Below are 56,306 nucleotides of genomic sequence, written 5' to 3'. Positions count from 1 at the left end.
CAGGCCGAGGCGCCGGATGGGCAGCGCGTTGAACATCGGCGACAACGCCAGGTCCACGTTCTCGGCCCCCTGATAGTCGCCGCGTACCGTGCCCGCGCCGGGGGTCTGCACCAGCCAGTTGTGTTCGCCGTCACGCGTGATGGTGATCTGCGATTCGCCGCTGGCCCGCACCAGATGCACCGACAATCTGCGCGTCACACCCGCATCGTTGGTGACGAGTTCGTACGACGCGGAGAAGGCCTCGTGGTCGTCGGTGGCCGCCGCGATGATCCGGCCGTACGCCTTGATCCGGGCGCCCGACACGTGCAATCGGACCTGTTCGAGGCGGTCGGCGTCGACCCCGCGCCACGTCAGCATCGTCTTGACGTCGCCCGACGGCGCGTCGGCGGACGGGTTCTCCGGGGCTGTCTGAGAAGAACTCACAGGTCTACGGTAGCGACCTGGGCTGGGCTCCACACACCCGATCGACCACTCATCCGCGGCAGGACAGCATCCGGCGCGGCGAGGCGGCGGTGATCTCGTCGCTCACCACCTGCCGACCACCGACCGAGATCCGGCACGACGCCGTGCCCTCACCCGCCAGGACCAGCACGCGCAACGGCATCCCCGAACCGGTGAAACGAGCCGACCAGGTCGTCGGTGCACCGATCACCGTCCGCAGGCCGGTGTCGTCGGCATAGATGATCGTCGCCGGGGTGCTGGTGATGACCTCGTACTCGACCGGCTTGCCGCTCGACGGCACCTGATCGGGTGCCGGGGCGCCACCACGGGGCACGTCCGGATCGTCGGTGGGGAAACCCGGCTGCTCCGGCGGTCCCTCCGGCAGCGGGACGATCGTCGGGACCTGCTGGGCGTCGGGGATCTGTTCCTCGGTCTGCATGGCCCTGCCGACGGTCACCGCCACCAGCACCAGCGCCAGCAGCGCCGCCACGCCCAGGATGCCGACGAGGCGGCGCTCCGACCGTGCGGTGCGTCGGCGGTCCGGCTCCGGCTCATCGCCGGGAGCGGGTGCACCGGGCGACAAGTGGGGCGGCGACTGCGGAACACCTTGCTGTCCCGGCTGGAATCGGGGCGTGCCGTCCGGCGCGAATCCGAGAGGCGGGTAGATCTGGCCGGGCAAGAACGGCTCCCGATACGGATCGGGTTGCGTCATCAAGCACCTCCTCGCCCAGCGGCCCCTCATTCGACAGTACGGGCACCCACCCCACCCGAGCGCATGTGTTGCGACACATCCCCGATGAATCCCATGGCGTACCGCCGCGAGACGAAGTGCCAGACCCCGTCGAATTTCGCGAAGCGATCGTCGTACCGCCCCGAACAGATGACCTGCAGCGGCAGATCGTCGGTCTGCTGCAGCACCGTGAACCGGGACCGGCAGCGAGCACCCGCTCCGTCGTCGTCGATCTCGATCGCCAGGTTGGTGGTCTGGTGCACCGTCCGTGGTGTGCCGTCGGGGTGGATGATCACCAGGCCCTCCCACATCGCGCGGAGGGCCTGATGATCGAGATCCCCACCGGGCATGGGGACGACCGCCCGGGTGAACAGTTCGGACGCGCCCGCGAAATCGCCGTCGTCCATCAGATCCGCATAGCGGAAGACCAGATTCGCAATCAGTTGTTCGTCGCTCACCATGGCCGTGACGTTATGCGGTCCGAGCCGTTCAGCCGGGTGTCAGTCCCGAAAACGGGATATCGATCAATTGGCGGTGCGGGCGCCGAAGGCGAGCTTCCCGTTCTCGAAGAGCAGCGGATAGATGAGTCCGCCGATGAGACCGCCGATCAACGGGGCAAGCCAGAACACCCAGAGCTGTCCGGGCGCGCCGTTGCCGTTGAAGAATGCGACGGCGGTCGACCGGGCCGGATTGACCGACGTGTTGCTGATCGGGATGGAGATGAGGTGGATCAAGGTGAGCGACAAGCCGATCGCGAGCGGACCGAAGCCGGCGGGCGCACGCCCGTCGGTGGCACCGAGCACGACGATCAGGAAGAACGCCGTCAGCAGGATCTCCGCGACGATGACGGCGGTCAGGGAGTAGCCGGAGGGCGAATGCTCACCGTAGCCGTTGGCCGCCATGTTGCCCTCGGCCTTGAATCCTGCCTTGCCCTTCGCGATCAACAGCAGCAGCAGACCGGCGAGCAGGCCTCCGACGACCTGCGCGATCCAATAGCCGATGACGTCCTTCCACGGCAGTCTGCCGCTCACGGCCGCGCCGAGGGTGATCGCCGGGTTGAAATGTCCTCCGGAGATGTGCCCGACGGCGTACGCCATCGTGACCACCGTGAGGCCGAAAGCCAATGCGACACCGAGGAATCCGATGCCCATCTGGAAGGACATACCGGTGTCGTCGGCTTGTCTGATCTGTTTGGCGGCGAAGATCGCGGATCCGCACCCGCCGAAGACCAGCCAGAATGTGCCGAATAATTCGGCCCCCAGTTTCGCCACCGAGGATGGCGAACTCACCTCCGTTGCACGCACCGTTACTCCGTCGTCCATGAAACATCCCTTCATGTGTGCGGTCCCGACCCCGGTGACACGCTATGCGAAGTACGGGCATTTATTTTGGCCAACTCACGATATGACGTTCTTTTGTGCGCGCACAAGTACCACTGGTGAGTGGAAACAGGGTTTGTGAATCCAAGGCGGACATTAACGACATCAAGTACTAGGTCACGACTTCCGCCGACAAACGGGCGATCTCCAATTCCTCCTTGGTCGGCACCACCAGCACCTTGATCTTCGACTCGTCGGCCGAGATAATCCGGGGTTCCTTGGTGCGCACGGCATTTCGTTCCGGGTCGATGATGATGCCGTAGTCCTCGAGCCCCTCGAGCGAGTCGGCGCGCACGGCCACCGCGTTCTCACCGACCCCGGCGGTGAAGGTGATGGTGTCCACCCGTTTGAGTTCGATCATGTAAGCACCGATATAGCGGCGGAGCCCGTGCAGATAGACCGCATAGGCCTGGCGCGCATTACGGTCACCCGCCTCGATCATCTCCATGATCGTGCGGAAGTCGTTCTCCCCGCACAATCCCTTGAGTCCGGACTGCTTGTTGAGCAACGTATCGATCTGATCCGCGCTGAGTTTCACCACGCGGTGGAGTTGCAGCAGGATCCCGGGATCGATGTCGCCGCAGCGGGTACCCATCACCAGTCCTTCCATCGGCGTCATGCCCATGGAGGTGTCGATGGGGTGCCCGCCGACGATCGCCGAGGCCGACGCGCCGTTGCCCAGGTGCAGCACGATCTGATTCAGGTCTTCGAGTGGGACGTCGAGGAATTCGGCGACCTTGCCGGAGACATATCGGTGGCTGATCCCGTGAAAACCGTAGCGACGGATCGCATGCAGGGTCGCGATGCCCCGGTCGATCGCGTACAGCGCGGACGAGTCGGGCAGGTTGTGGAAGAACGCCGTGTCGAAGACGGCGACCGCGGGCACGTCGGGCAGCAGTTCCCGGGCGGCCTCGATACCCATCAGATTCGCCGGGTTGTGCAACGGGGCGAGGTCGGAGATACGGCGGATCTCGGAGATCACCTCGCGGGTGATGATCGTCGGCCGGTAGAAGGTCCGGCCGCCGTGCACCACCCGGTTACCGACCGCCAGGAGTCCGGCGGTGGCAAGGTCGATTCCGTTGGCGGCGAAGAGCTTCTGCGCCTCCTCGAAGGCCACCAGGTGATCGGGCAGCGGAATCTCGACGATGGTCTCGACACCGCCCTGCTCATGGGTGATCGAGGATCCGTGATCGCCGATGCGTTCGGCGATGCCGTCGGCGACCACCACGCCGCTTTCCGGATGCACCAGTTGATATTTCAGCGACGACGATCCGGCGTTGAGGACGAGAACCGCCCCGGCCGCGGCATCACTCATATGCCCGCACCATCCTCGGTCTGCGCCTGGATGGCGGTGATGGCGACGGTGTTCACGATGTCGGAGACCAGCGCACCGCGGGACAGGTCGTTGATCGGCTTGTTCAATCCCTGGAGCACCGGGCCGATCGCGATCGCGCCTGCGCTGCGCTGCACGGCCTTGTAGGTGTTGTTGCCGGTGTTGAGGTCCGGGAAGATCAGCACCGTCGCCTGTCCCGCAACCGGGGAATCCGGCATCTTCGTCGCAGCGACCGTCGGCTCCACCGCGGCGTCGTACTGGATCGGCCCCTCCACCAGGATCTCCGGCGCCCGCTCCCGCACCAGGTCGGTGGCGATCCGCACCTTGTCCACGTCGGCGCCGGTGCCCGACTGCCCGGTGGAGTACGAGAGCATCGCGACCCGGGGATCGATGTCGAATTGATCGGCGGTGTGCGCCGACGAGATCGCGATGTCCGCGAGCTGTTCGGCCGTCGGGTCGGGCACGATCGCGCAATCCCCATATGTCAGTACACGATCGGCGAGACACATGAAGAACACACTCGACACCGTGGACACGCCCGGCTTGGTCTTGATGATCTCGAAGGCCGGCCGGATCGTGTGTGCGGTGGTGTGCACCGATCCCGACACCATGCCGTCGGCGAGGCCCCGCTGCACCATCATGGTGCCGAAGTACGAGACGTCGCGCATGACCTCGACGGCGCGGTCCATGTCCATGCCCTTGTGCTTGCGGAGTTCGGTATACAGCGCCGCGAACTCCTCCCGGTACGCGGAGGTGTTCGGGTCGATGATGTCGACACCTTCCAGGTCCGTACCGAGTTCCTTTGCGCGCGTACGGATCACGTCTTCGTTGCCGAGCAGCGTGAGTTGCGCGACGCTGCGTCGGAGCAGCCGTTGGGTCGCACGGAGGATGCGGTCCTCCTCGCCCTCGGGCAGAACGATCCGTCTGGGGACCGACCGCGCGCGGGTGATCAGGCCGTATTCGAACATCTGCGGGGTGACCACCGACGGGTGGTGGACGTCGAGAATCTTCAGGACCGTCGCGGCGTCGAGTTGTTCCTCGACGAGCGCGATGGCGGCATCGATCTTGCGCGCCGACTCGACGCCGACCCGCCCGCGGGTGTGCGCGGCGATACGCGCGGTCTCGTAGGTGCCGTAGTCACAGGAGATGATCGGCAGGGTCGGCTTGAGGCCGTCGACGAGCGCCTCGATCATCGGATGCGGATGCAGTCCACCGTTCAGGATGATGCCGGTCAGACGCGGAAAGCCCTGTGCGGTATTGGCGTTCACCAGCGCCAGCAGGACGTCGGAGCGGTCGGCGGGCGCGATCACCACCGTGCCGTCGGTGAGACGTTCCAGGATGTGCTCGACGGTCATGCCGCCGACCATGACGGTGAGCGCCTCGCGGTCGAGCAGTTCCTCGTCGCCGCTGTACATCTCGGCACCGAGCGCTTCCTTCAGCTCCGCCATCGTCGGCGCGAACAGCACCGGGTCCTCGGGCAGACACCATGTGGGGATGCCGATACGTTCCACCGACTGCCGGATCGGGATCAGTTGCTCCGGCGCGCAACGATTCACGATGATGGCGACCGTGGTGGCGTGGGCGCTGGAGATCTCGGCGACGAGGAGTTCGGCGAGCCCCTTCAGTTCGGCCGGGGTGCGGTCGGCGCCCTTGATGGCCAGGATGATCGGGGCCGACAGGTTCGCGGCGATGCGCGCGTTGAAGCTCAGCTCGGACGGATTGCCGACGTCGGTGTAGTCGGAACCGACGATCAGCACCGTGTCGCATCGGGCCTCGACGGCATGGAAACGGTCGACGATCTCACTGATCGCGGCCTCGGGGTCGGCATGCACCTGGTCGTAGGTCACCCCGATGCAGTCCTCGTAGGGGATGTCCACCGAGTCGTGCTCGACGAGCAGGTCGAGGATGTAGTCGCGCTCCCCCGCCGCCGCACGCGAGATGGGGCGGAACACGCCGATGCGGCCACCGGTGGCCGACAGCAAGGCCAGCAACCCAAGCGCGACGGTCGATTTGCCGGTGTCACCCTCTGCGGACGCCAGGTAGATGCAGTTCGACGACGGTGTGTCTGCGGCCATGGGCCTCAGCCTACTGATGCCGGGTCGTTCGCGGGATCCGGCGGAGCGTCAGCGGATGACGGCCCGCACGATCAGGTCGGCGACATCCTCGTCGGACATGCTGCTGTCCGGTATCAGCATGAGTGAATAGACCGTCCGCACCAGGAACTCCGCGGCGCGTTGCGCATCCGGATACAACTGCGCGGCGACCTCGGGTTCGATGTCGGGTGTGGTGCGTTCGGTGATCTGCTGGATCAGTGCACCGCCGCCCTGTTCGGTGGCGACGAGGGCACGGACGATCTCCTCGGGTTCGTGCCGCAGCACATACTGAAGCGCCGCGTGTTCCCGGATGTAGGGCAACACGTTCAGGACCTGCGCCCGCACCTTGCCCGCCGCGTCGGGAGCCGAATCGGCCCACTCGCGTAGCTTCGCGCTCAGCACGGTCACCTCGCGCTCGACGATGGCCGCGACCAGCGCATCCCGTCCGCCGAACATGCGATACGCGGTGGCCCGGGCGACACCGGCCTGCCGCGCGACCGACGTCAGGCTCAGCGCCTTCGCCCCGAAGCGTGACACCAGGGCAACGCCGACATCCACCATCCGGTCACGATCCATGACTGAATACCGTAACGGAATGCCGTGGTTCGCTCAGCGCACCGGAGTCGTGGTGGTTGTCGTCGTGACGACCGGCGGGGTCGTGGTGGTCGTCGTTCCGGTGGGCGGCGACGGCCGCGTGGGGGTCGACGGACGCGACGTGGTGGTGGTGATCGTCGGCGCAGGCGTGGTCGTCGACGGTGTGGACTTCGGGGTGGTGGACTTCGGAGGTGTGGACTTCGACGTGGTGGTCCGCTTCGAACTCGGCGGCGAGTGCCGCGACGTCGTCGACCGGTCCTGTCCCGACACCGTCAGCACCGTGTGGCGCGCGACCCGCCCCACCGCCGGAATCGTACTGCGGCAATCGATCTCGAAGACCCGCGGCAGAGTGCCGGAGAGCGGCCAGGAGAGGACGCCCCGCCCGGCCGGGCCGAGATCGGTGGCCGTGGTGTTCTTCTGTGCGTCGTGTGGCCCGAGCGTGCATCGGATGGGCACCGGCGCGGTGTTGCGGAGTTCGACCCGCAGACCGCCCGTGGTTACCCGGTAGCTGCAGCCGGGCGCCGGACCCGTGCCCTCGAAGCGCCCACAGGATCCCGAGGCGACGGGCACCGGCTGAACGGCGACGGTCGCGCTCTGAGGTGACGCGGTGGACGGCGTACCCGCGACGGCGACCGTCACTCCGGCTGCGGCACCGGCGACCGACAGTGCCGCGACGGCGACGGTGATTCTGCGCATCGGTTCACTCCTCGATCTCGACGACGAGACCGGACCTCGCTGCCCGGAGGGACCCCGCCCGTGACCGAGTCTACCGAGCACGACCCGGGTTCTGATAGGTCCGAACCCGGGTGGATTCGATGCGGAAACCGCTATCCGACGGTCAGTTTCCGCAGGCGCGGCTCCAGATCCTTCTGGAAGTAGTCGAGGAAACGTCGCTGGTCGTGGCCGGGCGCGTGGAACACCAGGTGATTGAGTCCGGCATCGGTGTAGAACTTGATCTTCTCGACGGCCTCGTCCGGGTCCGACGCGACGATCCAGCGGTTGGCGACCTGCTCGATCGGGATCTCGTCGGCGAGCCGTTCCATCTCCGTCGACGAGTTCACGCTGTGCTTCTGTTCCGGCGTCAGCGACAGGGGCGCCCAGAAGCGCGTGTTCTCCAGGGCTAGTGCCGGATCGCGATCGTAGGAGATCTTGATCTCGATCATCTTGTCGATGGCGTCGTAGTCGCGATCGGCCTTCTCGGCCCCCTCCTTGACCGCCGGGATCAGCTTCTCCGTGTACAACTCGGGGCCCTTGCCGGAGGTGCAGATGAAGCCGTCGCCTGCGCGGCCTGCATAGCGTGCGACGACCGGTCCGCCCGCGGCGATGTAGATGGGGATCTGTTGCTCGGGGACGTCGTACATGTACGCGCCCTGCGTCTTGTAGTACTCACCGTCGAAGTCGACTTCCTCGCCGGACCACAATTCGCGCATCAGGCGCACGGACTCGCGCAGGCGGGCGAACCGCTCCTTGAATTCGGGCCACTCACCCTGGAAACCGGTGGCGTATTCGTTGAGCGCCTCCCCGGTGCCCACGCCGAGCATGATCCGGCCCGGGTAGAGGCAGCCCATGGTCGCGAAGGCCTGCGCGATGACGGCCGGGTTGTAGCGGAAGGTCGGGGTCAGCACCGAGGTGCCGATCTGCACGCGCTTGGTGCGCTCACCGACCGCGGCCATCCAGGCCAGCGAGAACGGTGCGTGGCCGCCGTTGTGCCGCCACGGCTGGAAGTGGTCGCTGACCGCGACCGAATCCATCCCGTGCTCCTCCGCCGCGACCGCGATCTCCACCAGCTCGCGCGGGTCGAACTGTTCTGCCGATGCCTTGAAACCGAGCTTCAGGGGTGCCACTGCTACCTCGCTTGTGCTTGTTCACGATCGATCACTGTGTTGCCTCCAACGTACTCAGACCGGGCGAACAGCGAGTGATCGCATCTCACGCGGTGGACTTCAACGTGACTTGAGGTTCTACCGTTCATGTCATGAGTATGGAATCGGTCGCCAACGAGGCCATCTACAAGACGATGATGTCGCCGACGGACCTGCGCACCCGCGCCGATCGCCGGTCGACTCTCCGGCGCATCCTCGGCTTCGCCCGCCCCCATCGGCGCCGCATCGCGGCCTTCCTCGTGCTGTCGGTCCTGACGGCCCTGCTGACCGTGGTGACCCCGCTGCTCGCCGGCCGGGTGGTCAACCTCATCACCGGCCACGGCTCCGGCGGGGCCATAGCCGGACTCGCGGTGGTGATCGCCGTCATCGCAGTCGTCGAGGCCGGCGCCGCGATCCTCACACGATGGTTCTCGTCGAATATCGGCGAAGGACTCATCTACGACCTGCGCCGTGCGGTGTTCGACCATGTGCAGCGCATGCCGGTGGCCTTCTTCACGCGTACCCGCACCGGCGCATTGGTGAGTCGCCTCAACAACGACGTCATCGGCGCGCAACGGGCGTTCAGCGACACCCTTTCCGGGGTCGTCTCCAATATCGTCACGCTCGCACTCACCCTCGGGGTGATGATCGCGATCAGTTGGCAGGTGACACTTCTCGCGCTCGTGCTGCTGCCGATCTTCGTGGTGCCCGCCCGCCGCATGGGGTCCCGCATGGCGGCCCTCTCCCGTGAGGCCGCCGAGTACAACGCCCGCATGTCCACCCAGATGACCGAACGTTTCTCTGCACCGGGCGCGACCCTCATCAAGCTCTTCGGCCGGCCCGCCACCGAATCGGCCGAGTTCGCGTCGCGCGCGGATCGCGTGCGCGACATCGGAGTTCGTCGCGCCATGCTCCAGACGTGGTTCATGACCGCACTCACCCTGGTGTCCGCTCTGGCGCTCGCCCTCGTCTACGGGCTGGGCGGCTGGCTCGCCGTCTCCGACCATCTGACCGCGGGTGCGGTCGTCTCGCTCGCCCTGTTGCTCACGCGGATGTACGCACCGCTGACCGCGCTGGCCAACGCACGCGTCGAGATCATGAGCGCGCTGGTCAGTTTCGAGCGGGTCTTCGAGGTACTCGACCTGACGCCGCTGATCGCCGACCGCGACGACGCGCAGGATCTGCCCACCGGCCCTGTCACAGTCCGGTTCGACGACGTGAGCTTCGGCTACCCGTCGGCCGACAAGGTATCCCTCGCGTCCCTGGAAGAAGTTGCGCAACTGGACAATCGAGGCGGTTCGACGGTGTTGCACGACATCGACTTCGAGGTCCCCGCGGGCAGCATGATCGCGCTCGTCGGATCCTCCGGCGCGGGCAAGTCGACCATCGCCAACCTCGCCACGCGGCTGTACGACGCGGATTCCGGGGCGGTTCGCCTCAACGGCGTCGACGTCCGGGACCTGCGTGCCGACGACATCCACCGCACCGTCGGTCTCGTCACCCAGGACGGCCACCTGTTCCACGACACCGTGCGCGCCAACCTGTTGCTCGCGGCACCGGAGGCCGACGAGCCACAGATCTGGGATGCGTTGCGGCGCGCCCGCATCGACGACCTGGTGCGGTCACTGCCGGACGGACTCGACACCGTCGTCGGCGAGCGCGGCTACCGACTCTCCGGCGGAGAACGTCAGCGGCTCACCATCGCCCGGCTGTTGCTCGCCCATCCTGCGGTGGTGATTCTCGACGAGGCCACCGCACACCTGGATTCGACGTCGGAGGCGGCCGTGCAGGAAGCACTCGCCGAAGCTCTCGAGGGCCGCACCTCGATCGTCATCGCCCACCGGCTGTCCACGATCCGCGCGGCCGATCAGATCGTCGTCCTCGAGGACGGCCGGATCGTCGAACACGGGGATCACGCATCACTGTTGGCCCGCGGCGGCCGCTACGCCGAGTTGTATCGCACCCAGTTCGGAGCCGAACCTGCAGCGTGAGTCCGGGTTTCGATACGCGGCGGACTCGCTGCGCTCGTACGCCGCTACTCAACCAGCGTCAGAACCCCACGCTGATCGGGTAGCGTCCAAGGCACCACTTCCCGCTGATCGAGTAGCACCCGAGGCGCCACTTCCGGCTGATCGAGTAACGCCCGAGGCACCACTTCCCGCTGATCGAGTAACGTCCGAGGCACCACTTCCCGCTGATCGAGTAGCGGCCGAGGCGCCAGCCGAGGAGGCGTATCGAGATCGTGTGCGGCTCAGTCCTTGTCGTCGTCGACGACCGGCGGAGCCGTGGGCTTACGACGGAACTGCAACGTCACGTACACGATGTTGACGAGGATGACGGCGATGCCGATGACGACCCACACCCAGCGGCCATCGCGCCACCAGCTCACGGTCAGCAGCGCGACGCAGACCACGAGAATCGCCGATCCGCAGATCGTGATGCCACGTGACAGCGCCTGGGCGCCTCGCTGAAAGTCGTTGTTCATCAACGGAATGCGTCCTCTCCGGTCAGCGCCTTGCCGATCATCAGCTGATGCATCTCGCTGGTGCCCTCGTAGGTGAGCACCGACTCCAGGTTGTTCGCGTGGCGGATGACCGGATACTCGAGCGTGATGCCGTTGGCGCCCAGGATGGTTCGGCATTCCCGCGCGATGGCGATGGCCTCACGCACATTGTTGAGTTTGCCGAGGCTGATCTGCTCGGGCCGGATACCGCCGGCATCCTTGCGCCGCCCGAGATGCAGGGCGAGCAGCTGGGCCTTGCCCAGTTCCAGCGCCATGTCGGCCAGCTTCACCTGGGTGATCTGATATCCGCCGAGCGGCTTGTCGAAGACCTCGCGGTCGGCGGCATAGGCGATGGCCGTCTCCAGGCAGTCGCGCGCGGCACCGACGGAGCCGAACACGATTCCGAAGCGCGCCTCGTTCAAGCAGCTCAGCGGTCCACGCAGACCTTCGACGCCGGGCATCAGCGCATCCGCGGGCAGGCGCACGTCCTCGAGGACCAGTTCGGCGGTCACGGACGCCCGCAGCGACATCTTGTGTCCGATCTCGTTGGCGCGGAAGCCCGGGGTGTCGGTCGGAACCACGAACCCCCGGATGGCGCGTGCACCCTCGTCGAGGTCGGTCCGCGCCCACACGACCGCGACGTCGGCGACGCTGCCGTTGGTGATCCACATCTTGGTGCCGTTGAGCACCCAGTCGTCGCCGTCGCGCTTGGCCACGGTCCGCATACCGGCGGGATTGGAACCGAAATCGGGTTCGGTGAGCCCGAAGCACCCGATGGCCTCGCCCGTCGCCATCCGCGGCAGCCACTCGCCGCGCTGCTCCTCGCTGCCGAATGCCCGGATCGCGTACATCGCGAGTGAGCCCTGAACCGAGACGAAGCTACGGAGTCCGCTGTCGACGGCCTCGAGTTCCAGGCAGGCCAGCCCGTAGGCGGTGGCCGAGGTGTGCGCGCAGCCGTACCCCTCGAGGTGCATGCCCAGGACTCCGAGTTCGCCGAGTTCGGTGGCGAGCTCGCGTACCGGAAGCGTGCCCGACTCGAACCACTCCGCGACCCGGGGCCGCAGCCGTTTGGCGCCGAAGTCCCGTACGGTCGACGCGATGGCCCGCTCCTCGTCGTCGAGCAGCGTGTCGATCGCGAACAGCTCCGCCACCGATTGGGTGGCGGCCTTCGGGTTGGAACCCATCGAAACCTCCGGTCAGGCCTGGATCGTGACGACCACGGCGATTGCCACGGCGATCACCACTATGGCAATGACCAAGAAGGCGACGTACCGCACCCCCGGCATCTCGCCGAGTCCCTGCAACGCTCGTTGGGTCTGACGCCAGCGTGCCCCTCCCACGAGGGCGATGGTGCAGCCCAGGCCGACCATCAGCAGCCCGAGAATCACCTCGAGTTCCGGATCGGCCACCTGGCCACGAGCGATGTAGACGATGGCGACCCCGCCCGCGATGAATCCGAGCGCGGTGCGGATCCACGCCAGCATGGTCCGCTCGGCCGCGAGAGTGAACCGTGCGTCCACCGACCCCGGTGGTGCAGCTGCCGGCGCGGGCTGGTCTTCGGCGGGCTCAGCCGGCTCGCCGGTCCTTTCGACTGTCAGCGTCCTTCGCCTCTCGGATCACGTCCGCGACGAACTCCGCCGTCGCCTCGATCGCCTCCGTGCTCTCCGGATGCGCCGCGAGGATCACCGGGAACACATGTACCTGCCAAGCGTAACTGTGGACCTGTGCCTCGACACCCACCTCGTCGAGCATTTCCACCAGTTCGATGGCATCCGGCTCCAGCATCTCGCTCTCGGCGGTCACGATGACGGTCGGCGGGAACGCCTCGTCCACCAGATCCTGCGCCCGGCGGACACCGACCAGCGGCTGCGGACCGCGTTCGAGCTTCGTCGCCAACTCGGCCATCTTGGTCTGCGGGATGTAGGCGTCCGACCGGCTCGACCGATCGGGGTTGGTGCCGACGTCGAGGTCGAGCAGCGGCGAGAAACCGACGACGGCCACCGGTGCGGGCAAGCCCTCCTGCCGAGCCGCCTCGACGATCTTCGCGGCGAGGAACCCGCCCGCCGAATCGCCCGCGACCACCACACGCCGATAACCGCGCTCGGTGATCAGCTCGCGGTACGCGGCCACGGCATCGAACACCGACGTGCCCACCCCGGCCTCGGGCAGCTGCCGATAGTCGAGGGAGAACACCGGGAGTTCGTAGAGCTGGGAGATCTTCGCCGCGACGTGCCGGTGCGAGCCGATCCCGCAGACCACGAACGCTCCACCGTGCAAGTAGAGGACGGCGGTCTCGGAGTCGCGCCGCGACGGGCCCGACGGCATGATCAACTCCACTCGACGGCCTGCGAGCCGCATCGACTCGCGGACCACACCGCGCGGTTTGGGGCCTGCGGCCATCAATTTGTCGATGATCTTGAGACCCGACATCCCCGGCTCGGTCAGCGGCCACCACGACATCACGGGCCGCAGGACGGCACGCGTACCGAACCAGAGTGGATATGACAAGAGACTTGGCTTGCGGTGGTGCACAATTGGCATGCTCACTCCTCCGTCACCGGGCGGATCACCGGCGAACCCGGTGCTCACGGCGCCGAAAACTCAACCAGCGGGACCCGACAAACATGCTGAGACTTCTGTGCGAAACCTACACCGGTGACGGTCCGCGACGACCGTTTCCGGTGGCCATTCGGGCGGTATCTCACCGGGACGTCGCGCCGAGACCCACGCCACCGAAAGTTCACCGATGACTCATCCGGCCGTTGCCCAACTCGGCTACATTCCCCCCTTCGTGTCGAAACGATGGTGGTGACGCGTGCCCATCCCCTCTCAGTTCCTGCTGTCGTCGCAGGCCAGCGCTCCGCGCACGCTCTGCGACATCCTCGACGAGACCGCCCGGCTGCATCCGGACGCGCCCGCCATCGACGATGGTGAGGTAGCTCTCACCTATGCGCAGCTGCTCGGTGTGGTCCGTCGCGGGGCCGACCGGCTGTACGCGGCGGGAGTCCGGCGCGGTGGGCGTGTCGGTGTCCGCATGCCATCGGGATCGCGCGAGCTTTACATCACCATCCTGTCCACGCTGTACGCCGGCGCGGCCTATGTTCCGGTCGACGCCGACGACCCGGACGAGCGTGCCGAACTGGTCTTCGGCGAGGCGCAGGTCGACGCGATCGTCGACGCCGACGGCATTCATGCCCACACGGCTCCCGGCTCCACCGTCGGGGACGACGGCGGACCGCAGCGCCCGACGGTGGACGACGACGCCTGGATCATCTTCACGTCGGGATCGACCGGCACGCCCAAGGGCGTCGCCGTGAGCCATCGCAATGCGGCGGCCTTCGTCGACGCCGAGGCCCGCATGTTCCTCATCGACGATCCGCTCGGACCGCGCGACCGCGTGCTGGCCGGATTGTCGGTGGCCTTCGATGCGTCCTGCGAGGAGATGTGGCTGGCCTGGCGCAGCGGAGCCTGCCTCGTCCCCGCGCCACGGTCACTGGTCCGCAGCGGCATGGACCTCGGGCCGTGGCTGGTGCAGCGCGACATCAACGTCGTCTCGACGGTGCCGACCCTCGCCTCGCTGTGGCCACCGGAGGCGCTCGAGGCGGTCCGGCTGCTGATCTTCGGCGGCGAGGCCTGCCCGCCGGAGCTCGCCGAACGGCTGGCCGTCGAGGGCCGCGAGGTGTGGAACACCTACGGCCCCACCGAGGCCACCGTGGTCGCCTGCGCCGCCCTGATGGACGGCACGGGGCCGGTCCGCATCGGATTGCCGCTGCCCGGTTGGGATCTCGCCGTCGTGGGCCCCGACGAACAGCCGGTGGCCGAGGGCGAGATCGGTGAGCTGGTGATCGGCGGCGTCGGACTTGCGCGGTATCTCGATCCCGCGAAGGACGCCGAGAAGTACGCACCGATGGACACTCTCGGCTGGGCACGCGCCTACCGCAGCGGCGATCTCGTCCGCCTCGATCCCGCCGGCCTGCTGTTCCAGGGCCGCGCCGACGATCAGGTGAAAGTCGGCGGACGACGGATCGAACTCGGCGAGATCGACAATGCGCTGCAACAACTTCCGGGCGTCGGCGGCGCCGCTGCCGCGGTCCGCAAGTCGGCGGCCGGCAACACCCTGCTCGTCGGTTATCTCGTGTCGACCGACCCGGATTTCGATGTGGCGCAGGCACATCGGCTGCTGTCCGAACAACTTCCGGCGCCGATGGTGCCGCGGCTGGCCCTCGTCGACGAGCTACCGACGCGCACCTCGGGCAAGGTCGACCGCAACGCCTTACCGTGGCCGCTGCCCGGCCGGACGACGCACGACGACGACATCCACGACCTGAGCGACACCGAGGCGTGGGTCGCCGGGAAGTGGACCGACGTCCTCGGCGTCACCATCGACGATCCGAAGGCCGACTTCTTCGCCGAGGGCGGCGGATCGCTGGCCGCCGCGCAGCTCGTCACGGCGTTGCGCACCCGCTACCCCGACATCACCGTCGCCGATCTCTACGACCATCCCCGTCTCGGGTCGCTCGCCGAGAATCTCGACGAACGCACCCAGACCGCCACCGTCACCCCCCGGACCGTGCGGCCCACCCCGCGGCGCACCGGTCTGGCCCAGATCCTGTTGTCGGTGCCCCTGACCACGTTGACCGGTCTGCAGTGGGCGACCTGGCTGGGACTGGTCAACAACATCGCCGTGGCAGTCGCCGATGCGACCGATCGGAACATTCCGTGGCTGGTGCCGGTGAACTGGTGGGTCCTGCTCGTGGCCTTCATCCTGTTCATCACGCCACCCGGGCGCATGGTGATCGCGGCGACGGGTGCGCGACTGCTGCTGGCCGGCGTCCGTCCCGGCGACTATCCACGGGGCGGCAGCGTGCACCTGCGACTCTGGGTCGCCGAACGACTGCTCGACGCGTCCGGGGCGGCCAACCTGTCCGGGGCACCGTGGATGGTGTACCTCGCCAGGGCGATGGGCTCGACCATCGGCCGCGACGTCGATCTGCACACGATTCCGCCGGTCACCGGACTGCTCACCCTCGGCGAGGGAGCATCCGTCGAGCCGGAGGTCGACCTGGCGGGCTGGTGGATCGACGGCGACGTGGTGCACATCGGCGAGATCATCATCAAACGCGGCGCCACCGTCGGCGCACGCTCCACGCTCCTGCCCGGCGCGGTGATCGGCCGCGACGCCGAGGTCGCCCCCGGTTCGGCGGTGCGTGGCCGGGTCAAGGCGCGCCAGCACTGGGCCGGCTCGCCCGCGGTCAAGGCGGGCAAGGCCGAACATCCGTGGCCCGACCATCGCCCGCCGCGGGGACGCGGCTGGGTGCCCATCTACGGATTGTCGTCGATGCTCCTGGCCGCGATCCCGTTGATCGCGCTCGGTGCCGGTCTCGCGGTCATGGGTTCGTGGGCGCTACACGCCGACCGTCTGCGGAACGTCGGATACCGCTCACTGATCCTGTTGCCCGCGGCCACCGTGGTGAGCCTGCTGGTCTTCGCCGCGATCACCGCGATCCTGGTGCGCCTCCTCTCACTCGGCCTGACCAAGGGCTACTACCCGGTGCGGTCCCGCGTGGGCTGGCAGGTGTGGATGACCGAGCGGCTCCTCGACGCCGCCCGCACCTACCTGTTCCCGCTGTACGCCAGTCTGCTGACACCGTGGTGGTTCCGGCTGCTGGGTGTGAAAGTCGGTGCGGGCACCGAGATCTCGACGGCGCTCGTCCTGCCGAAGTTCACCACCATCGGCGACGGCGCCTTCCTCGCCGACGACACCATGGTCGCCTCCTACGAACTCGGCGGCGGCTGGCTGCACATCGACGAGGCGAAGGTCGGCAAACGGTCGTTCCTCGGCAACTCGGGAATGACGGGTCCCGGTCGCAAGGTGCCGAAGAACAGTCTGGTCGCGGTGCTGTCGGCGACTCCGGACCGGGCGAAATCCGGATCGAGTTGGCTGGGCAGTCCGCCGGTGCGCCTGCGCCGTACCGCGGCATCGACCGACACCTCACGCACCTTCGATCCGCCCAGGAAACTCAAGGTCGCACGCGCGATCGTGGAGACACTGCGGCTGATTCCGGTGATGATCAGCTTCGGACTCGGCGTGTTCATGCTGCTGGGTCTGCAGTACATCGCACTGCACACGCACTACTGGATCGCGGCTCTGGTGAGCGGGCTGATGCTGCTCGTCGCCGGCATGGCCGCCTGCTGTATCGCGGCGGCCGCGAAATGGATTGTCGTGGGACGGATCCGGGTCTCGGAACATCCGCTGTGGAGTTCGTTCGTGTGGCGTAACGAGCTGTCCGATGCGTTCGTGGAAACCGTTGCGGCGCCGTGGTTCGCGAACGCCGCGACGGGTACGCCCATCCTCAACACCTGGCTGCGGATGCTCGGCGCGAAGATCGGCAAGGGCGTGTGGTGCGAGACCTATTGGCTGCCCGAGGCCGACCTCGTGACGCTCGGCGACGGCGCCACCGTGCAGCGTGGATGCGTGGTGCAGACCCACCTGTTCCACGACCGCGTGATGGCCATCGACCACGTGATCATGGAAACCGGCTCGACACTCGGCCCGCACTGTGTCGCCCTCCCCGCGGCCGGACTCGGCGAATCGGCAACGGTCGGACCGGCATCGCTCGTCATGCGCGGCGACGTGGTGCCCGCACACACCCGCTGGCAGGGCAATCCGATCGCGCCCTGGCCGCGCTAGCTCGAATCCCCACAGAATTCTTACGACACAGGCCCGCCGACCGGATTATCCAGTCGGCGGGCCTCTGCGGTGATTTTTTTGTGGGCGGACGCCTCTCAGTCGATCACTTCGCGGCGACGCCGGCGCCGGAAGATGTAGTGATCCGCGGAGGCACTACCGGCCTGGGCGATGCCCACTGCGAGCAGACCCGCGATCAGCGCCAACGGCAGCTCGTAGCCACCGTCCTGATTCCAGAATCCGGCATCCCAATGCGCGTACGCGATGGCGCCGATCATGTCGGCGATCAACAGGATCGACACCAGCGGTAGCAGCAGGCCGAGGATGAGCAGGATGCCACCGATGAACTCGACCCAGGTGGCGTACTGCGCCGCCAGCGCCGGAGCCGGGATATCCATCCCTCGGAACCCCTCCTCCACCTTGTCGATTCCGTTCGTATGCAGCTTCTGCCAGCCATGCATGATGAAGATGAAACCGAGGATCAAGCGCGCCACGAAGAACGCCACGCTTCTGATTCCGAACATGCCTTCCCTTTCGATTCGCCCGACCGTCACTATGCGGAACTACCCCACCTTGAACCGGACCGCGGTCCGGTTGCTGTTCGATACTCTCACACACCGGCCGCCCGGTGCATCTCCCCCGCGGCGGGTAACCTAAGTGTCCGCGACAACGTCCGACGTTCGTGGGACATTCACAGATGACACGGCGCCGAACCGGGAGAGCGCACCGATGTCGGGTTGCGACGGAACCGAAGCAGTGAGGAGAGCGTGTGCCGGGTAAGTCTGCGGGCAGGTCACTCAGAGGACCACGGCAGCCGCTACTCGGCGCCCCGCTCGACGCCCTGGATCCCTATCTGCCGGACAACGGCAACCTCGGTTACCGCATCTCCCGATATGACCTCGAACTCGAGTACAAGGTGGCCGCCAACCGGCTGAACGGCACCGCGACCCTCACCGCCACCTCGTATCACCAGTTGCGGCGCTTCACATTGGATCTGGCGTCGACGCTGTCGGTCTCGCGGGTCACGGTGAACGGCAAGCGTGTGCGGTACAGCCACCGCAACCGCAAACTCTCGATCACCCCGGACACCCCGATTCCCCCGGGCGGTGCGATGACGATCGTGATCCGCTATTCCGGAACACCGCGCCCGATCCGGGGCCCGTGGGGCGAGGTCGGCTGGGAAGAACTCACCGAGGGATCGCTCGTCGCGAATCAGCCGAACGGCGCCGCATCGTGGTTTCCGTGCGACGATCACCCGAGCGCGAAGGCCCCCTACCGGATCTCCATCACCACCGATTCGCCGTTCTACGCGCTGGCCAACGGGGTGCTCGAATCGAAACGCACCCATGCCGCACAGACTACCTGGGTCTACCAGCAGGTCGAACCGATGCCGACGTACCTGGCGTCCATCCAGATCGGGCTCTACAAGAAGAAGGTGTTGGCCACCAAGCCTTTCCCGGTGCACGCCATTCTCCCGCAACGTCTGATGGACACCTTCGAGGTCGACTTCGGCCGCCAGTTGGAGATGATCGAGGCCTTCGTCGAGATGTTCGGCCCCTACCCGTTCCCCACGTACTCGGTGGTGGTGACCGACGACGACCTGGACATCCCGATCGAGGCGACGAGCCTGTCGACCTTCGGCGCCAACCACTGCGACGGCACCGGGCACGCGGAACGCCTTGTCGCGCATGAACTCGCACACCAGTGGTTCGGCAATTCGGTGACGCTGGCGCGGTGGCGTGACATCTGGCTGCACGAGGGTTTCGCCTGCTACGCCGAATGGTTGTGGAGTCAGCGGTCCGGCGGCCGCAGCGCCGCCGAGTGGGCCCGCGTCTACTACGACAAACTGGCCGCCAACCCGGTACGCGTACCGCTCACCGATCCCGGTGCACGCGGCATGTTCGACGACTGGGTCTACAAACGCGGCGCCCTCACTCTGCACGCGTTGCGCCTCACCATCGGCGACGGCAACTTCTTCGCATTGCTGAAGCGCTGGACCGAGAAGTATCGGTACGGCTCGGTGACCACCGAGGATTTCATCGCGCTGGCCGCCAATTATTCGACGACGTCGCTCGGACCACTGTGGGACGCATGGCTTTTCCAGCCCGAACTGCCCGCCTTTCCGGGTCCGGCCTGACGGACCGCGGCATGACCGGTGACCGGCAATCCCTCAGCCGGGTGACTCTTGCGACGGTGGTGGCCGCCGCCTCGGGCTACCTCGTACTACTGCTTGCGGCACGGGATCTGGGTGCGGCCGGATATGCGGTCTTCGCCGTGTTCTGGGCCGCGTACGGGATGGTCACCGGCGCGCAGAACGGCCAGCTGCAGGAGACGACGCGGGCCATTCGCGCAGCGAGCGACTCTCCGAAATCCGATGCACCGGAGGCCTATCCGTGGCGGATCAACGCCGCGATCGGCGCCGGTATCGCGGTGATCGTCGCGGCCACCTCCCCACTGTGGAGCGCACAGGTCTTCACCGAACACCGGTGGTTGTCGGTGGCATTGCTGGCCGTCGGCGTGGCGTTCTTCGCGATGTACGCACATCTGAGCGGCGCCCTGTCCGGCACGCTGTCCTGGGGCGCGTTCGCAATCCTGCTGTCGGTGGACGCCACCATCCGGCTGGCCGGCGCGGTGATCGCCACCGTATTCGGCCTCGGACTCACCGCCTTCCTGGTCATCACCGTCGCGGGTTCGGTGTCCTGGATTGTGCTGCTGGCCTTGTCGCCGACCGCCCGGCACGTCATCGGACTGCCCGCCGACATCGGAACCCGGCGGTTCACCACCCAGACCGTCACCGCCATGGCCGCCGCGTTGGCGAGCGCCGTTCTGGTGATGGGCTTTCCGGTCCTGATCCGTGCCACCGGCGATCAGGATCCGGCCGACGTCCTGGGTGCGGTGATCCTCGCGGTGACCCTCACGCGAGCCCCGCTCCTGGTGCCGCTCAACAGCTTCCAGGGCGTTCTGATCGCACGGTTCGTCGACGCCGGCTCCCGGTTGACCGCATCGCTGCGCACCCCACTCGCGGCGGTCGGCGCGGTCGGGATCGTCGGTGCCGGAGCGGCCTGGGCGGTCGGCCCCTGGCTGATGCGCACGGTCTTCGGTGGCGAATTCGACTTGGCAGGTTCGGCTCTCGCGTGGTTCACACTCGGTGCCACCACGCTCGCACTGTTGACGATCACCGGCGCGGCGGCCCTGGCCGTCGGTGCGCACCGCTGGTACGCGGCCGGCTGGTGGGCGGCCACACTCTCGTCGATCGGACTACTGCTGCTGCCGCTCGGGGTGACCGATCGGGTCGCGATCGCCCTGATCGCCGGCCCCTTGATCGGGATGGCGGTTCACGGAGCCGGCTTGGCTGCCCGCACCCTGCCCAGCACGGCCGCCACCCGCGACTGAGCGCGGTTGAGTCGCGAGGTGACATGCCATCGCGCACTGCGTGCCGCTCGCGGCCACCCGCGTTCCGCACACCGACGAGCCTCACCGTCGAAGAAGGCGTTCTCCTCGGCGAAGCGCCTTCCGTCCACGGCCTGCACGGAACTCACCGACGCCTGATGCCTGCGATAGCGGAACACCACCGTCGGGTCGAAGACCAGTGATCCGCCATCCGCCGCGAGGTCGACGAGGAGCGCAAGGTCGAGCACGATCTCCAGCCCCGGCCGGAAGCCCACCGCCCGGACCGCCCCGGTGCGCCACAGCAGCGACGGGAAGTAGGTCCAGTTGCCGCGGTACAGTCCGGCGGCCAGATCTTCGCCGCGCAGTTCGACGGGTCCGGACGGTGCCAGCACCGACTTGATGCGATCGCCGAGCGGCCGGATCACCTCATCGGTGTCCCCGATGACCTCGACGCCCGGCTGGATGACGGCCGCATCGGGATGTGTCGCGGCGAGCCGTCGAACGGTGGTCAGGTAGTCGGGCAGCATCACGTCGTCGCAGCCCATCACCACGAAGTACTCGGCCTCGACCAACTCCACACATCGCCGGAAGTTGCCGTTGACGCCCAGGTTCGTCTCGTTGCGCAGGTAGTGCACCCGCGGATCAGCGAGGGATGCGACCCATTCGCCGGGCTCCGGATCGGGATAGCAATCGTCGACGACAACGAGACGGAAGTCCCCGTCGCTCTGGTCCAGCACGCTGCGGACTGCCTGCCGGAACTGTGCGACGTCGCCGTAGAAGGGCATCATCACGTCGATCGGCACGCGACAACGATAACCGCTGACCGGAGACGCCCGGCCGCCTCGGTTAGGGTTACCGCTATGGGTTCCGGTGCCACCAGCGACGACGGTGCCGTCACCGCTACCAACTCCGATGTCTGGCTCGTCATCCCCGTCTACAACGAGGCGCAGGTGATCAGCGATGTGGTGCGCGAGGCCGCGCGGACCTTCCCGAACATCGTGTGCGTCGACGACGGCAGCCGCGACGACTCCGCGGCCCGTATTCGTGCCGTCCACGACAACGGACATCCCACGGTGCGTCTCGTGTCGCATCCGGTGAACCTCGGCCAGGGTGCGGCCATCCAGACCGGCGTCGAGTACGCCCGCTCCCAGCCGGGGGCTCGGTACTTCGTGACCTTCGACGCCGACGGCCAGCACCGCGTGGAGGATGTCGAGGCGATGATCGCGCGGCTGCGGACCGAGCCGGTCGACATCATCGTCGGCACGCGCTTCGCCGAGGGCCGCAGTGAATCCGTACCCCTCGTACGCCGAATGGCATTGCGCACCATCGTCTTCCTCAGTCCTCGCACCCGCCGCCTGGGACTGACCGACGCGCACAACGGATTACGGGCCTTCACCAAGACCGTCGCCGACGACCTCGACCTGCTGATGAGCGGCATGGGCCACGCCTCGGAGATCGTCGTGCTGATCGACCATCACCGATGGCGGGTCGCCGAGCAGCCCGTGACGATCCTGTACACCGACTACTCACGCGCCAAGGGGCAGTCGCTGATCAACGGCGTGAACATCGTCGCCGACGGTCTCCTGCACACCCGAATGAGGAAGTGACACCGATGATCTGGTTCCAGATTCTGGCGATCCTCGTGCTCGTGGTTCTCGTCGGGTTCTTCATCGTCAGCCGGGGCACCGCCCGTGCATCGGCCGGCGTGAAGATCCTCTTCGTCGCCTTCGTGGTCTTCGGTGTGTACGCGATGCTCCGGCAGGACGACGTCACCTGGGTGGCCAACAAACTCGGCATCCAGCGCGGCCTCGACCTGGTGTTGTTCCTCCTGGTCATCGCGTTCGCGTTCACCACGATCTCCACCTATCTCCGCTTCCGCGAGCTGGAGATCCGGTACGCCCGACTCGCTCGCGCCATCGCACTCCAGGACGCGAAGCGGCAGGACGACACGTCGTCGCCGGACTGAGCTGCTGAAAACGTCCGTGTGAGCGACCTCCGAGGGCAATATGCCCTCGAAGGCCCCTCAGGAGGAGGTTTTCAGTCGGCGAGCGCCCGCAGATAGGCCGCCACGTCGTCGTACGACGGCAGCAGTCCCGAATCACGCGCTTCGGCGAGCGAGGGCGCGGCGGTGTCCTTGGCGGACAGTTCGTACTCGAGCGGAGAGCCGTCGCGAGCCGTCGTCGGCCAGTCGATGCCCAGTTCGGGGTCCAGCGGGTTGATGCCGTGTTCGGCGCCGGGGTTATAGCCCGTCGAGCAGAGGTAGGTGACCGTCGATCCGTCGGCGAGGGAACAGAATCCGTGACCGAGTCCTTCGGAGAGGTAGACCGCACGGCGATCCACGTCATCGAGCAGGACCGTGTCATAGGCACCGAAGGTCGGGGAGCCGACCCGGATGTCGACGATGACGTCGAGGATCGCGCCGGATGCACAAGTCACGTACTTCGCTTGTCCCGGCGGGACATCCGCGAAATGGATACCGCGCAGCACCCCGGCGGCCGACACCGACAGATTGACCTGCGCGAGATCGAGTCGGTGACCGGTGAGTTCGGACAGCAGATCGCCCTTGAACATTTCGGCGAAGACCCCACGGTCATCGCCGTGCTGAACGGGCGTGAATTCCCACGCGCCGTCGATGGACAGCGGACGCACCTGCATGACTCAGAATCCCTTTCCGCGCGACAGTAATTCGAGAAGGTAGGTTCCGTACCCCGACTTCACCAGCTTCTCGGCCCGCACGCGAAGTGCATCGTCGTCGAGATACCCCTGCCGCCAGGCGATCTCCTCCGGCACCGCGATCTTCAGCCCCTGCCGCTGTTCGACGGTCCGCACGAAGTTGCCGGCATCCAGCAGTGAGTCGAATGTGCCGGTGTCGAGCCATGCCGTACCCCGGGGAAGGACCTGGACGGCCAGCTTGCCGCGGTCCAGATAGTGCGCGTTGATGTCGGTGATCTCGTATTCGCCTCGTGCGCTGGGCTTCAGGCCGCGCGCCACCTCGACGACGTCGTTGTCGTAGAAGTACAGTCCGGGCACCGCGAAATTCGACTTCGGCTGCGCGGGCTTCTCCTCCAGCGATATCGCGGTCCCGTCACCGTCGAAGTCGACGACGCCGTAGGCGCACGGGTCGGCGACCCAGTAGGCGAAGATCGCCCCGCCGTCCACATCGCCGAAACCCTGCAGCTGGCTGCCGAGCCCCGGACCGTAGAAGATGTTGTCGCCCAGCACCAGTGCCACCGACTCGTCGCCGATATGGTCGGCGCCCAGCACGAACGCCTGGGCGAGCCCGTCCGGCGACGGTTGCGTGACGTAGGAGATGGTGATGCCGAACTGATCCCCGTCGCCCAGTAGGGACTGGAACGCCGCACTGTCGTGCGGGGTGGTGATGATGAGGATGTCGCGAATGCCCGCCAGCATCAGGGTGGACAGCGGGTAATAGATCATCGGCTTGTCGTAGACCGGCACCAACTGCTTGCTCACGCCCTGCGTGATCGGGTGCAGCCGGCTCCCCGTCCCCCCGGCGAGAATGATTCCGCGCATGTCTCACAGCCTAAGCCGTCCGGCTCATACTGTGCGCGACGCCGCCATCAGCTGCCGCACAGTGCCCGGGAGAAGCGTCCGCCGACGGCCATCTGTGCAGGTCGAGACGTACGAGGGTGATTTCCGGCGAATGACCGAAGCCCGTGCGCCGTTCCGGTGACTCGGTCACAGTTCGGCGCGCCGGTAAGGTGCAACCGGGGAAAGGGGCACACACGTGCGGGTACTGGTCACCGGCGGCGCCGGCTTCATCGGGGCAAATTTCGTGCTCCGGACGCTCGAGCAGCGACCGGATGTGTCGATCACCGTGTTGGACAAGCTCACCTACGCGGCCAATCCGGCCACGCTCGATCCGGTGGCCGACCGGATCGACCTGGTGAAGGGTGACGTCGCCGATCCGTCCGTGGTCGACGACCTCGTCGGCAAGGCCGATCTGGTCGTGCATTTCGCCGCCGAATCCCATAACGACAACTCGCTCGCCGACCCGTCGGCCTTCGTGCAGACCAACCTGGTGGGCACGTACACGCTGCTGGAGGCGATCCGGCGCCACGGCGTGCGATATCACCACATCAGCACCGACGAGGTGTACGGCGACCTCGAACTCGACGATCCCGCCCGCTTCACCGAGGACACCGCCTATAACCCGTCGAGCCCGTACAGCTCCACCAAGGCCGGCTCGGATCTGCTGGTGCGGGCCTGGGTCCGCTCCTTCGGCCTGCGTGCGACGATTTCCAACTGCTCCAACAACTATGGGCCGTATCAGCACATCGAGAAGTTCATCCCGCGCCAGATCACCAATGTGCTGTCCGGCCGACGGCCCAAGCTGTACGGCGACGGTCGCAACGTGCGCGACTGGATTCACGTCGACGACCACAACGACGCGGTGTGGGCGATCATCGAGCGTGGCGAGATCGGCGAGACCTACCTGATCGGAGCCGACGGCGAGGTCGACAACCGCACGGTCGTGGAATCCATCCTCGAACTGCTCGGACAACCGGCCGATGCCTTCGACTTCGTCACCGATCGTCCCGGCCACGACCGCCGCTACGCGATCGATTCGACGCGTCTGCGCACCGAATTAGGTTGGCGCCCACACTATGTGGACTTCCGCTCCGGACTGGCCGCGACCATCGACTGGTACCGCGATCACGAAAGTTGGTGGCGCGACGGCAAGCTCGCCGTCGAGCAGAACTACGAGGACACCGAGAAGGTCATCGGTTAGATCCGGTTGATTCCGTCGAGCTCCGGCCTGGGCTGATCGACTCGGAGTTCTGCGCCGGCATCGACAGCGGCGTCAGCGAAGTGTGGGTGTGGAGCATGGATCCGCAACTCGTCAGCCGTGTCCGACATCGATGCACGGCTCAACCATTCAGGAAATCGCTGGGTCCCCCATCCCATCCACAGGAGGGGCGCCGACCAGCCAAAGAGCAGCAGGAACGAAGCAAGAACCTCCGAAAATGGCATCACCAGACGCGGCACCAGGAAGAACATCGCCAGCGCGGCTCCGAGGAAGGCCACAGTCCGCGCCCTGTGCCACCAAAGGCGGCGCCGGCAATGCACACAGGCCGGAACGGACCAACGAAACGTCGGTTGCGTCTGCTTGCGTCGTGAGCGCTGCCTGCGCGACCACTGTCGAGGCATCCAGTGAAACAGCAACAGTCGGTGCCACAGCGGACGGCGATAGTGCCGAGTCCTGGGCCACCATTGCAACTGTCTCGACCACGTCCGCGGATTACCGTGCGGGACACAGAGATTCGGAATGGAGTTCGCCGCGACTCGTTCCAGATTCCGACGGTCGTCGGGTGCACCTGGTTGCTGCGCTTCTCGGTCGCCCACCGGCCGGAGCACGAATACCACCTGGTCATCACATGTCACCCGGCCGATAGTCCACCCTGCCGAGCCGATACGCAACCAGCCACAACGAAAATCGTCAAGCGCCGTCCTCGATCCGAATGGTGCAATTCGGACAACGGACTCGTCTCGGCTACGGTTGGATCCTCAGCGCGCACTACATGGTCGAAGTCGATCACCAGGAGTTGCACATGGACGTGGACCCGAAGGAACTCACCGTATTTGCGGACAAGCTAGCAAAACTGGGTGACGAGGCAACGACAGCCGGTTCCTACATCGATGAACACTTCAGCGGCCTGACGGGCGACGGCATGATCTTCACAGGCATCGTCTCGACGGTCGACGACACCCGAGCATCACTCACGGCGAATTGCCGCAAGATCACCCAACTCGCGCGCGAACTCCAAACGACCACCGAAGGTATTCGGTCCGACTACGTACGACAGGAAGACGTCAATCGCTCGTCCTTCCCGAATCCCTGACGCGGTCGCTTCGCGGCCGGCTTTCGATTGACGAGTGACAAGGATTGACGATGACCACGCAACCATCAGCAGCGCTCACGACACCCGTCCCCGCAGATCCAATCCCGGATGTTCTCGAGAATGCCCTCAGCGGTTCATATGTCAGCCCCACGTACTGGCTCACCGCACCGGTGAACAAGGCGTTAGGGTTCGCAGGAGTCAGGAACCCAATGGATACCATCGCCGAGTCTGTGGCAGGTGATTGGACCAAGGTGCAATCGGCTGGGGCCGCCGCCACGAATTTGGCAGAGTTCAACACGTTATTCGAGAAGTCACTCACGGCTGCGTCCGAGCATGTTCAGAAGTCATGGCGGGGCGAAGCAGCCAGCGCGTCAGACCGGCACATCAGCGAACTGTCCGCAGCAATCGGCGCGCAGAGCTCGGCGATCAAGGCGATGGGTAAGCAGATCGAGAATATGGCCTTCGGCATGTACGAGATGTCACAGGCCGTGAAGGGTCTCTTGGCAATACTGACCGACAGGGTCATCGAGGAAGTCATTGCACTTGCGGCAGCAGCAGCGGCGAGTTCGCTGGCGGCCACCGGTGTCGGCGCCGCAGTGTCGGCTGCGGCATGGGCGAACGCCGTGCGCGTGGCCTGGACGGTTTTTGATACTGCGCAGGATGTCATCAGCGTGCTCAACTACGCATACCAAGGCGCACAGGCCACGGCGGGCGGAATCATCGGACATGCCGCCCAGATCAAGAACGCCGAATTGCCCGCACTCCCGGGGGCAACTGCCTGATATGCCGACCGCAGACGATCAAGCGCCCCTCCTCCCTTCGTTGGAAGGCAACCCCGCTGGAGACTGGAGTTTGCGGCGATCACTCAAGACCCTCCAACAGACCAGTGCCGATCCGGAGTTCGTAAAGATGGTCTCCGACGTACTCGCCGGGAAGGTACCGCTGCGTGACATCGCAGATTCGAGCATATTCACGAAGGTTGTGTTCCCGTTGGCCGTTAGCGGAGCCGAGCAAGCACCAGAGCTGACTGAGGACGAGCTCGAATCACAAGCCGCCCGCGCCACTGGGGAGCTGGAAGCCGCATACGCAGAAGCTCGACGCAACACAGAAATCGGCCTCACCGAAGATCCCGCGAACCGGTCGGACGAAGAGTACTACGAGGAGACGACCGCTCCCGACGATGATGACCGCTCAGGGCCGTCCATCCTCGGTTCCGCCTGGTGATTTCGTGAGCGTTTCAACTAACTACCCTGGACAACCACCCGGTCGAGGAAGTCCACCTGATCGGCGATGACCTTCTCGAAGGCGTCGCCCACGTAGATGTCGAAGTGTCCTTCCGGGTAACGGATCATCTCGGCATTGGGGGCTCCCTCGACGAACTTGATCGTCGGCCCGGGCGGGGCGACCGAATCGTTGTCGCACACACAGACGAGGGTGGGGCAGGTGATGTCGCGCAGCTTCCGTCCGGGTCGCGCGAGCGGGATGGACAGACCGATCCGGGCCGCCACCTCATTCACGAAGGACGACTCCGGCGGCACCATGCCCAGATATCCGGGTACCACATCAGGAGCGGTCATCAGCGCGGCCGCGTGTTCGGGGCCCGCGGTGCCGACCCGCACCGGTTCGCGGCCGATGGCCGTGCCCGCCAGATCGAGCACCGCGCGCGTCGTCACCTGGGCAGCGGTCCGGAAGTCCATCGCCAGGGTCGACGCGAGGCCACTGGTGAACGGACATTGCGCGATCACCGCGGCCACATTGCCGTCCCGCGCACCCGCGACCATCACATGACCGCCCGCGAACGAGGTCCCCCACAGGATGACCCGATTGCCGTCGACCTGCGGGAGCGATCGCGCGTAGGCGATGGCCGCCGCCCAGTCGTCGAGCTGACGCCGGATGGACAACAGTTGCCGGGGCAGTCCTTCGCTCGCACCGAAGTGCCGGTAGTCGAAGACGAGAGCTGCATATCCGGCATCGGCGAACCGTTCGGCGAAGGCGTCCAGCCGCATTTCCTTGACCGCGCCCAGACCGTGCGCCATGACGATGACCGGCGGATTCGCCACCCCGTCGGGCACGTACAGCCAGCCTCGGCACACCACTCCATCGGACCGGAATTCCACATCGGACCGCGACATCGCCACCCCCCTGTTGACCGGATACCCGCGCGCTGCCGATACCCAGAGGCACCGTATCGGCTGGGAGCGCGACCGACAACACCACCGCGGGTCCCGCACGGCCGACGATCAGGCCGTCGGCCTACGGTGGTGGCATGCGGGTACTCGTCAGCGGGGGCGCCGGATACATCGGCTCCCACACCGTCATCGCACTCCACACCGCCGGCCACGAGGTGGTCGTGGTCGATGACTTCAGCAATGCCAAACCGACCGTCATCGCCCGCCTCGAGGCGCTCACCGGCTCACACGTTCCGGTACACGCGATCGACCTCACCGACGTCGACAAGACCGAACGACTCTTCGCCGACGAACAACTGGACGCGGTGATCCACTTCGCGGGTTTCAAGGCGGTCGGCGAATCGGTCGCGAAGCCGCTGGAGTACTACCAGAACAATCTGGACAGCACGTTCTCCCTTCTGCGGGCGATGGCACGGCACGACGTCCACACCTTGGTGTTCTCCTCGTCGGCGACCGTCTACGGCGCGGAACCGCAGTTGCCCATGACAGAAGATCTGCCCACGTCGGCCACCAACCCGTACGGCTGGACCAAGGTGATGATCGAGCAGATCCTCACCGACGTGGCGGCCGCCGACGATCGCTGGCGGATCGCCGCCCTGCGGTATTTCAACCCTGTCGGGGCGCACCCCAGCGGCGACATCGGCGAAGACCCCAGTGGCATCCCGAACAACCTGATGCCGTTCGTCGCACAGGTGGCGGTGGGCCGCCGCGACACACTGTCGGTGTTCGGTGACGATTACGACACCCCTGACGGCACCGGTGTCCGCGACTACATCCACGTCGACGACCTGGCCGCCGGACACGTCGCCGCACTCGAGCGGATCAGCACCCACGACGATCCGATGTCGATCTGGAATCTGGGTACCGGACAAGGGGTTTCGGTCCTCGAGGTGATCAAGGCCTTCGAGCGGGCCAGCGGCCGGCCGATTCCCTACGAGATCGCCCCGCGGCGGGCCGGGGACATCGCCGCGTCGTACGCGGATCCGACCCGGGCCAACACCGAATTGGGCTGGCGGGCAACGAAGACCATCGACGACATGTGTGCCGACACGTGGCGCTGGCAGTCGGCTAACCCGAACGGCTACCCGGACGCCTGATCCTCGCCGGAATCCCCACAAATTCTTCCCCGCACAGCACCACCGACCGGATAATCCAGTTGGGTTGCCTCTCAGGGGATTTTTCTGTGGGGATTCGCTAGGCCGGCGGCGTCAGCACGGTGTCGCGCACACGATAAACGGTGACGTTCCCCTTCTGGAAGACCACCTCCAGGCCCGGCGCCCCCTTCTGCCGTAGCGCCAGGAACGGATCGCCCTGATGCCCGCGATCCGGATCGGGTACCCCGTTCTGGAAGGCCCAGTAACTCGGTGGACTGTCGATCACGTAGTGCACGTTCATATCTCGCACGATGCCGTCGATCTTCGGATCGGCACCGATCGTCGCCACACCCCAGAACAGATCCCGTTGACGTTGGGAGAAGTCGTCGGAGCGGTAGAACGGGAACAACGGCGTGAGACCGGTGACCGGATAGATCCAGCCGGTGCCCTGATCGAGATTGTTGAGGACGAGACCGTCGCGCGCGTCGGGTCGCTCCGCCAGCCAGCGGTAGGCGGCCAGGTCGTCGGCGCCGACGAGTTTGCCACCACGATCCTTCGACGCGATCTGCGCGTTCGACGGGTAGCGCCACACCGCGCCGCCCGCGATCACCGCGAGAAGCGCCACGAAGGCCACCGGCATCACCCAGCGTGCGGCTCGCGGCCGTACAGGTGCGGGCTCCGGCGACAATCGACGCGCGACCCACCGCGCCACCAGCAGCACCGCACCGCCCAGCGCCAATCCCGCTGCGGCGGCGGAGAACATCGCCACCACGAAGGTCAGCCGGTGCGGGGAGTTGTAGAAATAGCCGCCGATGGCGCCCAGCGGATAGGACAGCGGACCCAGCGACACCACCGCGTTCGCGGTGACCAGGACGAACAGCGCCCAGCAGGCGAGTCCCGTCCAGCAGCGCAGCCACGCGAGCACCGCGAGGCCGATCACGGTCAGGATGATCAGCACCCAAATCGGGTAGTACCGCTCCAGCGGGATGGTCCCGTTGAACGCGGCCTGAGCCAGCCCCTTCGCGACGCCCACGGTGTCGACGCGGAAGTCGAAGAACGGCAGCTCGTTGGTATCGGCGACCTTGATGGTCCCGAGGATCACCGGGAAGCTCAGCAGCAGGGTGACCACGCCCCCGACGACCAGCGTCCCGAGGTCACGCATCCGGCCGTGCCGCGGCCGCCACAGACCTTCGGTGAGCCACCAGAGCCCGACGATGACACCGGCCAGGATCAGCCCGGACGGATGCGTGGCGGTGACACCGGCGAGCGCGACCGCCGCAGGTACCAGGCGCCGACGATCCGTCATCGCACTGATCACCAGTACGGCGGCGACCGGTGCGAGCGACACCCCCACCGCGTTGGGCACCGAGGTCAGCTGCACCTCGACATAGGGCAGCGAGGGAAAGAGCGCGCTCAGTGCCGCGGCGCTGCCGGCCAGGAACCCCGAGGTCCGCGTCCCGAAACGCCTGCGGGCGAACCAATAGGTCAGGGATGCGACGCCGAACGGAACGGTAATCGCAAGCACCGCAGGCGAATACGTGTTGTACAGCTCCACCGGTTCGGCACCGGTGAGCGGAAAGAGTAAGGCGCCCAGCGCATGCCAGGTGTTCGGATAGTAGTTGAAGCCGTGGGTGTCGTAGTTCATCAGCTCACCCATGCGCAGTGCCGAACCGATCCCGGTCTCATGGATGAAGCGCAGAGAACTGGCGTGCCACAGGGAATCCCACACCTGGGGCACCGTGTTGAGACCCGCGAATCCGGTGTTCACCAGCGGGCGGATACAGGTGATCACGATGACCAGACCGCCGAGCGCGATGCCCGCGGCCACCCGCAGCACACCGGTGCGGTCCAGCGGCGGATCCGCTCGCGGATCGTCGGCGGGCTCAGGCGTCAGCCCTCGCAGCGGCCGCATCCGCAACAGCGTCGCGTAAGCCCACGCGGCGAGCATCGCGATGATGAAGGCCACGAGTGCGGTGATGATGTTCCACTCGAAGCCGATGACCCCGTAGAGCACGGTGAACACGCTGACGATCGCGAAGGTGATCGGCGGCCCGGCCGCCACCGCAACCGGCCACGGCAGCGTCATCCGACGGCCGACCAGCGCGCCGGGCACGATCAGCAGCACCGCCGTGACGACGGTGATCCACGCACCCAGCAGCATCGCGCCCTGTACCTCCCGATTCGGCGCCCCACGCCGGATGCGTGGCGCTCAAACACTCTGTGAGGTTACCGGGAGCGCACATCCAGCCGATGCGCCGCCGCCGCGATGAGCAGGCACAGCAGTGCCGCGCCCACCCCGACACCGAACATCATCGGATAGGTGACCGAGGTGTAGGTCTCCGACACCCAGGCCAGCACGGCGGGTGCGGCGAAGCCCAGGTAGGTGGCGCTGTAGAACACCGCGGTCAGTCCCGCGAGGTTCGTCGGACCTGCGATCCGCTGCACCTCCAGCAGACCCGAGATGACCGCCATGCCGTAGCCGCAGCCCAGGATCGCGGCGGCGACCAGCGACAGCCAGATGGTGAGCGTGGCCGCGGCGGCAGCGGCCAGCGCCATTCCGGCGGCGACCACGATCAGTGCGAGGACGACGCCACGCACACCGTCCGGATCGTCGATGCGACGGCCCAGCGTCTGGATGGTGAATCCGGCGGTCAGTCCGAGCACGCAGCACAGCGCGGCGAAGGCGATCGGCGCACCCGACGTCCGCTCGGTCATGAGGGACGGGATGATCGCGTAGGCCGACGCGCACGCACCGAAGACCCAGGGCGCCACCGGCAGCACGATGAACAGGAACCGCCGGTGCCCGATGCCCGGGATGCGCAGGTCGTCGATGAGACGGCCCGGTTCGTCGGTGCGCTGCCTGGTCTCCGGCGAGCGGAGAATCCAGAGGAGCGCGATCACCGACAGCACGATGTTGATGACGTACGGGGTGACGGTCGGCCACGGTCCCCATTCGGCGAGCACCCCGGCGACACCTGCCCCGAGTCCGAAGCCGGCGGTCAGGCTCATCGCGGCACGGCGGGCGCCCGCGGCGGCGGTGTCACCGTCGCGGAGGCTGATCTCGGCGATCCAACTGCCGCCCACCGCCATCGACAATCCGAGGGCGATTCCGCTGGCGATCCGCCCGGCCGCCAGCAGGCCCATCGAATGCGGGTCGAGGGCCAGCAGCACCGACCCCAGCGCGGCGAAGATCGGCGCGGGCAGCATCAGGGGCCGTCGGCCGATGCGGTCGGACAGCGGCCCGCCGATCAGCAGCGCGGGCACGATGCCGATCACGTACGCGAACAGCAGGCTGTCGACGGCGACGGCCGACAGTCCGCCCTGCTGCCGGTACATCACCAGCAGCGGCGTGAACTCGTTGCCGCCCCACGCCGCGGCGAAGACCGCCAGCGCCACCGGAATCCAGCGCTTGCGGTGAGGCGTCGTCGGTGCCGTGGACGGTGTGGCGTCGATGGTCTGGCTCACCGGTTCGCCCCCGTCCGCAGGTCGTGCACGGCATCAAGGTGTTCGGCGAGCAGCGCGGCGAATCGGTCGGCGTCACCGTCGGCGATCGCGGCACACAGGTCGCGGTGATCGTGCACGATGCGCGTCGGCACCGCCGGATCGCGATGCACGCTGGCCGTCGTCATCCGGCGATGACGTTCCCCGAGGCCCGTGAAGAATCCGGAGAGCATCGAGTTGCCACCCGCACCGACGATCAGCTGATGGAATTCGGCATCGAGCCGGGAGAACTCGGCGATGTCGTCGGGGTCGGTCGCCTGATGTGCGTGCAGATTGTCGCCGAGGGACTCGGCCAGCGCGGCCCGGCGAATCGGATCGTCGACGACGGCCCGCACCGCATGCTCCTCGAGCAGCAGCCGCGCGTCGACGACCTCGGCGGCCTCCCGGTCACCGATCGGGACCACGAGGGCGCCCCGTTTGGGATACAGCCGCATCCACCCTTCGGTCTGCAGGCGCAGAAACGCCTCGCGCACCGGGGTGCGGGACACGTCGAATCGCTGGGCGATCTCGCCCTCACTGATGAGTTCGCCGCCTTCGATCCCGTTGGTCAGGATCAGCTCCTTGACCTCGGCGTACACACGGTCGGCCGCCGAATCGGCACTCGTACGCAACATAGACACAAGTTGTATTCTAGACCGCTGCATGCGGCGCGGGTAACCCACCTGGCCGCGATTGCGACGCAGGTGGGAGAATTGGCGGGTTCCGCGCCCCTGGATTGACCCCGCTGTCGGCGCGGCGGTTCGCGGACCGGCAAGACGGGCACCACCCTCGCCCACGGCAACCGCGACTCGATCAGTAACCGCTTCCCGGTCGCCATCGCCGTCGACCGGAGCCGCCGAACACACTCGCACCCGCGGGCCACCCGCGGGCCGTCCAGGAGGAACACCGTGGCCAGCACGGCAGACAACGCCCAGACCGACACGTCGATCGCGGAGCCGAGCATCACCGATCAGCCCATCACCGACGACGAGATCTTCATCGCGCACGCCGGCGGCAAACTGTCGGTCGAGTTGCGCGCCCCCATCGACACCCAGCGCGACCTGTCGATCGCCTACACGCCGGGCGTCGCCCAGGTCTGCCGCGCCATCGACGGTGAGCAGGAACTCGTCAACAAGTACACCTGGACCGATCGCCTCGTCGCCGTGGTCAGCGACGGATCGGCCGTCCTCGGACTCGGTGACATCGGCCCGCGCGCCTCGCTGCCGGTCATGGAGGGCAAGTCGGCGCTGTTCCGCAGCTTCGCGGGTCTGAACTCCATCCCGATCGTGCTCGACACCCAGGATCCCGACGAGATCGTCGAGACCCTGATCCGCCTGCGCCCGAGCTTCGGCGCGGTGAACCTCGAGGACATCTCGGCGCCGCGCTGCTTCGAGATCGAACACCGCGTCATCGAGGCCCTCGACTGCCCGGTCATGCACGACGACCAGCACGGCACCGCCATCGTCGCCCTTGCCGCACTCAAGGGTGCGACCACCGTCCTGCAGCGCGACCTCACCAAACTGCGGATCGTCATCTCCGGCGCGGGTGCCGCGGGTGTCGCGTGCGCGAAGATGCTGCACGCCGCCGGCGTCGAGGACATCATCGTGCTCGACTCCAAGGGCATCGTCAGCTTCCACCGCGACGACCTCAACGAGATCAAGCAGGAACTCGCCGAGATCACCAACCCGCGCGCCGTCTCCGGCGGACCCGCCGAAGCTCTCGAGGGCGCGGAGGTCTTCCTCGGGGTGTCCGCGGGCACGATCGCCGAAGAGCTCATCGCCACGATGGCCGCCGACCCGATCATCTTCGCGCTGTCCAACCCGGACCCGGAGATCCACCCGGAGACCGCCGCCAAGTACGCGACCGTCGTCGCCACCGGCCGCAGCGACTTCCCGAATCAGATCAACAACGTCCTCGCTTTCCCGGGGATCTTCGCCGGGGCACTGGACGCGGGCGCCAAGCGCATCACCGAGCGCATGAAACTCGCTGCGGCAGAAGCGATCTTCTCGGTCGTCGCCGACGACCTCCGCGCCGACAAGATCGTCCCGAGCCCGCTCGACCAGCGCGTCGCCCCAGCCGTCGCGGCCGCCGTGGCCGAGGCAGCGCGCGCCGAGGGCGTCGCCTGACCTCAGCGGCACTCCCTACGTCTGCGGAAAACATCGTCCTCAGGGTGGTCCGAGGGCACTATGCCCTCGGAGCCCTCTGAGGGCGATGTTTTCCGCAGCGTGGAACCGTGACCCGATACTCCGCGTCTCAGCGAGATGGAACCCGGGGTCTATCACCGCACCGAACTACTGAACCGTGGCGCCAATGACACCGATATCCGGCGCGCGGTTCGCGAAGGATCACTGATCCGCCTGCGCCGCGGCTGGTACGCGACGCCCAACGCTCCCGAGCCGGTGACCACGGCCGTCACCCGCGGAGGTGTCCTTGGATGCGTGTCGGCTCTGCAGCACCATGGCCTATGGGTGCCACCGGGCTACGACTCGCTCCATGTGCGTGCCTCAAAACACCTGGGGAGTGCGCGGCAGGACTTCTGCGGACTGCCCGGGCCACCACTTCCCACAACGACCGCGATCGACTCCATTCCCATGGCGTTGCTCAGCGCGGCGGGTTGCATGTCGGACGAGGATTGGATCGTGGTGTGCGATTCGGCGCTCCATCGATTCGGGGCGCCGGTCGACGACCTCCGGGCCTCGATGCCACAGATGAGCCGGCACATCCTGGACATGCTGGCGCGCTGCGACTGTCGGTCGATGTCCGGCACCGAGTCGACCGTGCGGGTCAGGCTCCGCGCGAGGGGTTTTCACGTCGTGGTGCAACCCCACATCATCGGGGTGGGCCATGCTGATCTGCGCGTCGGCCGACTGTTGATCGAATGCGACAGCAAACAACACCACACCAGCCTCGCCGACTATCAGAACGATCGCCGGCGCGACCGCAAGTCCCTGATCAGCGGGTGGATGACCATGCGTGTCACCTACGACGACGTGGAGTACGGCTGGGATGAGACCTTTGCCGATATCGCGGCGTTCACCAGCACCGACCGCCACCGCATCCGGGGACGCAGCCCACTGCTACGGCCGAGTGGTCTCTGGGTTCCCGACTCAGGCTGCTGAAAACATCGCCCTCAGGGTGGTCCGAGGGCAATATGCCCTCGGAGCCCTCTGAGGACGATGTTTTCCGCAGCGTCGGGGTCAGCCGTCCTCGCGCGCCTGCCACGTGCAGAGGCAGATCTCGTTCCCCTCGGCGTCGGCGAGCACCCAGAACGACGGCGCCTCGGCGTCGCTGAGCAACTGGCCTCCGGCATCGAGGGCGTCCTGAATCCGTTGGTGCACAACATCATGCGGAACCCACAGGTCCACATGCAGGCGATTGCGCTGCGGTCGGGGCTCATCCATCTGCTGGAACCACACGCCGGGACCGATGGCCGCCGGGTCCGAGAGGTCGGCCGTCGTCTGCGGCGGATCGTCGCGGTATCCGAGCACCGCGCGCCAGAACGGCGTGATGGCGTCGATGTCGAGTGCATCGATGGCCAGTTCGAAGCAGGTGGGCGGAGCGTCCAGCGCTTCCAGCCCCTGATCGCGCGCGATGGCCGAGATCTCGTTGGCCAGTGCGACGTCGGCTTCGGTGAGTGTGCCGGCACTGTGCGTCATGAGCGCGAGATGCACTGAGCCATAACGTAGATCGATATCCGGATGGTGGCCGTGCCGTTCTGCCGCGTCGATGACGGCAGCGACGAACCGGCCGCCTCGAACCATGTCTCCGGTGCGGTAGGCAGCGCGCAGCACCCGCGCGATCACGCGCCACGGGTCGGACACCACTTCGGAGGCGGCGCTCATGCTGACTGGTGTTCCCGTGGAGCCGGTCATGGACTCGACCCTACGACCGTCGGGCGCGGGACGCCATGCCTCCAAGTCGCTACGCTTGCCGACATGCTCCTTCCGGTGGCGATCGCGCAGGGCGTGGCCGACGGTTCCGTCGATCTCGCATTCCGGCGTTGGGCACAGCCGAGAGTGAAGGCCGGTTCGCAGTTCCTCACCACCGCGGGACTCGTCGAGGTGACCTCCGTCGATCGGGTGCGGACGATCTCCGAGGCCGATGCGAGACGCGCCGGTTTCGCCGATTCCGCTGCCGCGACGGCCCGCCTCCGCAAGAACGACGATCCGATCTTCCGGGTAGGCCTTCGGTGGGCAGGCCCGGATCCGCGCGTCGCACTCCGCGCCGACGACCAGCTGACCGCCGACGATCTGTCCGACCTCGTGACCCGCCTCGATCGACTGGACGCCCACTCCACGCACGGACCGTGGACGCGGGCGGTGCTCGATGTCATCGCGCGACGGCCCGCGGTGGTCTCCACGGAGCTGGCAGCCGAGTTGGGCCGGGAGAGAGCGGCTTTCAAGCTCGACGTCCGCAAGTTGAAGAAGCTGGGACTGACACACAGCCTGGACGTCGGGTACGAGTTGTCGCCGCGCGGTCGCGCGCTGCTGGATCATCTGAACGGACAGTAGCTGCCGAGAACGTCGAATCCGGCACGGAAACCGGTTGCCGGAGCGATAATCTCGCTCATGCGCACTCACCGACGAGCCGGACTGTTCGGCGGCGTCATGGCCTCCACGCTGGTGGCCATGACGCTCGGAGCCGGGAGCGTCTCCGCGGCGCCGTTCCCGGTCACCACCGACGCGGTCGCAGCGACGACCTCGGGACTTCGACAATCCGCCGCCGCGTCGCCACCCGGCTCGAATCGGCCGGATTGCCGGGACCGCCACGGACGGAATCCGGTGATCCTGGTGCACGGCACGGCATCGAATCAGTCGTCCGGCGGAGCGTTCCTGGCACCGACACTGGCCAACGCCGGCTACTGCGTCTTCAGCCTCACCTACGGCCGGACGAGTTGGAGCGGCAACATCGGCGCGCTCGGCCGCAAGGACCGTTCCGTCCGGCAGGTCCGGGAATTCGTCGACCACGTCCTCACGACGACTCGCGCCCGCACCGTCGACCTGATCGGGCACTCACAGGGCGGAGCGATCGTGCAGCAGATCGCGCAATTGCCGGGTATGGCTCCCCGGTTGGGCACGGTTGTGGGTCTGGCCGCACCGGATCCGGTGAATGTGGCCTACCTCAGCATGTTCACCGAACGACTGCCCGCAACCGCCGACAAGTGGGGACCACGACATCCGAACATCCACTACGTCAACATCATCACGATGCACGACACGATCGTCGCGCCACCGCTGAACTCCTTCATGACACCGGCGCCGAACGTCACCAACATCCGGGTGCAGGACTCATGCCCCCGTTCGCAGGTCGGTCACCTCGGTCTGATCTTCTCCCCGACCGTCGGCGCGCTGATCCGGAACCAGCTTGACCCGGCACGCCGGGTGCCGGTCCCCTGCGGTCGCGACTTCACCGGTTGACCAGGGCGCGGTTTGGTGCCCGACCACCTCGCTCGCTACACTCGTGGGCGCTGCCTTGCGGCAGCACGCCGCCCTAGCTCAGTCGGTAGAGCAATTCACTCGTAATGAATAGGTCAGGGGTTCGATTCCCCTGGGCGGCTCCACGAATTGCCGCCGTTCATGCAGGTCTATGGGTCCGTCATCTGCGCCACGGTGCTCGCTCAACGCGAACGCCCACAGTCGGAAGCACTTGCGTCCTTCCGGTCGCGCAACCACTCGTTCGTCATGCCGAGACGTGATGTGTCAGCACATGGAGGTGCGCTCGCGGACGACGAAACGCCCGAGATCGACCTGGCCGTTCGATCGCGGCGCCACCTTCCACGCCGACTCGCCGCGCGTGGTGCGCGTGAATCCGGTTCTGCCGATCGGCATCGACTTGCTGTCGCGCAAAGTGGAACAGGTATTCGTCCGGCGGTACACACCGGCCTTATAGGCGAAACCGCCGTGCAGTCCCTGGAAGATCATGCAGCCGCGCGGTGAGGTGTTCAGCGTCCGCACCAGTCGCTTACGCGAATAGAGGTCCACCGGACCGACGTAGGGTGCGCCGTCCTCGGACACGACGCACACGCGTGCGGAGGGGCGCGTTGCGGCGTCGGCCGATTCGATGCCACTCACCAGCCCCATCGCCACACCGACGATCAGTAACACTCCGGCGAGGCTCCGGCGCATATCCACTCCCTTGTTGACGACGACCGTCGATGACGCTAATCCGCGATCACCATGCGACGCGACTCTCCGGCCGCACGACCGCGCAGATTCGATCCCCCGAACGACGACCCGATGGATACATACGTCGTGACCGCGCTCTCTATAGTGAGGGGACGATTCACCGGTCGAGCGCGAGGAGATGGCATGTCGGAGTTCATCGACAAGATCAAGGCCGATGCCAAGGCGGTGTCCGCGGCCATCGATCAGGAGCTGACGGTTCTCGAGGGTGTCGACGGCTACGACCCACTCCGCGACGACCAGGACACGGCCGAGCAGGACACAGCCGAGCAGACCGACGAACCGGACACCGAAGCGGACGACGCCCCGGCCGGCGCGTGACGACCTGCCGGTGACGCTCCATCGCCTCCCCGACCTCGCCGCTCTCGACGTGGTGGTCACGGTCGGCCGCACCGGAAGCATGGGTGCCGCGGCGCGTGAACTGGGGATCAGTCAGCAGGCGGTGAGTGCCCGGGTGCGCGGCGTGGAACGCGAACTGGGCGTGGAGATCTTCCTCCGATCGGCGGGCGGCGTGGAACCGACGCCGGGCGGAACCGCTGTTCTGGAATGGGCGAATGCCTTGGTGGACAAGGGCACCCAGTTCATGGCAGGCATCGACAGTCTCGTCGGCAACCGCCACGCGACGCTGGTGGTCGCCGCGTCGAAGACCGTCGCCGAATATCTGATCCCGCAGTGGGTTGCGACCCTGGCGACGCGCAGCGACGTCAAGATCTCGGTGCGGCCGATGAATTCGACCGAGGTCGTCGCGACGGTCCTGGCCTCCGAGGCCGACCTCGGGTTCATCGAATCCCCCGGTGCGGTCGGCGATCTCGACAGTACGGTGGTCGCCACCGACGAACTCGTGATCGTGGTGGCCACCGATCATCCCTGGGCGGATGGTCGCACCGTCGGCATCGACGAGCTGGCCGCCACGCCGGTGATCCAGCGTGAACCCGGCTCCGGGACGCGCGTCACCTACGAAGCGGCGCTACGGGATTCCGGAGTTCGACCGGCGGAGCCACTCATCGAACTGCGGTCGGTGACGGCGATCCGCGCATCGGTGCTCACGGCCGGGGTGGCAGTTCTGTCCCGCTTGTCCGTCGACGACGACATCGCGGCGGGCCGACTGATACGGGTCCGGGTCGACGGCCTGCGCATGCAACGACCACTGCAGGCCGTGTGGACACCACATATCTCCCTGCGTGGTCCGGCCCGCGATCTGCTGGACATCGCGACCGGCCGGTAAGCGACGCTTCGCGAACCGGGGTCTCGATACGCGGCGGACTCCGTCCGGCGCTACTCGACCACCGGAGAGGCGCGGACTCCGTCCGGCGCTACTCGACCAGCGAGTGCTGTCAGCGAGATGCCTTCTCGCGCATCACCAATCCGATCGTCGCGACCATGGCGTCGACCGCGAACTTCGGTTTCACGTTCACCTCGAGCGCGGTGCGGCACTCCAGTACCGCCTCCACGCATCGCAGGAGTTGTTCGGGGGACGCGAACCCGGCCATCGGCGCGACGATGTCGTCGGCCTTGTCCGGGTGCATCGCACTCACCCGCGCACCCACGCCGACGACCAGCGCGTCACGGAAGAGCGCGGCCAGGTCGACAAGGGCGCGGTCGAGCATGTCGCGCTGCACCCGGGTCGCCCGGGACTTCTGCCGCTTCTCCAATTCCTTGAGCGCGCCCGCGGTGCCCCGTGGTGCGCGCGCCGTGCCCTTGCCGGTGCCGCCCGCGCCGAGCGCGGTCTTCATCTCCTCGGTCTCGGCCTCGTCGAGTTCGGCGCTGATCGCCTTGGCTGCTGCTTCGGCCGAACGCACCAGGTCTTCGGCGGCGGCGTAGGCGGTCGAGTCCCGGGTGGCGGCGCGTGCCAGGCCGAGCGCCTTCTCCCGCTGGGCACGGGCGTCGGCATCCGTCGCGAGCCGCTTGGCCCGGCCGATGTGTCCGCCGCACACCGACGCCGCCCACGCCGCATCGGCCTGCGACAATCCGTCGCGTTCGACCAGTACGCGCTCGATGTCCGCGACCGACGGGGTCGTCAGAGCCACATGCCGGCACCTCGACCGCAATGTCACCGCGATGTCCTCGGGATCGATCGTCGGCGCGCACAGCAGGAAGACCGTCCGTGACGGCGGTTCCTCGACGACCTTCAGCAAGGCGTTGGCGGCCTGCTCGGTCAGTCGGTCGGCGTCCTCGACGACGACGATCTGCCAGCGGCCGGTTCCCGGTCGTCGCGACGCCGCCTGCACGATCTCGCGCATCGAATCCACCGACAAACTCAACCCCTGCGGGACGATGTGCCGTACGTCCGCGTGGGTCTGCGCCATCACGGTCACGCAGGCGCGGCATTCGCCGCACCCGACCTCGTCCTCGGACTGGCATTGCAGAGCTGCCGCGAAACAGGTCGCGGCCACCGACCGGCCACTGCCGGGGGGCCCGGTGAACAACCAGGCATGTGTCATCGCGGCGCGCATCCGGCCGTCCACCGGATCGCGCGGGAACTGGTCGTCGTCATCATCGGCGGAGGACGCGAACATCGACACCGCACCGTCGGCGGCCTCGTCCAGTCGCGCCGATACCGACCGTGCCGCCCACGCCGCCTGCCGGAGTTCGTCGGCAACGGCACCCTGTCCGATCAGCCTGTCGAAGACATTTGTCACACCGCCACCCTAATCCGCTGTTCGGACACGTCGATCCGCGCTTCGGTGTTTAACAATTGCAAGCAGCCAGCTACCGTGCATATATGATCCAACGCCGGTCACGGTGGTCAAAGGGCCTGCACACGGCCCGATGGCTGATACGCACACCGTGGCCGATCCTTGCCCTCGACATGTTGCGGGCGAACCTGGTCGGCGCGCTGTTCACCTTCGCGTTCCTGCGTTTCGGCATGCCGCTCTCCGAATCCATCCGGTTCGACGAGATCACCGCCCTCAATCAGGTCATCTTCGCCGTCTATCTCGTCGGCGCCATGCTCGTCGGCGGTTTCCTCAGTATCCAGTTGTCGTTGCCGGTGCTGGTCTGGCACCGGCGACGATCCCGGCTCGACAACGAGACCGCACGACGACGGGCCCTGAAGCTCCCCTATCTGCTGTCGGTGGTGAACCTCGCCCTCTGGGGAATCGGCGGGCTGTTCTTCACCCTCGTCAATTTCTCGGTCTCCCACACCAACGCGTTCATCGTCGCCATCGCCAGCGCCATCGGTGCACTGGTGACCTGTGTGCTGTCCTACCTGCAGGCCGAGAAGGTGCTCCGGCCGATCACCGTGGCCGCCATGGCCAATGACCCCGACAACGCGGTGGCACCCGGCGTCACCACCCGCATCGCGGTGTTCTGGGTCATCAGCGTCGTCGCGCCCCTCGCAGTGATCATCGGCCTCATCATCATGCAGCGGTTCGGCTGGATCAGCACCGACGCCACCGGACTCCAACGCCCCATCCTGTGGATGTCGGCGGCGGCCCTCGCGTTCAGTCTCCTCGCCATCGTGCGGGTGGTGGCCGCGATCAACGACCCGATCAAACAGTTGCGGCTCGCGCAGAGCGAGGTGTCCGACGGCAACCTGAACGTCGCGGTGAAGATCTACGACGGCAGCGACCTCGGTCTCCTGCAGGCCGGTTTCAACGACATGGTCACCGACCTCCGGGAACGGCAGCAGCTTCGGAACCTGTTCGGCCGGTACGTCGGCGAGGACGTGGCCCGCAAGGCCATCGAGACCGGCACCGAACTCGGCGGCGAGGAACGCTACGTCGGCGTCCTGTTCGTGGACATCGTCGGGTCGACCCGTCTCGCGGTGAACCGGCCGCCCCGCGAGATCGTCGAACTACTCAACGAGTTCTTCCGGGTGGTCGTCGCGGTGGTCGGACGGCACGGCGGATTCGTCAACAAATTCCAGGGTGACGCGGCGCTCGCGATCTTCGGCGCACCCCTGGACCAGGAGGACTTCGCCGGCAAGGCACTGGCCTCCGCGCGCGAGTTGCGCACCGAGCTCTACCGCACCCTCGGCGATACCGACATCGGCATCGGGGTGTCCGCGGGCAAGGCGATCGCGGGCCACATCGGCTCCGAGCAACGGCTCGAATACACGGTCATCGGCGACCCCGTGAACGAGGCGGCGCGGCTCACCGAACTCGCCAAGGACGAACCGACCCGCGTGCTCGGCTCGGCGCGCGCGCTGTTCCTGGCCTCCCAGGAGGAGGCCCAGAACTGGGAGATCGGTGAGGGCGTCGAACTCCGCGGCCGCGGCATCGAGACACTCCTCGCGCGGCCTCTGGTGGACCCGATGCAGACGAGCCCGATCCCGATCTCGGCCCCGAAGGACGACCTCGGACCGGACGAAGAACTGTAGGTCGTCGCCTAGTCGTCGGTGGACGACTCGGGAGCGGCCTCCGTGGCGGGAGCCTTCTTCGCCGCGGTCTTCTTCGCCGCGGTCTTCTTGGCAGTCGTCTTCTTGGCGGCAGTCTTCTTCGCGGCAGCCTTCTTCGCCGGTGCCTTCTTCGCAGCCGTCTTCTTCGCGGCCTTCTTGGCAGGTGCCTTCTTGGCTCCCCGCTTCTTGACCGGTCCACGGGCCCGACGGTCAGCGAGCAACTCCATCGCGCGTTCCGGCGTGATGGACTCGACCTCATCCCCCTTGCGGAGGCTGGCATTGGTCTCTCCGTCGGTCACGTACGGGCCGAACCGGCCGTCCTTGATGACCATCGGCTTCTCACTGACCGAGTCGTTGCCCAGCTCACGCAGCGGCGGCGCGGCGGCCTGACGGCCCCGGCGCTTGGGCTCGGAGTAGATCTTCAGGGCCTCGTCGAGAGTGATCTCGAACAGCTGTTCCTCGCTGGTCAGCGACCGGGAGTCGGTGCCCTTCTTGAGATACGGACCGTACCGTCCGTTCTGTGCGGTGATCTCCTCGTCGGAGGCCGGATCCACACCGACGACCCGCGGCAGCGACAGAAGCTTGAGCGCCTCCTCCAGCGTCACCGTCGAGATATCCATCGACTTGAACAGCGAACCGGTGCGCGGTTTCGGGCCGGCCTTCTTCGCCGCTGTCTTCTTGGCGGCCTTCTTGGCGGGCGCCTTTTTCGTCACCGTGCCTGTGCCGCCGCCGGTGGGGACGTCGTCGAGGGGAACGATATCTCCTTGTGCCCCACCGCTTTCCCCGCCGTCACGCGGCGTCGGACCGGCCGGGACGGTCAGCGGCGCATTACTGTCCCCTTCCCCGTCCTCATCCTCGGACGGCAGGATCTCGGTCACGTACGGACCGAAACGTCCTTCCTTGGCGACGATCTCGTGTCCGCTGACCGGATCGACACCCAGGACGCGTCCCTCTTGCGGTGTGGCGAAGAGCTTTTCGGCGACGGCGAGCGTCAGCTCATCGGGCGTGATGTCGGCGGGCAGATTCGCGCGCTGTAGGTCGGGTTCGGCATTTACGGCCGCGACGTTGCGTTCCAGATACGGCCCGAAACGACCGACGCGCACGAAGACGGGACGATTCTCCTCGTCGTCGAAGAGCCGGATCGAATTGACCTCGCGGGCGTCGATCTCCTCGAGATTCACACCGACGAGCTTCTTGAGCCCACCGTGTTTGGCGATCTCGGAACGGGCGATCTCGGCATCGTGCTGTGCGCCCTCGGCACCGTCACCGAAGTAGAACTCGGTGAGCCAGCGGGTGCGGTTTTCGCGGCCGGACGCGATCTGATCCAGGTCGTCTTCCAATGCCGCGGTGAAGTCGTAGTCGACGAGGCTGTTGAAGTAGCCCTCCAGCAGCCCGATGACGGCGAAGGCCACCCACGACGGGACGAGTGCGTTGCCCTTCTTCACCACGTAGCCGCGGTCCTGGATGGTGCCGATGATCGAGGAATAGGTCGACGGACGCCCGATGCCGAGCTCCTCGAGCACCTTGACCAGCGAGGCCTCGGTGAAGCGGGCCGGCGGGTTGGTGGCGTGACCGTCGGCGGCGAGATCACGTGCGGTGAGGGCCTGCCCCTCGGTGAGCTGCGGGAGTCGGTTCTCCTCGTCGTCGGCCTGGCCGCCGGCCTGGTCGTCGACGGTCTCGACGTAGGCCGAGAGGAAGCCCGGGAAGGTGATCGTGCGACCGGACGCGGCAAAGGTGCAGCTCTCGCCCGAGGTGGCATCGCCGGTGATCCGCAGGCTCATCGTGGTGCCCTTGGCATCGGCCATCTGCGAGGCGACGGTGCGCTGCCAGATCAGCTCGTACAGACGGAACTCGTCGGTCTGCAACTGACTCGCGACCTGACCCGGCGTGCGGAACGAATCGCCTGCGGGCCGGATGGCCTCGTGTGCCTCCTGCGCGTTCTTGACCTTGCGGGTGTACTGGCGTGGGGTCGGGTGCACGAATGCATCGCCGTACAGTTCACGCGCCTGTTCCCGCGCCGCGTTGATGGCGGAGTCGCTGAGCGTGGTCGAGTCGGTACGCATGTAGGTGATGTAGCCGTTCTCGTACAGCCGCTGCGCTGTGCGCATCGTGCGGTCCGACGAGAAACGGAGCTTACGACCGGCTTCCTGCTGCAACGTCGACGTCATGAACGGCGCGTACGGACGTCGGGTGTACGGCTTCTCCTCCACCGACGACACCGACATCGGCCGGCTGTCGAGAGCATCGGCGAGCTCCTGTGCGCGCCGGCCGTCGAGCACCACCACGCCGTCCGACTTCTTCAGTGCGCCACGGGAATCGAAGTCACGACCGGCGGCCACCCGGGCCCCGTCCACCGAGACCAGCCGGGCAGTGAAGGTCGCGGGCGCGGTCGCCTGGTCACCGGCATCCATGGTGGCGGCGATGTCCCAGTACTCGGCGGAGACGAAGGCCATCCGCTCACGCTCGCGGTCCACGATGATCCGCGTCGCCACCGACTGCACCCGGCCCGCCGACAGCTTCGGCATGACCTTCTTCCACAGCACGGGCGACACCTCGTACCCGTACAGGCGGTCGAGAATGCGGCGCGTCTCCTGGGCGTCCACGAGGTCGATGTCGAGATCACGGGGGCTGGCCGCCGCGGCCTGGATGGCCGATTCGGTGATCTCGTGGAAGACCATCCGCCGGACCGGGATCTTCGGCTTCAGGATCTCCAGCAGGTGCCAGGCGATCGCCTCGCCCTCGCGGTCACCGTCTGTCGCGAGATACAGCTCGTCGACGTCCTTCATCAACGACTTCAGTTCGGTGACCGTCGACTTCTTGTCGGGGGACACCACGTAGAGCGGTTCGAAGTTGTCGTCGACGTTGACACCGAGTCGCGCCCACGGCTGCCCCTTGTACTTGGCCGGCACATCGGCGGCACCGCGCGGCAGATCCCGGATGTGTCCCCGTGACGACTCCACGACGTAGTTCGACCCGAGGTATCCCGCGATCTTGCGGGCCTTCGTGGGCGACTCCACGATCACCAGTCTGCGGGTATCGCTCTCACGTGTGGGTGTTGCGGTGCTGGTATCTGCCACCGAGCGTCCTTTGCTTCGCTGTCATGCCCCCGGCTGCCCTTGTGGGGCCGCTATTGAGGGCGTTTGTACCTTATATATAGCGCTATTTGCACATCCGAATTCACTTCCCCGGCCTCCAGTCTGCACGAAGCGCCCGCACATCAGGCACGCACGGCCGCAAAACCGCAGGTCAGATGGCAGGTGCTGAAGCACATACTTTGTTCGGGTGATTTCTCGGCAGGTCGGGCCGTCGGTATCCGAGCGGGCGACACCCCGCGCACACGGCCGCAGGCGGATCAGAAGCCGGCGACGACCGGCCAGTAGGCGGATGCGTCCGGTTGATCCGGTTCGTCGCCGACGTATTCGAGGAGACGGATCAGACGTCGCCGACCGGCGATACGTAGTGCCGGGTGGTTGCCGCGCGTACCGACGAGTGTCGGGGCGATACCGGCTCGCATGAGTGCGGTGGCCAGTGGTGCATGGGTCTCCGGTGCGTGTGCATCCAGACCGAGCAGATACCGGTCGCCGTCCGGATTTCCCGCAGCGATGAGCCACAGACGAAGCGCGCGCGGTGTCGGCACCCATCCGGGCGGCATCGACTTCACGGCGCCGGTCGACCACCGGCGGTGCAGATCGTCGAAATCGTGGCTGTACGGGGTGCGGGCGATCGGGTTGCCCTCATCGGATGCCGCGACCTCCGCGTCGATACCGGTGGCCGCCAGTTCGTCGACCAGCGCGAGTGCCCGCCACATCTGCTCGACGACCACGGACACGCGGGTGCCCATGTCGGAGCGCACGGCGTGGCCGTGTGACGCCAACAGGCCCGCGAGATCGTCGAATGCGGGCCGATCGATCTGAGCCGAGAAGAATGACAGCTGACCCACACCATGACCTTAATGCTTCGATCCGCCGATACGGGCGCTGCTCATGCAGGCGACAACATACTCGTAACAGTCGGAGGTGCCGAACGAGATCGCTCCCGGCCACCGTAGTGGACCGGGAGCGATCTGGAGTTCAAGCCTGTCTCACAGGTGGAGGAAGTCTCCTAGACGGCGCGGACGCCGGTGGCCTGCGGGCCCTTGGTGCCCTGGCCGACCTCGAACTCAACCCGCTGGTTCTCCTCGAGGGTGCGGAAACCGTTGCCCTGGATTTCCGAGTAGTGGACGAACACGTCGTCGGAGCCCTCATCAGGAGCGATGAAGCCGAAGCCCTTCTCCGCGTTGAACCACTTCACAGTTCCCTGTGCCATTTACTGCATCCTTTTCATAACTTCATTGACTCGACACGAGGTGCCCCCGCGTCGTGGTCGGTCCCGACCGCCATACTCGATGATCCCCGCGGAGAACCCGCAAACGAACTTCAGTACCACGGCCTCAACATCGATCTCGCTACCCCCGTGTTCGGCGGCTTCGAAAGCTGCGACCGGGTCTAGTCAATCACGTATGTGGCGCGCGCGATAGTCGCTGCAACCAGAATGGTCGAAAACCTGGAAAATTTCGGCTCAGAAGTCTCCGGAAGTAGCATCGAAGTCCACGTTGACGAACGTCGTCGACCATTGACGTAAACCCTATGCAGAATCGCACATCTTTCGGCACCGAGTTGCTCCGCCGCTCCATGGCAGGCCACGATCTCGACGATCAGTCGCTGACCCATGTCTCGGTATTTGATTCCCGTACAGCAACTTTCGCGGATTGGCCCGACTGGCTGCCGCCCTCGCTGTTGACCGCCCTCCGGGAGACCGGCATCGACAAACCGTGGTCTCATCAGATCCGTGCGGCCGAACTCGCTTCTGCCGGTTGCCATGTAGCGCTCTGCACGGGCACCGCATCCGGAAAGTCGTTGGCGTACCAGCTGCCGATCTTGACATCGCTGTTAAATGATCAGAACTCCTGTGCGCTGTATCTTTCGCCCACGAAAGCACTGGGGGCCGACCAGATCCGCGCCGTCACCGATATCCTCGCGGCCGGCACCGCGGCGGAAGCCATGTCGGCCGAACGGACGACAGGTGTCGACGACGGATCGCGGTCGGATGAAATCGCCACTGCGACTCAACCTTTTGGACACTCTGCGTTCAAACACATTCAGCCGTGCGCGTACGACGGCGACACCGATGTGGAGATCCGCCACTGGGCACGAGCACATTCCCGGTGGATATTCACCAATCCGGACATGCTGCACATCGGGATCCTCACCGGGCATGCGCGGTGGCGACAGTTCTTCCGTCATCTCCGGTACATCGTCGTCGACGAGTTCCATCACTATCGCGGCGTATTCGGATCACATACCGCGCTCGTGCTGCGCCGCCTGTTGCGGATCGCCCGCGCGGCCGGTGCCGATCCGATCGTCATCGGCACCAGTGCGACCATGGCGGAACCCGCAGAAGCGTTGTCCCGCTTGATCGGTGAGCCTGCGGTGGCGGTCACCGACGACGGGTCGCCCCGCGGTGAACGCACCGTTGCCCTGTGGGAGCCGGAGTTCCTGCCGGTCGTCACCGGCGAGAACGGCGCACCGGTACGGCGGTCGGCGGGTGCCGAATCCGCCCGTCTACTGGCCGATTTCGTGGTCGAGGGCGCCCGTACCCTGTGCTTTCAGCGCAGCCGTCGCGGCGTGGAGCTGACGGCCCGACAGGCACGCGGCCTCCTCGAACAGACCGCACCCGAACTGGTGCCGCGGGTCGGTGTCTACCGTGCCGGGTACCTCGCCGACGATCGCCGTCGTCTTGAGGCCGCCATCAACAGCGGCGAGCTCGTCGGTGTCGCCACCACCAATGCCCTCGAACTCGGCGTCGACATCAGCGGTCTCGACGCCGTGATCGTCGGCGGCTATCCGGGCACGGTCGCATCCTTCTGGCAGCAGGCCGGCCGCGCGGGCAGGCAGCGAACATCGGGAGACTCACTGGTCGTTCTCGTGGCCCGCGACGATCCCCTCGACACCTACCTGGTGCATCATCCCGAGGCTCTGCTGTCGCGTCCCGTCGAAACCATCGTCACCGACCCGACCAATCCCTACATCCTCGCTCCCCACCTACTGTGCGCCGCCAGTGAACTACCGTTGCAGGACAGTGAAATCGAGACATGGGGCGCCGCCGATGCGGTGGCCGCACTCGCAGCCGACGGCAAACTGCGCCGCCGGAAGGCCGGCTGGTACCCGGCGGCCGGCATCGAACCGCACTCCGACGTCGACATTCGCGGCGGCATCGGCGGGCAGGTGCTGATCGTCGACACCACCACCTCTCAGTTACTCGGGACCGTGGACGTCGGACGCGCGATGTCGACGGTTCATCCGGGGGCTCTACATATTCATCAGGGTGCGTCGTATGTGGTGGACGAGCTCGACCTCGACGACGGCCTGGCTCTCGTCCATCCCGAGGAACCGGACTGGACCACGTCGGCCCGCGAGACCACGGACATCACCGTCACGTCGATCGTCGAACAGCGCACCGACGGCCCGCTGACCGTCGCACTGGTCGACGTCGACGTCACTCATCAGGTGGTCGGCTACTTGCGCACACTGCTGTCCGGTGAGGTGCTCGATGCCGTCGAACTCGACATGCCGGAGCAGACCCTGCACACCCGTGCCGTCATGTACACGCTCGATCCGGATGTTCTCGACGAGTCCGGCATCGACGCCGCCCGCCTTCCGGGGTCACTCCACGCCGCCGAACATGCGGCCATCGGCCTCCTTCCTCTCGTCGCCTCGTGTGATCGGTGGGATATCGGCGGGCTGTCCACCAATCACCATCCGGACACCGGCCTGCCCACCGTCTTCGTCTACGACGGATACATGGGTGGGGCCGGCTTCGCCGAACGCGGCTACCACGCATTCCGCACGTGGATCGAAGCCACCCGGGACGCCGTGTCCAGTTGCCGCTGTGAGAACGGCTGCCCGTCGTGCGTCCAGTCCCCCAAGTGCGGCAACGGCAATGATCCTCTCGACAAGCGCGGCGCCGTGACCGTCCTCGATCTCCTCCTACGCTGATACCTGCGGCGTCATTCAACCGGTCCTGCGCGCGCACGCGCGGCAGCCGTGCGAATACCGAACGGCCCCAACGACACCGGAACCTCCACCCCGATCACCACATCCTCCCCTTTCACCGAACACTCCACCACCCGCGCCGAGACCTCCTGAGCCGCCGCGAGCTCTCGCGCCGCCGCACACGGGTCCTCCGCACCGACAACTCGGTCAGCGGCCGCCGCCAGCGCCGAGAGATCGGCCGCCGACTGCGCACGATGCCTCGCGACCACCGCTGCCGCGACATAGAGCACCAGCAGCACCAGAACCGTGATCCCGGCGATCACATACGCCCCGGTCACCGTCGCCGATCCACGATCGTCACGCCACGACGGCGTGTCACTCACGGCCCCGGCCCATCGTCGGCCACTGCACCGGCACCGGACGCTGCATCGCCCTCCGGTTCCCGAGCCGCCACCGCCCGAGCCGACACCTCGATCATCCGGAACAGCGGGACCGGGGCACGCACCTCGACGATCACCTGGGACTCGTTCTGACGCAGCGTGATCGACGCATCGTTGCCCACCACGGCCCGCGCCGTCTCCTCGGCATCCTCGTCGCCGACAGCCCCCAGGCGCGCCGCCTCGCGTGCCGCATCGGTGCAGCGAATCTGCGTCGTCGCACCTACGACCGCACCCACCCCCATGACGACCACGACGACGATCGCCGCCAACGCGTAGGCTGCCTCGACGGTCACCATCCCCGCGTCGTCGGCCCACACCTCACGGAGCCGGCGAAGCATGCGCCGCAGCATCTCTCACCCCACCGACGTATTCAGCGCCTTGCCGATGATCCCGGTCAACGCGCTCACGATGTTGTCGCCGGTGACCACCGTGTACAAGATCGCTCCGAACGCGGCCGCGGCCACGGTTCCGATCGCATACTCCGCGGTGCTCATGCCCTCGTCGTCCACGACGACCCGCCACATGGCGGACTCCACCCGACTGACGGTTAGGCGAAAGATGTTGTTCGACATGCTGTTCCCTCCCTGGCGCGGAATGCGCCGACATATCTTGGACGCACCGGCCGCCGGATCGGATCCACCGGATCACCCACCGAACATCGGCCGGGCCAACCCGATCACCACGGGCACGATGCCGAGGCAGACGAAGGCGGGCAGGAAGCACAGCCCCAGCGGGCCACTGATCGCGACTCCCGCACGTTCGGCCGCGGCGACCGCACCGTCCTGTGCCTTCTGCCGAACGGTCTCGGCGAGGTCGGACAGTTCCCGCGACAGCGACGACCCCGAGCGTGCGGAGCGGCGCGCCAGGGCCGAGACCTCCTCGAAAACAGGCGATCCCACCGACGCGGTCCGCGTGCCCGGCACCGCGGTCTCCGACGCCCGAGTCCATGCATGCTCGGCGTCCGCACCCAACTCGAGCAGTTCGGCGACCGCCGAGAGGTGTGCCGAGAGCACCGGCGGGGCCGCCTCCGCGACCATGACCGCGGTCGCCGAAATCGGCTGCCCCGCGCGCAATCCCACCGCGAAGAGGTCGAGCGACGCCGCCACCTCGAACGGATCGTCACCACGCGCACGCGGACGGAGCCAACGCGGTTCCCCTCGCGCAGACGTCGGAGCGTCGATGATCCGGTAGACGGCCCAGTGCCGGTCCGGCCACACCCACAACGCGCCGGCCATGGACGCCACCGCACAGAGCAGGAGCACGGTCATGATGCGACCGCGCGGTCGGTTATGCGTTCGGACCACACGAGACCACCGGCGGCGAAGAGCGTTCCGACGATCAGCAGCAGCCCGCCCGGTCCCCCGCCGAACAGCACGCCCAAAGGATCGGCGCCCATCATCTGCCCGAGCGCGACACCCAGGACCGGTAACCCTGCCAGCACGACCCCTGTGGCCCGGGGGCCGGCGAGAGCCGCCCGGGTACGTTCGCCGAATCGCTGCCGGGCCACCACATCGGCACGAACCGACGAGAGCAGATCGACCAGTGGTAGCCCCAGATCGTCGGCCGCGCGCCACACGAGGGCCACACGCCGCCACGAGTCGTCAAGTTCGTCGACCGGGCTCGCGAACACCTCGCCCCCGAGTTCGGCGCGTCCCACCATCGTTCGCAACATGGCGGCGGCCGGCGACGACCCGTCGGCGACGGCCAGTTCATCCGCGGCGGCCCGGCATGCCCGCACCGCGGGCGCACCGACGCCCAGTTCCGCGATCATCACCGACAGTGCACGCATCAGTTCGGCGGTGGCGCGATCCGCACTGCGCGCCACCCTGCGGCGCCGCCACCACCGGACGACCACGCAGGCGACCACCGATGCGGCCACCGCGGCCGGGATGCCACCGGTCCAGATCGCGGCCACCGGCAGCATGACCGTGGCCATCGGCCAGAGGCCAGGGGCGGCGCGCGCACGCGACGACGACGCCACCTCCCGGACACGCAGCGCGGCAACCGGTTCCGGCCACCACAGACAGAATGCCGCACAGGCGATCACAACGATGGTCACAGCCGTTCCGATGGACTTTCGCGGAGTGCGCAGAGACGGTCAAGGGTCTCGCGATGCTCGGTGAAGCCGGTCGTCCGCAGCCAGGCCGGCATGATGGCCACCAGTCCGTCGGGCCGTCGGGTCACGACTCCGATCTCGGTGAGACCGCGCGCCCCATCGGGTGTCCGCGCCACCCCGAGGACGATCTGCAGTTGTTATCTGGGGTTAGGCGAGTATGAAGTGCCAGATATACCGTTCTATCTGCGTAAATAGTGTAGGTTACATGTATACTATGGTGTCGTGTGGTCAGCATCCGACAGAGAATCGCTCCGGCGTGTTGCCATCCTCGATGGAGGGTTAGGGGGTAAATTTTTGCCCCATGGAACTACACGACGATCCCGGGCGGTTGCTCCTCAAGTTTCGCGAACAGCACGAGCAGGTGTTGGGCGAGTTTCATGGCGACTTGGTGGCCCGTGCGTCAGAGACCGACACTCGATTCGCCGACCAGGGCGAGCCTCGTCGCATCGTTCGGTCGGCATCGCTTCTGGAAACTGCGCTCAAGTCGAGGGAGCGACGGCAGACCAAGGAATCGACGCTGCAAGCTCGGGGCAGTTACGGCTTCTCCATGGTTCTTGTCGATGGGCATGGGACTGTTGTGCGTACGAAGCTGTTTCCGCGCGGCGAGGATGGCGAGCGTCTCAAACCGGTCCCGTATGTTCCTGGGCGTCAGCCGATTCGGCGTCCAAACGAACTTCAGTTGAGCTTCGAGGACGAGCTCGGAGAGCCGTTCGGCGGGGACGATCTGATGGCACCACCTCCGGGTTTCACGTTCTATGTGCTGTGGTGGCCCGGCAGCTTGGGGCTGGGTGGAGCAGAGCTCGCTGCAGGGTGGGTCAAGAACAAGGTGGAGCCAGTTCTGTATGCGACTCTTCCCTTACCCGAGCCCATCATGGAGATTCGCAAGACTCCTGCGGGTGCGCTAGGAATGCCAGCAACTCCGTTGGAGTCGGCATCGACGACTTCCGGCAGGGGCCAGAAGCCCCGACGCAGGGACGACGACTTCGATTCGGTCGTGGGCCCAGAAGAAGCTGCCCCGCCGCAGTCGCCGTCCTAGGTGGCGACGCGGTTGATGGGCCGCGACTTCGGACGCGGCCCGATGATGTTGAATCGAGCACACGATGATTGAAGTATTTGGTGCACGAGTCAGGCAAGCCCGGGTGTTGCGACGAATGTCGGCGACATCGGTGTGTGAGTCCATGGGGTGGAGTCCCAACCGGCAGACGAAACTAGAGAAGTCCTCGGTTCTGTGGTCCACGCCTGAAGAGGTCGAACGGTTCTCGGACCTATTCGGCTTTCCTGCACGGTTTTTCAGTACCGAACCGCGGACACGGCTCACAGCCGGGGAACTGTTATTCCGAGCACCCAAGTCGATGACGAAGGGTGAGCAAGAGTTCCTGGCAGTGTTCGCCTCACTGGTTGGGGACATCCTCGGCGATCTGGATGATCACTCGAAGCTACCGCCGGTACGGGTGCCCGCGATTCAGAGCGGCCCGTCCGCCGGAGTCCCCATTGCTTTGGCGGCGCTACAGCTACGCGAGGCGATGGGACTTGAGGCTGATGAGCCCTTCGACGATCTGATGTATGAGGCGGAGCGTGTCGGCGCTCCCGTCATCGTCCGTCGCCGGGAGCGGGGTGAATGGGATAGGGAGTTCGCGGCATCGGCGGCGTATGCCCGTACCGAACGGCACTTGGGCTATTCAAGCTGGGTCGGTGAACATCGTGACCGGCCGCTGCTGGTGCTTCGGGAGTCTGAGTCGTGGGAGCGAACTCGATTCACGGTGGCACATGAGTTGGGGCACTTGGTCTTACATAGCCGCGCTTCGTGTGTGGTTGGTTCCGAGCAGGAGAGCGAGGCCGATCGGTTCGCGGCAGAGCTTCTGGCACCGATTGCTGCGGTGGCAACCGAACTACCGACGATGGTGTCATTGCTAAACCTCAAGCCACTCAAGGATAAATGGGGGATTTCGTTGGGTGCCTTGATCCGTCACATTCGTGACGCACGTCTGATTGATCCGGTCCGGGCCGAGATGCTCACCAAGCAGTTGTACTCGCGGACCAACCCCGATACAGGGCACACCTGGGGTGTGACGGAGCCGGGGTGGCTGGATCGCCAGCCCGAACGGCCACGCCTGGTCAGCAAGTTTGTGGAGCGCTGCTATGGAGCATTGTCGTTGGGAGAGTTAGCAGCCCAGGGCGCCACTGGGCTGCCACTCGATGTCCTTGATTGGATCTTGGCGACACAGCGTACCGCCCCGTCACTGCCCATCCCGCAGAGCCCGGACGTTACAATTCGGATGGCGGCGACGCATGGCGAGGCTGAGGTCGTTGCCCTCGATTCACGACGGCACCGGGCGTGAGGTGTCACGGTGGCCAGAGTGCAGCGACTGACGTTTCCGGATCGGACGCATTCTGTCACCGTGATCGGCGCCGACCGATTGCCCGTAACGCAGGCCCGCGAATACCTGCGGTTCCTCACTGACGAGGGAGCATCCCCCAACACGGTGAAGTCGGGACTGCTGCACGATCGGGTGACAGTGTCGGTGTCATGCCGCTGAGGCGGCTGTGTTGATGATCGT

Annotated in this window: 56 protein-coding genes and 1 tRNA gene (1 of these 57 running past the window's edge); 24 read left to right on the top strand and 33 right to left on the bottom strand. The window is 66.5% G+C overall.

What is annotated here, in order from left to right; translation table 11 throughout:
- The 7 genes from AC4JJG_RS12105 to AC4JJG_RS12075 all read right to left on the bottom strand — a co-directional run.
- On the bottom strand, positions 1-423 hold the 5' portion of the coding sequence (locus tag AC4JJG_RS12105; protein ID WP_495401619.1) for a putative glycolipid-binding domain-containing protein. It extends 195 nt beyond the left edge of the window; only the first 423 of its 618 coding nucleotides appear in the window; the start codon lies at positions 421-423; its stop codon lies beyond the left edge, outside the window.
- Between the two features lie 49 nt (positions 424-472).
- Complete coding sequence (locus AC4JJG_RS12100; RefSeq protein ID WP_495401620.1) at positions 473-1,153, bottom strand: hypothetical protein; 681 nt, start codon at positions 1,151-1,153, stop codon at positions 473-475.
- A gap of 26 nt (positions 1,154-1,179) precedes the next feature.
- Positions 1,180-1,632 carry a nuclear transport factor 2 family protein gene (locus AC4JJG_RS12095; protein WP_495401621.1) on the bottom strand — a complete coding sequence of 151 codons (453 nt, stop codon included), beginning with the start codon at positions 1,630-1,632 and terminating at the stop codon, positions 1,180-1,182.
- A gap of 63 nt (positions 1,633-1,695) precedes the next feature.
- Entirely contained in the window at positions 1,696-2,493 is a 798-nt protein-coding gene (aqpZ, locus tag AC4JJG_RS12090) for an aquaporin Z (RefSeq protein ID WP_495401622.1), read from the bottom strand.
- Positions 2,494-2,662: 169 nt separating this feature from the next.
- The gene (locus AC4JJG_RS12085) at positions 2,663-3,865 is read right to left on the bottom strand and encodes an acetate kinase (RefSeq protein ID WP_495401623.1); all 1,203 of its coding nucleotides are present in this window, start codon (positions 3,863-3,865) and stop codon (positions 2,663-2,665) included.
- A complete protein-coding gene (pta, locus tag AC4JJG_RS12080; protein WP_495401624.1) occupies positions 3,862-5,958 on the bottom strand; it encodes a phosphate acetyltransferase in 2,097 nt (698 codons plus the stop codon). The genes AC4JJG_RS12085 and pta overlap by 4 nt, the downstream gene beginning before the upstream one ends.
- 48 nt (positions 5,959-6,006) lie before the next feature.
- Positions 6,007-6,552 carry a TetR/AcrR family transcriptional regulator gene (locus tag AC4JJG_RS12075; protein WP_495401625.1) on the bottom strand — a complete coding sequence of 182 codons (546 nt, stop codon included), beginning with the start codon at positions 6,550-6,552 and terminating at the stop codon, positions 6,007-6,009.
- Positions 6,553-6,571: 19 nt separating this feature from the next.
- Between AC4JJG_RS12075 and AC4JJG_RS12070 the strand changes: the two genes are divergently transcribed.
- Complete coding sequence (locus AC4JJG_RS12070) at positions 6,572-7,078, top strand: hypothetical protein (RefSeq protein ID WP_495401626.1); 507 nt, start codon at positions 6,572-6,574, stop codon at positions 7,076-7,078.
- Between the two features lie 99 nt (positions 7,079-7,177).
- The gene (locus AC4JJG_RS12065; RefSeq protein WP_495401627.1) at positions 7,178-7,330 is read left to right on the top strand and encodes a hypothetical protein; all 153 of its coding nucleotides are present in this window, start codon (positions 7,178-7,180) and stop codon (positions 7,328-7,330) included.
- A gap of 67 nt (positions 7,331-7,397) precedes the next feature.
- Here the strand turns inward: AC4JJG_RS12065 and fgd are convergent, their stop codons facing one another.
- Positions 7,398-8,414 (bottom strand): glucose-6-phosphate dehydrogenase (coenzyme-F420), encoded by a 1,017-nt coding sequence (gene fgd, locus AC4JJG_RS12060; protein ID WP_495401628.1) that lies wholly within the window; start codon positions 8,412-8,414, stop codon positions 7,398-7,400.
- Between the two features lie 131 nt (positions 8,415-8,545).
- Here fgd and AC4JJG_RS12055 point away from each other — a divergent pair, with 131 nt between their 5' ends.
- Positions 8,546-10,423, top strand: coding sequence for an ABC transporter ATP-binding protein (locus AC4JJG_RS12055; RefSeq protein WP_495401629.1), 1,878 nt, complete (start codon positions 8,546-8,548; stop codon positions 10,421-10,423).
- A gap of 260 nt (positions 10,424-10,683) precedes the next feature.
- Here AC4JJG_RS12055 and AC4JJG_RS12050 read toward each other — a convergent pair whose 3' ends face one another.
- Genes AC4JJG_RS12050 through AC4JJG_RS12035 form a run of 4 tightly spaced genes read right to left on the bottom strand, consistent with a single transcriptional unit; the run spans position 10,684 to position 13,476 of the window.
- On the bottom strand, positions 10,684-10,917 hold the full coding sequence (locus AC4JJG_RS12050; protein WP_495401630.1) for a hypothetical protein: 234 nt from the start codon (positions 10,915-10,917) through the stop codon (positions 10,684-10,686).
- On the bottom strand, positions 10,917-12,119 hold the full coding sequence (locus AC4JJG_RS12045; protein ID WP_495401631.1) for an acyl-CoA dehydrogenase family protein: 1,203 nt from the start codon (positions 12,117-12,119) through the stop codon (positions 10,917-10,919). Before AC4JJG_RS12045 ends, AC4JJG_RS12050 begins: the two co-directional genes overlap by 1 nt.
- Before the next feature lie 12 nt (positions 12,120-12,131).
- Positions 12,132-12,455, bottom strand: a complete 324-nt coding sequence (locus tag AC4JJG_RS12040; RefSeq protein WP_495401632.1) for a YidH family protein — start codon at positions 12,453-12,455, stop codon at positions 12,132-12,134.
- Positions 12,456-12,501: 46 nt separating this feature from the next.
- A complete protein-coding gene (locus AC4JJG_RS12035) occupies positions 12,502-13,476 on the bottom strand; it encodes an alpha/beta hydrolase (RefSeq protein WP_495401633.1) in 975 nt (324 codons plus the stop codon).
- 274 nt (positions 13,477-13,750) lie between these two features.
- Between AC4JJG_RS12035 and AC4JJG_RS12030 the strand changes: the two genes are divergently transcribed.
- Complete coding sequence (locus tag AC4JJG_RS12030; protein WP_495401634.1) at positions 13,751-17,626, top strand: Pls/PosA family non-ribosomal peptide synthetase; 3,876 nt, start codon at positions 13,751-13,753, stop codon at positions 17,624-17,626.
- 95 nt (positions 17,627-17,721) lie between these two features.
- Here the strand turns inward: AC4JJG_RS12030 and AC4JJG_RS12025 are convergent, their stop codons facing one another.
- The gene (locus tag AC4JJG_RS12025) at positions 17,722-18,147 is read right to left on the bottom strand and encodes a DoxX family protein (protein ID WP_495401635.1); all 426 of its coding nucleotides are present in this window, start codon (positions 18,145-18,147) and stop codon (positions 17,722-17,724) included.
- A 245-nt stretch (positions 18,148-18,392) separates the two neighbouring features.
- Here AC4JJG_RS12025 and AC4JJG_RS12020 point away from each other — a divergent pair, with 245 nt between their 5' ends.
- A complete protein-coding gene (locus AC4JJG_RS12020) occupies positions 18,393-19,760 on the top strand; it encodes a M1 family metallopeptidase (RefSeq protein WP_495401636.1) in 1,368 nt (455 codons plus the stop codon).
- Positions 19,761-19,771: 11 nt separating this feature from the next.
- Entirely contained in the window at positions 19,772-21,016 is a 1,245-nt protein-coding gene (locus AC4JJG_RS12015; protein WP_495401637.1) for a lipopolysaccharide biosynthesis protein, read from the top strand.
- Here AC4JJG_RS12015 and AC4JJG_RS12010 read toward each other — a convergent pair.
- Positions 20,959-21,816: a glycosyltransferase family 2 protein gene (locus AC4JJG_RS12010; protein ID WP_495401638.1), complete on the bottom strand. Its 858-nt coding sequence runs from the start codon at positions 21,814-21,816 to the stop codon at positions 20,959-20,961. The two genes, AC4JJG_RS12015 and AC4JJG_RS12010, sit on opposite strands and share 58 nt — an antisense overlap.
- A gap of 57 nt (positions 21,817-21,873) precedes the next feature.
- Here AC4JJG_RS12010 and ppgS point away from each other — a divergent pair, with 57 nt between their 5' ends.
- Together ppgS and AC4JJG_RS12000 are read left to right on the top strand one after the other, a co-directional pair.
- Positions 21,874-22,620, top strand: a complete 747-nt coding sequence (gene ppgS, locus AC4JJG_RS12005) for a polyprenyl-phospho-N-acetylgalactosaminyl synthase PpgS (protein WP_495401639.1) — start codon at positions 21,874-21,876, stop codon at positions 22,618-22,620.
- A gap of 5 nt (positions 22,621-22,625) precedes the next feature.
- Entirely contained in the window at positions 22,626-22,979 is a 354-nt protein-coding gene (locus tag AC4JJG_RS12000) for a DUF2304 domain-containing protein (RefSeq protein ID WP_495401640.1), read from the top strand.
- A gap of 71 nt (positions 22,980-23,050) precedes the next feature.
- Here AC4JJG_RS12000 and AC4JJG_RS11995 read toward each other — a convergent pair whose 3' ends face one another.
- Positions 23,051-23,668: a dTDP-4-dehydrorhamnose 3,5-epimerase family protein gene (locus AC4JJG_RS11995; protein WP_495401641.1), complete on the bottom strand. Its 618-nt coding sequence runs from the start codon at positions 23,666-23,668 to the stop codon at positions 23,051-23,053.
- A 3-nt stretch (positions 23,669-23,671) separates the two neighbouring features.
- On the bottom strand, positions 23,672-24,547 hold the full coding sequence (gene rfbA / locus AC4JJG_RS11990; protein ID WP_495401642.1) for a glucose-1-phosphate thymidylyltransferase RfbA: 876 nt from the start codon (positions 24,545-24,547) through the stop codon (positions 23,672-23,674).
- Positions 24,548-24,761: 214 nt separating this feature from the next.
- Here rfbA and rfbB point away from each other — a divergent pair, with 214 nt between their 5' ends.
- Positions 24,762-25,766: a dTDP-glucose 4,6-dehydratase gene (gene rfbB, locus AC4JJG_RS11985; RefSeq protein ID WP_495401643.1), complete on the top strand. Its 1,005-nt coding sequence runs from the start codon at positions 24,762-24,764 to the stop codon at positions 25,764-25,766.
- Here rfbB and AC4JJG_RS11980 read toward each other — a convergent pair.
- Positions 25,763-26,062 carry a hypothetical protein gene (locus AC4JJG_RS11980; protein WP_495401644.1) on the bottom strand — a complete coding sequence of 100 codons (300 nt, stop codon included), beginning with the start codon at positions 26,060-26,062 and terminating at the stop codon, positions 25,763-25,765. The two genes, rfbB and AC4JJG_RS11980, sit on opposite strands and share 4 nt — an antisense overlap.
- A gap of 494 nt (positions 26,063-26,556) precedes the next feature.
- Between AC4JJG_RS11980 and AC4JJG_RS11975 the strand changes: the two genes are divergently transcribed.
- From AC4JJG_RS11975 to AC4JJG_RS11965, 3 genes are all read left to right on the top strand, one after another.
- Positions 26,557-26,877, top strand: a complete 321-nt coding sequence (locus AC4JJG_RS11975; protein ID WP_495405771.1) for a hypothetical protein — start codon at positions 26,557-26,559, stop codon at positions 26,875-26,877.
- A gap of 50 nt (positions 26,878-26,927) precedes the next feature.
- Entirely contained in the window at positions 26,928-27,659 is a 732-nt protein-coding gene (locus AC4JJG_RS11970) for a hypothetical protein (protein WP_495401646.1), read from the top strand.
- A 127-nt stretch (positions 27,660-27,786) separates the two neighbouring features.
- Complete coding sequence (locus AC4JJG_RS11965) at positions 27,787-28,101, top strand: hypothetical protein (protein ID WP_495405770.1); 315 nt, start codon at positions 27,787-27,789, stop codon at positions 28,099-28,101.
- 17 nt (positions 28,102-28,118) lie between these two features.
- On the opposite strand, the gene AC4JJG_RS11960 is transcribed toward AC4JJG_RS11965, so the two are convergent.
- Positions 28,119-29,009, bottom strand: coding sequence for an alpha/beta hydrolase (locus AC4JJG_RS11960; RefSeq protein WP_495401648.1), 891 nt, complete (start codon positions 29,007-29,009; stop codon positions 28,119-28,121).
- A gap of 134 nt (positions 29,010-29,143) precedes the next feature.
- Here AC4JJG_RS11960 and galE point away from each other — a divergent pair, with 134 nt between their 5' ends.
- Positions 29,144-30,163 (top strand): UDP-glucose 4-epimerase GalE, encoded by a 1,020-nt coding sequence (gene galE / locus AC4JJG_RS11955; RefSeq protein ID WP_495401649.1) that lies wholly within the window; start codon positions 29,144-29,146, stop codon positions 30,161-30,163.
- Positions 30,164-30,260: 97 nt separating this feature from the next.
- Here the strand turns inward: galE and AC4JJG_RS11950 are convergent, their stop codons facing one another.
- From AC4JJG_RS11950 to AC4JJG_RS11940, 3 genes are all read right to left on the bottom strand, one after another.
- The gene (locus tag AC4JJG_RS11950; protein WP_495401650.1) at positions 30,261-32,321 is read right to left on the bottom strand and encodes a DUF6541 family protein; all 2,061 of its coding nucleotides are present in this window, start codon (positions 32,319-32,321) and stop codon (positions 30,261-30,263) included.
- Positions 32,322-32,386: 65 nt separating this feature from the next.
- Positions 32,387-33,625 carry an MFS transporter gene (locus AC4JJG_RS11945; RefSeq protein WP_495401651.1) on the bottom strand — a complete coding sequence of 413 codons (1,239 nt, stop codon included), beginning with the start codon at positions 33,623-33,625 and terminating at the stop codon, positions 32,387-32,389.
- Positions 33,622-34,275: a GntR family transcriptional regulator gene (locus tag AC4JJG_RS11940; RefSeq protein WP_495401691.1), complete on the bottom strand. Its 654-nt coding sequence runs from the start codon at positions 34,273-34,275 to the stop codon at positions 33,622-33,624. The genes AC4JJG_RS11945 and AC4JJG_RS11940 overlap by 4 nt, the downstream gene beginning before the upstream one ends.
- Before the next feature lie 273 nt (positions 34,276-34,548).
- Between AC4JJG_RS11940 and AC4JJG_RS11935 the strand changes: the two genes are divergently transcribed.
- Together AC4JJG_RS11935 and AC4JJG_RS11930 are read left to right on the top strand one after the other, a co-directional pair.
- Positions 34,549-35,766, top strand: a complete 1,218-nt coding sequence (locus AC4JJG_RS11935; protein ID WP_495401652.1) for an NAD(P)-dependent malic enzyme — start codon at positions 34,549-34,551, stop codon at positions 35,764-35,766.
- Between the two features lie 135 nt (positions 35,767-35,901).
- A complete protein-coding gene (locus tag AC4JJG_RS11930; protein ID WP_495401653.1) occupies positions 35,902-36,759 on the top strand; it encodes an endonuclease domain-containing protein in 858 nt (285 codons plus the stop codon).
- 78 nt (positions 36,760-36,837) lie between these two features.
- On the opposite strand, the gene AC4JJG_RS11925 is transcribed toward AC4JJG_RS11930, so the two are convergent.
- Positions 36,838-37,512 carry a 4a-hydroxytetrahydrobiopterin dehydratase gene (locus AC4JJG_RS11925; protein WP_495401654.1) on the bottom strand — a complete coding sequence of 225 codons (675 nt, stop codon included), beginning with the start codon at positions 37,510-37,512 and terminating at the stop codon, positions 36,838-36,840.
- Between the two features lie 63 nt (positions 37,513-37,575).
- Here AC4JJG_RS11925 and AC4JJG_RS11920 point away from each other — a divergent pair, with 63 nt between their 5' ends.
- The 3 genes from AC4JJG_RS11920 to AC4JJG_RS11910 all read left to right on the top strand — a co-directional run bounded on the left by AC4JJG_RS11920 (position 37,576) and on the right by AC4JJG_RS11910 (position 39,200).
- Positions 37,576-38,151, top strand: a complete 576-nt coding sequence (locus AC4JJG_RS11920) for an ASCH domain-containing protein (RefSeq protein ID WP_495401655.1) — start codon at positions 37,576-37,578, stop codon at positions 38,149-38,151.
- Positions 38,152-38,208: 57 nt separating this feature from the next.
- Positions 38,209-39,057: an esterase/lipase family protein gene (locus tag AC4JJG_RS11915; RefSeq protein ID WP_495401656.1), complete on the top strand. Its 849-nt coding sequence runs from the start codon at positions 38,209-38,211 to the stop codon at positions 39,055-39,057.
- Positions 39,058-39,124: 67 nt separating this feature from the next.
- Positions 39,125-39,200, top strand: a tRNA-Thr gene (locus AC4JJG_RS11910).
- 139 nt (positions 39,201-39,339) lie between these two features.
- Here the strand turns inward: AC4JJG_RS11910 and AC4JJG_RS11905 are convergent.
- Complete coding sequence (locus AC4JJG_RS11905) at positions 39,340-39,765, bottom strand: hypothetical protein (protein WP_495401657.1); 426 nt, start codon at positions 39,763-39,765, stop codon at positions 39,340-39,342.
- Between the two features lie 183 nt (positions 39,766-39,948).
- Between AC4JJG_RS11905 and AC4JJG_RS11900 the strand changes: the two genes are divergently transcribed.
- Positions 39,949-40,143: a hypothetical protein gene (locus tag AC4JJG_RS11900; protein ID WP_495401658.1), complete on the top strand. Its 195-nt coding sequence runs from the start codon at positions 39,949-39,951 to the stop codon at positions 40,141-40,143.
- A 10-nt stretch (positions 40,144-40,153) separates the two neighbouring features.
- The gene (locus AC4JJG_RS11895; RefSeq protein ID WP_495401659.1) at positions 40,154-41,047 is read left to right on the top strand and encodes a LysR family transcriptional regulator; all 894 of its coding nucleotides are present in this window, start codon (positions 40,154-40,156) and stop codon (positions 41,045-41,047) included.
- Positions 41,048-41,156: 109 nt separating this feature from the next.
- On the opposite strand, the gene AC4JJG_RS11890 is transcribed toward AC4JJG_RS11895, so the two are convergent.
- Complete coding sequence (locus tag AC4JJG_RS11890) at positions 41,157-42,461, bottom strand: DNA polymerase III subunit delta' (RefSeq protein ID WP_495401660.1); 1,305 nt, start codon at positions 42,459-42,461, stop codon at positions 41,157-41,159.
- 83 nt (positions 42,462-42,544) lie between these two features.
- On the opposite strand from AC4JJG_RS11890, the gene AC4JJG_RS11885 reads away from it, so the two are divergent.
- Positions 42,545-44,143, top strand: coding sequence for an adenylate/guanylate cyclase domain-containing protein (locus tag AC4JJG_RS11885; RefSeq protein WP_495401661.1), 1,599 nt, complete (start codon positions 42,545-42,547; stop codon positions 44,141-44,143).
- A gap of 8 nt (positions 44,144-44,151) precedes the next feature.
- Here the strand turns inward: AC4JJG_RS11885 and topA are convergent, their stop codons facing one another.
- From topA to AC4JJG_RS11870, 3 genes are all read right to left on the bottom strand, one after another.
- Positions 44,152-47,238: a type I DNA topoisomerase gene (gene topA / locus AC4JJG_RS11880; RefSeq protein WP_495401662.1), complete on the bottom strand. Its 3,087-nt coding sequence runs from the start codon at positions 47,236-47,238 to the stop codon at positions 44,152-44,154.
- Between the two features lie 275 nt (positions 47,239-47,513).
- Complete coding sequence (locus tag AC4JJG_RS11875; protein ID WP_495401663.1) at positions 47,514-48,101, bottom strand: hypothetical protein; 588 nt, start codon at positions 48,099-48,101, stop codon at positions 47,514-47,516.
- A 161-nt stretch (positions 48,102-48,262) separates the two neighbouring features.
- A complete protein-coding gene (locus tag AC4JJG_RS11870; RefSeq protein ID WP_495401664.1) occupies positions 48,263-48,466 on the bottom strand; it encodes a cold-shock protein in 204 nt (67 codons plus the stop codon).
- 320 nt (positions 48,467-48,786) lie between these two features.
- On the opposite strand from AC4JJG_RS11870, the gene AC4JJG_RS11865 reads away from it, so the two are divergent.
- Complete coding sequence (locus tag AC4JJG_RS11865; RefSeq protein WP_495401665.1) at positions 48,787-51,195, top strand: Zn-binding domain-containing protein; 2,409 nt, start codon at positions 48,787-48,789, stop codon at positions 51,193-51,195.
- Between the two features lie 11 nt (positions 51,196-51,206).
- Here AC4JJG_RS11865 and AC4JJG_RS11860 read toward each other — a convergent pair whose 3' ends face one another.
- The 6 genes from AC4JJG_RS11860 to AC4JJG_RS11835 all read right to left on the bottom strand — a co-directional run bounded on the left by AC4JJG_RS11860 (position 51,207) and on the right by AC4JJG_RS11835 (position 53,864).
- Positions 51,207-51,575, bottom strand: coding sequence for an Rv3654c family TadE-like protein (locus tag AC4JJG_RS11860; protein ID WP_495401666.1), 369 nt, complete (start codon positions 51,573-51,575; stop codon positions 51,207-51,209).
- On the bottom strand, positions 51,572-51,982 hold the full coding sequence (locus AC4JJG_RS11855; protein WP_495401667.1) for a TadE family type IV pilus minor pilin: 411 nt from the start codon (positions 51,980-51,982) through the stop codon (positions 51,572-51,574). Before AC4JJG_RS11855 ends, AC4JJG_RS11860 begins: the two co-directional genes overlap by 4 nt.
- Positions 51,983-51,985: 3 nt before the next feature.
- Positions 51,986-52,204: a DUF4244 domain-containing protein gene (locus AC4JJG_RS11850; protein WP_495401668.1), complete on the bottom strand. Its 219-nt coding sequence runs from the start codon at positions 52,202-52,204 to the stop codon at positions 51,986-51,988.
- Between the two features lie 72 nt (positions 52,205-52,276).
- Positions 52,277-52,900, bottom strand: coding sequence for a type II secretion system F family protein (locus tag AC4JJG_RS11845; RefSeq protein WP_495401669.1), 624 nt, complete (start codon positions 52,898-52,900; stop codon positions 52,277-52,279).
- A complete protein-coding gene (locus AC4JJG_RS11840; protein WP_495401670.1) occupies positions 52,897-53,691 on the bottom strand; it encodes a type II secretion system F family protein in 795 nt (264 codons plus the stop codon). The genes AC4JJG_RS11845 and AC4JJG_RS11840 overlap by 4 nt, the downstream gene beginning before the upstream one ends.
- Positions 53,688-53,864, bottom strand: coding sequence for a hypothetical protein (locus tag AC4JJG_RS11835; RefSeq protein ID WP_495401671.1), 177 nt, complete (start codon positions 53,862-53,864; stop codon positions 53,688-53,690). Before AC4JJG_RS11835 ends, AC4JJG_RS11840 begins: the two co-directional genes overlap by 4 nt.
- A 185-nt stretch (positions 53,865-54,049) precedes the next feature.
- Here AC4JJG_RS11835 and AC4JJG_RS11830 point away from each other — a divergent pair, with 185 nt between their 5' ends.
- Together AC4JJG_RS11830 and AC4JJG_RS11825 are read left to right on the top strand one after the other, a co-directional pair.
- Positions 54,050-54,784, top strand: coding sequence for a hypothetical protein (locus AC4JJG_RS11830; protein ID WP_495401672.1), 735 nt, complete (start codon positions 54,050-54,052; stop codon positions 54,782-54,784).
- 316 nt (positions 54,785-55,100) lie between these two features.
- Positions 55,101-56,087 carry an ImmA/IrrE family metallo-endopeptidase gene (locus AC4JJG_RS11825; RefSeq protein ID WP_495401673.1) on the top strand — a complete coding sequence of 329 codons (987 nt, stop codon included), beginning with the start codon at positions 55,101-55,103 and terminating at the stop codon, positions 56,085-56,087.
- Positions 56,088-56,306: the final 219 nt, after the last annotated feature.

The organism is Gordonia sp. B8661-1, from assembly GCF_059427765.1.
This window is presented reverse-complemented; position numbering and strand designations above follow the sequence as displayed.

Excerpts from the sequence above, each read along its gene's own strand:
- AC4JJG_RS11920 (WP_495401655.1), top strand. The coding sequence starts at position 37,576 with ATGCTCCTTCCGGTGGCGATCGCGCAGGGCGTGGCCGACGGTTCCGTC.
- AC4JJG_RS12055 (WP_495401629.1), top strand. The coding sequence starts at position 8,546 with ATGAGTATGGAATCGGTCGCCAACGAGGCCATCTACAAGACGATGATG.
- rfbA (WP_495401642.1), bottom strand. The coding sequence starts at position 24,547 with ATGCGCGGAATCATTCTCGCCGGGGGGACGGGGAGCCGGCTGCACCCG.
- AC4JJG_RS12015 (WP_495401637.1), top strand. The coding sequence starts at position 19,772 with ATGACCGGTGACCGGCAATCCCTCAGCCGGGTGACTCTTGCGACGGTG.
- AC4JJG_RS12100 (WP_495401620.1), bottom strand. The coding sequence starts at position 1,153 with ATGACGCAACCCGATCCGTATCGGGAGCCGTTCTTGCCCGGCCAGATC.
- AC4JJG_RS11825 (WP_495401673.1), top strand. The coding sequence starts at position 55,101 with ATGACGAAGGGTGAGCAAGAGTTCCTGGCAGTGTTCGCCTCACTGGTT.
- AC4JJG_RS11905 (WP_495401657.1), bottom strand. The coding sequence starts at position 39,765 with ATGCGCCGGAGCCTCGCCGGAGTGTTACTGATCGTCGGTGTGGCGATG.
- AC4JJG_RS12070 (WP_495401626.1), top strand. The coding sequence starts at position 6,572 with ATGCCGTGGTTCGCTCAGCGCACCGGAGTCGTGGTGGTTGTCGTCGTG.
- AC4JJG_RS12000 (WP_495401640.1), top strand. The coding sequence starts at position 22,626 with ATGATCTGGTTCCAGATTCTGGCGATCCTCGTGCTCGTGGTTCTCGTC.
- AC4JJG_RS11865 (WP_495401665.1), top strand. The coding sequence starts at position 48,787 with ATGCAGAATCGCACATCTTTCGGCACCGAGTTGCTCCGCCGCTCCATG.
- AC4JJG_RS12050 (WP_495401630.1), bottom strand. The coding sequence starts at position 10,917 with ATGAACAACGACTTTCAGCGAGGCGCCCAGGCGCTGTCACGTGGCATC.
- AC4JJG_RS11940 (WP_495401691.1), bottom strand. The coding sequence starts at position 34,275 with ATGTTGCGTACGAGTGCCGATTCGGCGGCCGACCGTGTGTACGCCGAG.
- AC4JJG_RS11845 (WP_495401669.1), bottom strand. The coding sequence starts at position 52,900 with ATGACCGTGCTCCTGCTCTGTGCGGTGGCGTCCATGGCCGGCGCGTTG.
- ppgS (WP_495401639.1), top strand. The coding sequence starts at position 21,874 with ATGGGTTCCGGTGCCACCAGCGACGACGGTGCCGTCACCGCTACCAAC.
- AC4JJG_RS11975 (WP_495405771.1), top strand. The coding sequence starts at position 26,557 with ATGGTCGAAGTCGATCACCAGGAGTTGCACATGGACGTGGACCCGAAG.
- AC4JJG_RS11950 (WP_495401650.1), bottom strand. The coding sequence starts at position 32,321 with ATGCTGCTGGGTGCGTGGATCACCGTCGTCACGGCGGTGCTGCTGATC.
- AC4JJG_RS11900 (WP_495401658.1), top strand. The coding sequence starts at position 39,949 with ATGTCGGAGTTCATCGACAAGATCAAGGCCGATGCCAAGGCGGTGTCC.
- AC4JJG_RS12075 (WP_495401625.1), bottom strand. The coding sequence starts at position 6,552 with ATGGATCGTGACCGGATGGTGGATGTCGGCGTTGCCCTGGTGTCACGC.
- AC4JJG_RS11870 (WP_495401664.1), bottom strand. The coding sequence starts at position 48,466 with ATGGCACAGGGAACTGTGAAGTGGTTCAACGCGGAGAAGGGCTTCGGC.
- AC4JJG_RS11850 (WP_495401668.1), bottom strand. The coding sequence starts at position 52,204 with ATGTCGAACAACATCTTTCGCCTAACCGTCAGTCGGGTGGAGTCCGCC.
- AC4JJG_RS11965 (WP_495405770.1), top strand. The coding sequence starts at position 27,787 with ATGGTCTCCGACGTACTCGCCGGGAAGGTACCGCTGCGTGACATCGCA.
- AC4JJG_RS12035 (WP_495401633.1), bottom strand. The coding sequence starts at position 13,476 with ATGCCAATTGTGCACCACCGCAAGCCAAGTCTCTTGTCATATCCACTC.
- AC4JJG_RS11970 (WP_495401646.1), top strand. The coding sequence starts at position 26,928 with ATGACCACGCAACCATCAGCAGCGCTCACGACACCCGTCCCCGCAGAT.
- galE (WP_495401649.1), top strand. The coding sequence starts at position 29,144 with ATGCGGGTACTCGTCAGCGGGGGCGCCGGATACATCGGCTCCCACACC.
- aqpZ (WP_495401622.1), bottom strand. The coding sequence starts at position 2,493 with ATGGACGACGGAGTAACGGTGCGTGCAACGGAGGTGAGTTCGCCATCC.
- AC4JJG_RS12085 (WP_495401623.1), bottom strand. The coding sequence starts at position 3,865 with ATGAGTGATGCCGCGGCCGGGGCGGTTCTCGTCCTCAACGCCGGATCG.
- AC4JJG_RS11930 (WP_495401653.1), top strand. The coding sequence starts at position 35,902 with ATGGAACCCGGGGTCTATCACCGCACCGAACTACTGAACCGTGGCGCC.
- AC4JJG_RS11855 (WP_495401667.1), bottom strand. The coding sequence starts at position 51,982 with ATGCTGCGGCGCATGCTTCGCCGGCTCCGTGAGGTGTGGGCCGACGAC.
- AC4JJG_RS11995 (WP_495401641.1), bottom strand. The coding sequence starts at position 23,668 with ATGCAGGTGCGTCCGCTGTCCATCGACGGCGCGTGGGAATTCACGCCC.
- AC4JJG_RS11915 (WP_495401656.1), top strand. The coding sequence starts at position 38,209 with ATGCGCACTCACCGACGAGCCGGACTGTTCGGCGGCGTCATGGCCTCC.
- AC4JJG_RS12095 (WP_495401621.1), bottom strand. The coding sequence starts at position 1,632 with ATGGTGAGCGACGAACAACTGATTGCGAATCTGGTCTTCCGCTATGCG.
- AC4JJG_RS11960 (WP_495401648.1), bottom strand. The coding sequence starts at position 29,009 with ATGTCGCGGTCCGATGTGGAATTCCGGTCCGATGGAGTGGTGTGCCGA.
- AC4JJG_RS12025 (WP_495401635.1), bottom strand. The coding sequence starts at position 18,147 with ATGTTCGGAATCAGAAGCGTGGCGTTCTTCGTGGCGCGCTTGATCCTC.
- pta (WP_495401624.1), bottom strand. The coding sequence starts at position 5,958 with ATGGCCGCAGACACACCGTCGTCGAACTGCATCTACCTGGCGTCCGCA.
- AC4JJG_RS11925 (WP_495401654.1), bottom strand. The coding sequence starts at position 37,512 with ATGACCGGCTCCACGGGAACACCAGTCAGCATGAGCGCCGCCTCCGAA.
- AC4JJG_RS11830 (WP_495401672.1), top strand. The coding sequence starts at position 54,050 with ATGGAACTACACGACGATCCCGGGCGGTTGCTCCTCAAGTTTCGCGAA.
- AC4JJG_RS11885 (WP_495401661.1), top strand. The coding sequence starts at position 42,545 with ATGATCCAACGCCGGTCACGGTGGTCAAAGGGCCTGCACACGGCCCGA.
- AC4JJG_RS12045 (WP_495401631.1), bottom strand. The coding sequence starts at position 12,119 with ATGGGTTCCAACCCGAAGGCCGCCACCCAATCGGTGGCGGAGCTGTTC.